We start from the raw sequence: 56174 nt of genomic DNA on the forward strand, positions 1-56174 counted from the left end.
TTCACGCACGTTCTCAAGCCCATGGGTCTGGAGTAGGATCCGAGTCCTGACCTTATTGGAGTTTCGTCGATGCGCCGCACTTGCCTGTTTCTCGCTTTCACGCTGGGCCTGGTCAACGTGGCCTGGGCTGCCAAGCCAGCACCGAGCGCCCCGAAAGCGCAGACCGTCAAGACGCTCGACGGCAAGTTCATGTTCACCCTGCCTGCGGGGTACACCGCCAACCCGCTGCCACCTGCCGATCCGAAAAGCGAAGCTGCAGGTGCCAAGGGCATGATGTACATGAATGAAAGCGAAAGACGCGTGGTGGTGACCACTGAACTGCCCATTCCCAAGGGTGGGCATGCCGCCGACAACGATGATGAGTTCCTGACGGGCGCGACGGCAGGTTTCATCAAGCAACAGGCGACTGCGTTGCCTGACTTCAAGAAGACTGCGGAAAAACGTATCACCTTGCGAAAGCTGGGCGTGGAACAAATCGACAGCACCGCGACCATGGGCGGCGGCGCAACCATGACGACCACCTTCGTGGCCGGCTCGGGACCGACCATGTCGGTTGTCCAAGTGATTTCGCGCGCCAGCGACCAGACGGGTCATGCGGCCATGGTCAAGCGTATCGTGACTGGCAAGTAACGGAATCGGCCCACCCTGCCCGGCTGTGGCAGGGGGTTTGCTGTGCGCAGGACAAAACAGCGCCCAACAAAAAACCCGCCGAAGCGGGTTTTTTGTCTAGCCATTCCAACATCCTGTCAGCAGCTTCCTTGCAATGGCCGGTCCTCCCTGACCCTGAGTCGCATCCTTCGTCTCAGTTAGTGAGGCTAGATTACTGGGATGACGATGATCGCAATAGAGGCGATTGGAGCCACAGCGTGTAAGTGATTCGCTATACCGCTGCTACGCGTCGTAGCCAGAGGGTAACGGTTGTGCCCTCGCCCAGCCGGCTCTCGATACGTGCGATACCCTCTGCGCTCGACGCGAAACCGTACACCTGCGACAACCCCAACCCGGTGCCCTGCCCGGCAGTCTTGGTGGTATAGAACGGTTCGAAGACCTGTACCAGTACGTCTTCCGGGATGCCCGGCCCATCGTCGGCAACGCTCAGGCAAAGGTAGGTGCCGTCGGCCAGTTGGGCGTCGCCGCAGACGACACGTTCACAGGTGGCCACGCGGATCTGCCCGGCACCGCGCAGCGCATCCCGCGCATTGACCAGCAGGTTGAGCAACGCAGCATCCAATTGATGGGCGTCGCACATCACCGCCTGCGCTGGCGCTTGCAGATCCAGCTGCACCTTCGTCGCCGTACCGAGCGCGCGACCGAACAGGTCACTGTTGTGCTCGATCCGCTCGTCGAGTACGACCGCCTGCACGCTGGGTTCTTCGCGGCGGGCAAAGGCGAGCAGGTGATGAATCAATTGCGCGCCCTGCCGTACCGCCTGCAGGCCGATTTCGGTAAGGCGTTCGACTTCCAGGGGCTTGCGTGCCTTGAGGCGAGTCATCTGCAAGCTGGCACTGACGGCCTGCAACAGGTTGTTGAAATCGTGGGCGATACCCGCGGTGAGTTGGCCCAGCGAGGAAACCCGTTGGGCGTGGCGCAGGGTCTGCAGGGTTTGCTGGTGCTCGCCCAGCACGTTGTCGAGCTGCCGGGACAAGGCAAGGGTCTGTTGCTCGCGCTCGGCGTTGAGCAGGCGCAACTCCAATTGCGCAGCCGTTTGCCGTGCCAGAGCCTGCAGAGCGCTGCACTGCGCCGCATCCAGCGTGCGCGGCACGGTGTCGATGACGCACACCGTGCCCAGTGCCAAGCCCTGGCGCGAGATGATCGGCGCGCCCGCATAGAAGCGAATATAGGGAGGGCCCAACACGAGCGGACTGCCCTTGAAGCGCAGGTCAAGATGAGTGTCCTGGACGATCATCACGGTATCGGGCGCGAGGATGGCATGGGCGCAGAACGCCAGGTCGCGATGGGTCTCGGAAACGTCGAGCCCGACACACGCCTTGAACCATTGACGCTCGCGGTCCACCAGAGAAACCAGGCCGATGGGTGTCCCGCAGAGCTGAGTCGCCAACTGGACGATGTCGTCGAAGCCCGGCTCCGGGACACTGTCGAGCACACCCAGATGTTCGAGCGCAGCCAGGCGTTCGGACTCGTCGATAGGCGATGGGGCCGGGCTGTGGGACATGCAAAGGGCCAGGTTGAGGAATTGATTGGCGATAATGCGCGCGGCGAGCCAAGGCGGCAAGCATGTGCAAGCATATTGCGCATGAACGAAAAAGGGCGACCCTTCCGGATCGCCCTTCTGCACCGCCCAGCAGAGCGGATTTTGTTTGGTAGGCGCGATTGGACTCGAACCAACGACCCCCACCATGTCAAGGTGGTGCTCTAACCAACTGAGCTACGTGCCTGCTGTGGCGCGCAATTTTACGGATTGAGGCGCCACTGTCAACGGCAATTTGCCGCCAATCGTAAAAAAATCACTCACTTGCAACGTACGTACTCGATGCGCAGGTCAATGCAGACAGCATTGCTTGAATTTCTTGCCGCTGCCGCAGGGGCAGGGATCGTTGCGGCCCGTCTTGGTTTCGCCGGTGATGGGCGTCTTGCCCGGACGACGCTCGAACCAGTACTGGTGCAGACGAATGGCGGCCATCTGGATCATCTCCATGGCCTCCTCGGCGTCCAGTTGCTCGCCTGATGCGTCATGTTTCAAGAGGTCGACACCTTGGGTGTGCAGCGTGATCAACGCCAGGAGGTCCTGCTCCTGGTCGGGCATGTCGAGCCAGCTGCCACCGACCACCACCCCACGTTCGTAGCCATAGCACCAGTCCTCGACGCTGACCACTTCTTCGTCGTCGAACAGGTTGAAGATCGGCGCGAAGTTTTCGAAGTCTTCTTCCAGCAGCATGGCCAACTGGTTCATGTGTTGGATGAGCAGGTCGAAGAATTTCTCGAACTGCTTGTCATCCTTGAAGACCGGCAACTGATCAGGCCCACCCCACAGCGCTGCGTACCAGTCGTCGAAAGCGATTGCCTGAGGGCACGAAACGATGGCTGTGAAAAAGCCATCGAGCTCGGAGATGCTGCCGACCGATTTCTCGCTGGCGTATTGCCCCAGTACGTCTTCCACGTAATCCAGTTGTGCGTCGGTCAGCGCGTCATTGCTGATGTTGTAGGCCATGGTCTGCTCGGTCGGGTCATCAAAAAGAATGCCCGCATTGTAGCCGCCAGCGTGGACGATGTCCCCGGATCTGCCGCCGATCAGTTGTCCAATTGGCTCAGGTAACGCGTGATGTCGTGCTCTTGGCCGCTACCGACCAGCATCCAGAGCAGGATCCGACACTTGCGCGGGCAGAGAAATCTACCCATCACGGCGCCCTTCGCCTGCAGGTCCAGCTCGCCTCCCGCGAAGCCGTAACTACCGCTGGCCGTTGGCCCGCTGCCCGTGCGAGTGGCCACTATGACCGGCATATGCCGGGCAATGACGTGCAGGCTGGCGGCCCAGCGCTGCGATACATGCCCGGCGCCGAAACCGCCAATGACCACGCCCCGATACCCGGCGTCGACGACCCTGTCGAGCAGCAGGGTGTCTGCATCCAGTGTGGCTTCGAGTAGCAACACGGTGTGATCGGTTCGGGTGGGATACGGCAGGCAGCAGCGCGCTGCAGGCGCGGCGGCGTAGTGCACCCGACCTTCGATCATCAGGCCAATCGGCCCGTAGGGTGCCGAGGCGAAGGCATCCATGGCCAATGCCGCGACCTTGCGCACCCGGGACGCCGCGTGCACCTGATCGTTGATCACTACCAACACGCCACGCCTGCGACTGTGTTCGGCCAGCGCCACCTGACTTGCAGCCAGCAGGTTCGCCGGGCCATCGGCACCGCAATGCGAGGCCGCACGCATGGCGCCCGTCAGTACCAGAGGTTCGTCGAGATCCCACAGCAGGTCGAGGAAAAAAGCGGCTTCTTCCAGGGTATCGGTGCCTTGGCTCAAGACTACCCCGACGGCTCCAGCCGCGATGCAGCTACGGGCCCACTCCAGGGCCTCGAGCAAGGCCTGGAAACTCAAGGAGGCGCTGGGCAGCAGATTCAGTGTGTGCACCTGAACCTCGGCCAGCGACGTCAACTCGGGCAGCAGGTCCACCATGCCCTGCCCGCTCAAACTGGGTTGAACACCTGCCCCAGTGGCCTGGGTCTGCATGCTGATGGTGCCGCCCAGGGCACCTACGGATAGTCTGGGTAGAGCCATGGGCGGTACTCCGTCAGAGGTTTGGGCTGCCGATGATCAGACCGATCAGCGGAAGGATGAGCACGGTGCTGATTGCCATGGACAGCACGTTGCCGATGTAGCCATGCATGTAGGACGGCAGCCGCTGGCTGATGGCGACGGCCAGGGGCGGCGCCAGCAGTGCGCCCAATGCGGCACTGAGGATGATCACCGGCAGGCTGCCACCATGGACCAGAATCGCGGCGGGGGCTACCGAGACGACGGGAATGTAGGTCGGATACCAGCCGCGAGCAATCCATTGACGGCGCCAGATCAGCACACCCAGCGCCGAGGCCAGGGTTTGCGCCGCCAACAGCTGCAACAGCCAACCGGAACCGTAGAACGGACTGGCCGGATTGAGCATCAGCGCCAGCAGCGCCCCCAGCACCAACCCCAGGCTGGCCCATTCGTTGCCGAAGAACGGGGCCTCGGAGAAATCCGCAAGGATACGGCGCAAGGTCCAGCGCAGGCCGTAGTTGGCCGGAGAAGCCACCACCGGTGGCGCTTGCGCAGGCGCCGCGTCGGGCCTGACCAGAACCGGGAAGCGCTTGCACAGCAGGAAGCCGATTACGCTGCCCACTGCCATGCCGGTAACATTGCCGATCACCACTGGCAATGCCAGCGGGGTACACACGTACTTGACGATCAGCAGGCAGGCCGGGGTGATCAGCACGGCGCCCATCACGGCCCCGGTAAGCGCCACGCGCCAGCCACGCCCGAACAGCAGCACCGTGGCCGCCGGCATGGACACGAACGCGACGAAAGTCGGCTGCCAGGTATCGGCCGAAAGTGTCCATCCCCAGAGCAGATTGCCCAGACCCAGGCCGAGCAGCGAGCTGGTCACCACCCATGGCCAGAGCCCGGTGCCGTAGCAGATCGCGAAGCCTTGCCAGCGCTTGCCGGTGTGATTGGCCCACCAGCCCAGTCCGGCACCTGCCAGTAGGCCGATGGAGGCAAACTCATGCTTGTAGAACGCGACTTCGCTGATATCACCCACCACCCAGCGCCACCAGGCTGCTGGGTGGTGCAAGTTAGCCATCATGTCGCCATAGCTGGGCCACAGTGCGTCGATGGCCAGCAGCTTGCCGCTGATGACGGTCAGGGTAATGGCCAGCGACAGCATCAACAGGCCAGTTAAAGTCCCGCTGGATGCGCGGGTTGGTGTGTCTTGCAGAGAGGATTGCATGGCCAGCCCTCCTCAGCGCGGCAGCGCGGCGTGACGGTCATAGCCCAGCATCGAGCCATACAGGTCGACCCGACGGTCGCGCGGCAGATCGTTGAGGCTGTTCCAGATCGGCGCGCTGCGTGCGGACACGAGGTCGACGTCGGCATAGAGGATGGTTTCCTCTTCGGCTCCGGCCACCTCGCTGAGCGGCCAACCGTTGGTACCGGCGATCAATGAGCAGCCCAGGAAGCGATCGCCGCGATCGGTACCGATGCGATTGGCTGCAGCGATGAACGTGTTGTTGACGTGCGCTGCAGTGATGGTCAGGTAAGACGCCATGCATTTGCCGGTTTCGTCGAACAGCGGCGGCGGCGTCCAGACCCAGTTGTTCAGGCTGCAGATGATGTCGGCGCCCTGCAGGCTCAGCAGGCGTGGCACTTCCGGAAACCAGACGTCCCAGCAGATCATCAGCCCGATGCGCCCGATGGGCGTTTCGAACACTGGAAAACCGAGGTCGCCGGGACTGAACCAGAGCTTTTCGAGATTCCACAGATGAGCCTTGCGGTACTTGCCTATGAAGCCGTCGGGCCCCACCAGCATTGCGCAGTCGTAAAGCTTGTGCCCGTCGCGCTCCGCCAGGCCGGCGGCGAGATAGACCTTATGTTCGCGCGCGAACTCGATCCAGGCCTGCGCGCTGGGGCCCTCGGGCACGGCCTCGGCCAACGCGAACGCTTCTTCGCGGTTGCGGTAGGCGTAGCCGGTGTTGGCCAGCTCCGGCAGCACGATCAGTTGAGCGCCTCCCGCGACCGCGCGCTGGGCCAGGTGAAGGCTATGGGAGAGGTTGAACGAGCGATGCTCGAGACCGCATTGTGGATCGAACTGAACGACAGCGACCCGCACGGGGCTGATAGCGGAAACAGAGGACATGGAGGCACCTTCTTGTTGTTTTTGGATTGCCTCCGCATAGAAACGCATTCGTTCAGATCATAGAACCGGACGCTTCCCAAGCATCTGTAGGATTAATCCGGCAGGTAGGACAAGAGGGTACAAAGTCGTTCAGGACTCGGTGCCATACCGAGGGTAATGAGACAGGTCGAACCCGGCGTTGAACACTGCGCCCTGGTTGGCGCAGAGGTTGATCACCGCGTCCACGGCGCCACGCATGGCCGGTTCGGTCCAGCCGGCGTCGACCGAAAACGATTCACCTGCGAGGTACAGCCCGGATAGACGGCTGTAATCGCGGTTGTAGCTCATGAGCCCGACCGCATCCTGATACGCACCTGCCCGGTAAAGCTTGGCGCAGCCCAGCGCATTGCGGTCAGTGACCCAGCGCTGCACGCGTGCGTTGGCCGTGTCGATGAATGGGGAAATGCGCGTGCCGACGTTGCTGCAGCGCATCAAGATGCGGTCCAGCTCGCGCACACAGTTGTCGACCAGCTCGGCGTCGCTGAACGCCGCCAGCTTGGTCGCATCGTCCTCCCAGGTGTAGCTGAGCAGGATGCAGTCATAGGCATAGTTGTCGTTGTAGCGGTAGGCATAGACGTCGTGCACGAAACTGTCGGTGACGAGTATCTGCGGTATGTCACGCCTGGCCGAGAGAAAGGTTTTCTTCAGCGGCGCGTAGACTTTGCAGCTGGTTTCCCAGTGCGCGGTCTTGTAGGCATCGATGGTGGCCTGAGGCAGCATGGCCGAGGTGAAACCAGCCACCTGGATTCGCGTTTCGAGGATCCAGGAGGGCACCGTGACGATCACCGAGTCGAAGCTCTGTTTCACCTGCCGGCTGGCCAGCGCGTCGCTTTGGTGCCAGCGGTAACCCACTTCTATGCTGCCGTCGGCCAGTCGCGTGAGGCTGTTCACCGGGCTGTCGGTGATCAGGCCAGCAGGCTGCTCGCGCAATCGTTCGTAAGGCGAGCGAGCCCCCTCCCCCAGCGGCATGAACATCAGACACTCATCCAATGCAGCCAGACCCAGGTAGCGAGGTGTGGCGAACGCCACACCTTTGGAGTCAGTCACGGCGTGCTCGGTGAGGAACGGGGCTGGTAGCGGCATACCTTGGCCATCGACACGGCCGTGTACCAATTGCAAATGGCTGCTGAAGCCGAATATCGCGGTGCGCAGTGGATAAAGGCTGCACACGTCGTAGAAAGCGCCCCAACTGCCATCGCCTATGCCGATGGCGTAGAAGATCGACGATTCGGCGGCCGACATGCCCAGACCACCGAAGTCGCCCGGCCGGCTGGGATCCCAAGTGGGTACGCAAGGAGCGCGAACCAGCTCGCGGAACGCTACATGCTGGTAGCGCGTGACAATCGCAGACCACAAGGCGGGCCACTGTTGACTGCCGAACACGGCGGCGACCTGCATCGCCATTCGCTCGGCGAACAGCTTCCATTTCTGGTGGACGGCTTGCAGCACGGCGGTAGGTGGCGGTGTGCTGCCGTCGGGATTGTTCCAGATCAGCAGTTGGGGTTCGGTTTCCCCTGCCAGGCGACCTTCGCGCAGATAGATGCCGGTGGAGTGTACGAAGGGCGTGCCGGGATTCGGGAAGTCTGAGGTCTTGAGATCGTACAGGCCTGCGTAGTAGGCCATCAATGAGCGGCCGTCCACAGGCGCCTCGCCGGTGCGATTGAAAAAGGGCATGCGCATGGCGCCCATTTCGAAAGGCGTCGAGGGCGTGGATTGAGGGCTGTCGACCTGCACGGTGAGGTGACGTCCGCCGAGGCGGCGCGACTGCTCGATCAAGGTGATGCGTTCGAAGCCACAGCGCAGCAGTTCGCGAGCTGCCACCAACCCTGCGACGCCCGCGCCAATGATGCAGATGCGGTGTTGTGCGTTACCTGCGTGAGCGATGCCCCCGGTTTGTTCGAGCAGGCGGCGGTAGTCGAAGCATAGATCCGGAGGGTTGGGAAAGCGGGCGGCCCACGGCAGGCTGGCGGGGTTTTGCACGGCGGCTGCGATGTCGGCGGGATGGTTGTGGGATGAGCCGATGGTCATGAATGACAGTCCTTGTCGGTCGGATTGAGGAGGCGTCAGTGTGCGAAGCCGCGGTGCGTCCAGGCAGAGGGATTGGGGGGCTGCGGTGTAGGAAGGATTTGGGGCGTATGTGGGAAGCAGGTGCGGTGGTTCAGGGAAGTTGCGGTGTGGCCGGACGCGGCTCGCGCCGCTGCTACAGGGGGCCGGGTGTGTCGCCGCGTCGGGTGTTAGACGGGACGGGGGTTTGTAACGACGTTCTGGAGGGGCTGGCCTTGGTGCAGCCGGTTGATGTTGGCGGCGATGAAGGCGTAGCGGCGTTCGAACAGGCCGTGGGTCCAGCCGGAAGCGTGGGGGGTGCAGTAGGCGTTGGGGAGGTCTTCGAAACGGTATTCGGCTGGCGCGACCGGGTCGGTGTCGCCGCTGGGATAGCGGTACCACACGTCCAGGTAAGCCTTGGCGATGAGGCTGTCGCGCAAGGCATGGTAGAGCGCGTGGGGGTCGATCACGGCGGCGCGGGCGATGTTGATCAGGACGGCATCCTGGCGCATTGCGGCAAACTGCGTAGCGCCGAACGAGCCGCGGGTGCGCTCGTTCAATGGGCAGGTGAGGATGACGAAATCGGCACGCGTGAGTGCCTGGTCGAGCTCATCGGGGGTGTACGCTTCGTCCATTGGGCCTTCGACACGTCCGCCGTTGGCGCGAGCGGAAATGGCGATGATGCGCAGGCCGAAAGCTTGGGCACGGGTGGCAACAGCCTGGCCGATTCGGCCAAAGCCGACGATGACGACCGTCTTGCCGAACAGCTCGCCGCGCGGCTGACGCTTCAGGTAGGCACCCGTCCAGTGTTCGGTACTGAAGCGCGCACGAAGATCCGCCAGCTCGATCTGGTGTTCGAGCATGCAAGCCAGGGCGTATTCAGCCATGGGGATTTCATGTTCGAACACATTGCAGACAGTGGCAGCGAGCGGCAGCGCTGCGAAGTCGATGCCATCCAGGCCGGCGCCGGGTACCTGCAACAGGCGGAACGCCGGTGCGGCGCCACTGCGCTGGAAGCGCATCGAGACCAGCACGTCGGCGCCTTCGATCTGCGCGTCCCAGGCAGCCGATTCATGGGCCTCACGGGGCAGCGCAACGAACTGCGCCGGGCAGTCCAGGCCTGCGGCAAGCATCTCGCGGTGTGTCGCGGCCTCTCCCACCATCACGATTTTCATGTGTCGCCCTCTTGTGTCGAAACGCTGCCCGCAATGGTAGCGCAAACATTGGTAGTCGGCGGACAGTAGAATATCGGCTCGGTCATGGCAATAGAGCGTTCGCATTAGGCACCGGGCAACCGTCCCGAACGGTACCTGACACCGCTTGAAATCAATTTGCAATGAACAGCCTGCAGTGCGTTCCGGTCCAGTGAAGAGACCCGTCTGGAGTGTGCATGCATGGCAACACCTACCACCACGCCCCGTCGTCGGCGCTGGCTTCCCTTTCTGCTGCTGGCTCTGGCGATAGGTATCGGCTTGCCGTATGGCTGCTCGCAACTGGCCTATAAGGAGCGGCAATTGCTGTTCAACATCGAACCAGGCACGGCGAGCTGGTATTCGGGACTGCCGTCCGGGGTGACCGAGCTGCAGATTCCGGTCGAGAAAGCCTTGAGCAGCACCCAGTACCTGCACGCCTGGTGGTGGCCGGCATCGCGCGCCGATGCGCCGGCGGTGCTGTATCTGCATGGCACCCGCTGGAACCTGACGGCACAAGTGAGGCGCATCAGTCAGCTGCGCGAGCTGGGCTTCTCGGTGCTGGCCATCGACTACCGCGGTTTCGGCGAAAGCCCCGGCGAGTTGCCGTCGGAACGCACCGTGTACCAGGACGCCCAGGCTGCCTGGGCACGGCTGGTGCAGTTTCAGCCCAACGCCGAGCGCCGATTCATCTATGGTCATTCGCTGGGCGGTGCGATCGCCGTGGATCTGGCCGAGCATCTGGCCGAAGGTGACGAGCCCAAGGCGGCCGGGCTGATCGTGGAGTCCACCTTCACCGATCTGGCCGCTGCCGCAGCGGCCGTGGCCAATACGTCGCTGCCGGTGCGCTGGATCATGTCGGAGAAATTCGACTCCATCGACAAGATCGGCGACATCGGGATACCGGTGCTTATCGTTCATGGCCTGGACGACCGCTATGTACCGCCGCGTTTCAGCCAAGAACTGTTCGATGCCGCTGCCCAGCCCAAACGCTTGCTGCTGGTACCAGGTGGCACGCACAACAACAGCATGACGTTGGGTAGCCAGGCCTATGCCGAGGCGCTGCGTGAGGTGTTCGGTCTGTAGTGGATGCAAAGCGTGGGGTGACGCAACTTATTCAGCGCCCTGAAGGTCTGTGCTGTGGCAGCCGTGCACCGGGCACGCGCGCCAGCGCATTCGCAGGAACCTCCATGGAAAAGCACGAACCCAGCCTTGATGCCTCTGAAGAAGACGGCAAGACCCCTGGACTGTCGGCCGACGAAAAAGCCGAGGTCCATGAGAATCAACCGCCCCGTGCGGCGGTGCTGCATGAAACCATTCGTATACAGGGCGACCACGAACTCGAACGTACGGTAGCCGCCCTGTGGTGGTCGGCCCTGGCCGCCGGACTGACTATGGGCCTGTCGCTGATGGCCATGGGTCTGTTCAATTCGCGCCTGCCCGACGGCGAAACCAGCAAGGTCATTGCCAGCCTGGGTTACTCGGCCGGTTTTCTTGCAGTGATCCTGGCGCGCCAGCAACTGTTCACTGAAAACACCCTGACGGCCGTATTGCCGATCATGAGCAAGCCGAGCCTGAGCAATTTCGGCCGGCTGTTCAAACTATGGGGCGTGGTCCTGGCGGGTAACCTGGCGGGGACCTTGCTGGTGTCCTACGTCATGCTTCATTTGCCCATCTTCGATGCCAAGACCGATGTCGCCTTTCTCGACATCGGCCGCAAGGTGATGGAAAACGACCTGTCGCAGATGTTTTCCAAAGGCATCATTTCGGGCTGGATGATCGCCACCATGGTCTGGATGATTCCTTCGCAGGAAAGCGCCAAGATGTGGATCATCATCCTGGTCACCTACCTGATGGCATTGGGCGATTTCACCCACATCGTCGTGGGTTCGGCAGAGGTCTCCTACCTGGTATGGGCCGGCGAGCTGGACTGGAAAGCCTTCTGGCTCGACTTTGCCGCACCGACGCTGGCCGGCAACATCATCGGCGGCAGCTTCATTTTCGCCCTGATCAGCCATGCGCAGATCAGAAGCGAAAGCGGCCTGCCGCCCAAGGACGATGGCCAAGGCAAGGCGCGCAAGGAACCCAACGCCGACGCCTGAGCCCGGGCTGAATCACGGTGTAGCCACGGGGGCCGGTGAATCGACTTGCTCCCACCAGTGCACACCGGCCTGGGGATTGCGCATGTCGACCCGCTCCCCCATGCGCGGCGTGCTCAACGGCACGCTCTTGGCCTGCGCAAGTGCGCTGATGCGATCGAAAGGTTCGTGCCAATCGTGTATGGAAAGGTCGAAGGTCCCATTGTGGATCGGCAGCAGCGTCTTGCCGCGCAGGTCCAGGTGCGCCTGCAGGGATTCTTCGGGCTGCATGTGCACGTTCGGCCAGGCGACGTTGTAGGCACCGGTTTCCATCAGGGTAAGGTCGAAGGGCCCGAACCGTTCGCCGATCTGCTTGAAGCCCGGGAAGTAACCGGTATCGCCGCTGAAGAACAGCCGGAAGTCCTTGTCGATGATCACCCACGATGCCCATAGCGTGCCGTTGCTGTCGAACAGGCTGCGCCCGGAGAAATGCTGCGATGGGGTCGCCACCAGACGCAACCCGCCCACTTCGGTTTCCTGCCACCAGTCCAGCTGACGCACCTTGCTGGCGGGCACGCCCCAGTCGACCAGGCGGTCGCCCACGCCCAGGGTGGTCAGGAAGTACTCGGTCTTGTCTGCCAGCGCCTTGATCGCGTGCTCGTCCAGATGGTCGTAGTGGTCGTGGGAAAGGATGACGGCCTTGATCGGCGGCAGGTCGGCGATGCTGATCGGCGGCTGGTGGAAGCGCAATGGGCCCGCCCACTGGACAGGCGAGGCGCGCTCGGAAAAGACCGGGTCGGTCAAAAGGAACTGGCCATTCATCTTCAGCAGCACGGTCGAGTGCCCCAACCGCCACAGGCTGTAGTCCGGCGCCGCCAGCAGTTGCTGGCGAGACAGGCGCTCGACTGGCAACGCTGCCTGCGGACGGGTTCCTGGCGGCTTGCTCAACAGCAGGTACTTGATGCCGATGCGCAGCTTCTTCATGAAGCCGTCCTTGGGCAGGACCACCTGATTGCGATACTGGCCGTCCTCGCGCAACGAGGTTGGCAGTTCTTCGGCGTTAGGTGAAAACGACGTCATAAGCGCAAGCACTCCGAAAAGCAGTGGAATATTCATGCAGCCCTCTGGCTGGAAGATGCGTGCTACAGCATACGCTTTCGGCTTGGCGTGAGAAGCCCGTGCCCGGCCCCGAGCGCCGGGACGGTGACTGCATCCGGCGCTTGGTCGCCCATCGGGAACCATGTCGCGGGCGCAACCGTCCAGATGAGCTCAAGAAACGTCTGTTCGCAAGGACCGCTGCTCATGAATGTTGTTGATGCCGCCAACCCTTCCCGCTATTCACGCCGCGCACGGCTTCTGGTGCTGGCGTTCGTGCTGCCCATCCTTGCCAGCGTGCTGATTGCCGGCGGCGCCGTACTCGGCGTTCCCGGCTCGGTGGAACGCGCCGGCAACCCATCGGCAGAAACGGTCGGCGCGGACAGTGTGAGTGGCGAGCGCGATCTGGGCGAAAACAGTGGTCGGCCGCTGATCTCTCTAGAAGATACCGGCACAGGACTGCCCCTCCAGACGCCACCGCCGGGTAGCGAACCCCTCTGGGCCATGTCGCCGTCGACGATTGCCGCATTGTTGCTCGTCGTGCTGATCGTCTCTGGCGGGCTGTTGCTCAGGACGTTGCGCAGCTTGCGCGAAATCGACCAGGACCATGCGCGGTTGCAGAACGAGCATCGAGCCCTGCAATCGAGCGAAGAGCGCCTGCGAGACCTGACCAGCGCCAGTTCGGACTGGATATGGGAGACCGACGAGTTCCTGCGGGTCAGTTATCTTTCATCGGAATTTACCGCTTCCACCGGTTTGGCAGGTGATGCCTGGCTGGGCCAGCCGATTGAATTGCTGTTGCAGTGCGAAACCCTGCCTCCGGGCCAATGGCTGCAACAGCTGGGAAACACCGCCGCAGCAGCAGGGACTGGTCAGTTGCGCTGCAGCTACCGCGACAGCGCGGGACAGACCCGCCAGAGTCGCATTGCAGCGCGGCCCATCGTCCACGAATCACGCGTGGTCGGGTACCGCGGTACGGTGGTCGACGTCACCGACCATGTCAGCGCCCAGGCCCAGCTGGCTCACCGCTCCACCCACGATGCCGTGACAGGCCTGGGTGATGAGCATGCCCTGACGCGGTTCCTCGACCAGACCCTGGCCGATCGCCTGCGTCCGCTGCCATTGACCGTGCTGCTGCTGGACCTGGAAGGGTTTGACGCAGCGCAGCAAACCCTGGACAAGCCCGCACGCGAATGTGTTCTGCGCACAGTCGCCAGTCGCTTGCGCGACAGCACGCGCAGCAATGATCTAGTGACCCGCCTGCACGCCGGGCAGTTCATGCTCGTGCTGGCCAGCATCGACGAGATGATCGAGATCGAGCATTTCTGTCAGCGCCTGATCGACAACATCCAGCGCCCGATCGCGCATGGCATCAGACAGCTGCAGGTGGGTGTGAATATCGGCGTGGTTCACGACCGGCCCGCACGTGGCGATGCCAGCGAGTGGAAGCGCTGCGCGGACGTCGCCCTGCGTCAGGCCAAGGCTCAAGGCGCCGGCAGCTGGCAGCATTTTGTCCCGGCGCTGGACCGACAGAACCAGCTCAGGCAACTGGAAACCGATCTGGCATCAGCCATACGCCATGAACAACTGCTGCTGCAGTTTCAGCCCAGGTATAGCGCCGAGGCCGACCGAGTGGTCGCGGTCGAGGCACTGCTGCGCTGGCAGCACCCGGTCGAAGGCTTGCTCACCTCGGACGTTTTCCTGCCTTTGGCCGAGCGCAGCGACCTGATCGTAGCGATCGGCCGCTGGATGTTGGGCGAGGCCTGCAAGGCAGCGCGCCATTGGCCACAGTCGATTGCCGTGTCGCTGAGCCTGGCACCGGCGCATTTCAGCCGCGGCGATGTTTCTCGCGATGTTCGGGACGCGCTGGCAGAAGCCCGCTTGCCTGCCAGCCGTCTGCAGGTGCAGGTTGCCGAGCAGGTCATGCTGGGCTGTGCCGACGGTGCCGTAGGTGCATTGACCGCACTGAAGGAACTGGGTACCGGGCTGATTCTCGATGAGTTCGGCAGTGGCTACTGCTCCCTGGGATACCTGCGTCTGTATCCCTTCGATGGGTTGAAGATCGAACGACGCTTCGTGGCCGGCATGAGCGACAACCCGAGGGACCGCGCCATGGTGCGCGGCATGATCGACCTGGGCAAGGCCATGGGTGTTCGTGTGATCGGCGCCGGTGTCGATACCGAGCAACGGCTACTCTGCCTGCAGCAAGAAGGATGCGCAGAGGTACAGGGTGATCATTTGAGCACCGCTCTGGATCACCTGGCGCTGGAGCCATTGCTCAAGCAGCAGAGCGCCTCGCGCAGGGTTCGTGAGGTACCGCAGGCATGTGATTACAGCTGATATAAGCCGTGCGGACTCAAGATTTTTTTACAGGCTCGAGCGGCATCGCTAGAATCGGTGTACCGTCCGGACACGACCAGCCAATGGTTCCGGCATGCGCAACCACAGTGGACACTCCATGGGCACGACTGCAGCAGCCGACATAGCCACCCTCGCGCGTATCGACGCGGTCCCGGCAATCCTGCAGGTCATCTGCGAAACCACCGGGATGCGTTTTGCAGCGGTAGCCAGAGTTACCGAAGATTCGTGGACCACGTGCGCGGTGCTCGACAGCATCGGCTTTGGCCTGGGTGTCGGCGACGAACTGGACGTGACCACTACCTTGTGTCACGAGATACGCGTCAGTCAGCAGACCGTCATCATCGACAAGGTCAGCGAAGACGAGGTGTACTGCAACCATCACACTCCGCGCATCTACAAGTTCGAAAGCTATATATCGACGCCTATATTCCGCGCCGATGGCAGCTTTTTCGGCACCATCTGTGCGCTCGATCCACGGCCTACCTGCCTCAAAGGCAGCACCATCGAACCCATGATGGAATCGTTCTCGCGTTTGCTGTCGCTGCAGATGGAGAATGAAGAACAGCACCAGCGCACGGCTACCGCGTTGCTGGAAGAGCGTGAAATGGCCGATCTGCGTGATCAGTTCATTGCGGTGCTCGGCCATGACTTGCGCAATCCGCTGTTTGCCATCAACGCCGGCTCGGAGCTGTTGCAGCGACGCGTCACCGATGAGCGCAGCCTGGGTATCGTCAAGCATATCCAGACCAGTGCACGTCGCGCCTCGCAGCTGATCGAAGATGTGCTGGATTTTGCCCGTGGACGACTCGGTGCCGGCATCGTGGTGGACCTGCAGCCCGACGCCGACCTGACGCGGAGCCTGGAGCACGTGGTCTCCGAGCTGCAGCGCATTCACCCCGACCGGGTCATCACGATGGATGTCGATGATCTGCAAGGCGTGCTGTGCGACAAGGAGCGTATTGGCCAACTGCTTTCCAACCTGGTGTCCAACGCGATCATCCACGGTGCTCCGGACAGCGAGGTGCGCGTGTGCGGCCGACTGTCCAATCAGGCATTCACCCTGTCGGTGCATAATCAGGGGCCGGCGATCGCTGAAAACGTGCGCTCGCAGTTGTTCAAACCCTTTGCCCGGCCCAGTGTGCGCAGCCCCGCGGAGGCCTTGGACTGGGTTTGTACATTGCCTATCAGATCGCCCTGGCACACGCCGGTCGACTGGAAGTCGCGTCGAGCGATGAAGACGGTACGCAGTTCAGCTTCCACCTGCCCGTGAACACCGACCGCGACTGAGGCCTGGGCCTGCTACGCGGAAAGTGGCCGGCACGACGGCTGGCGATGGTAGCATCGCCCTACCTCCACACCCTGCCTGGCACCCACATGGCGAGACCTGACCCCGGGATCCCCCCCACTCATGGCCAACGCAGCGCGCGACAGCTGAAGCTGCTCACGGGCGGCAGCGAGCCCGACCCACGTTTCACGTTGGCCAACGAACGCACGTTTCTGGCCTGGATTCGTACAGCCCTGGCCTTGATGGCTGGCGGCATCGCTGTCGAAGCATTCACCGCAGACGTGTTCGCACCCGAGTTTCGCAAGAGCCTGGCGGTCATCCTGCTGCTGCTGGGCATGCTGCTCAGTGCCAGTGCGAGCCTGCGCTGGCTGAACGTGGAGCGGGCGATGCGTCACAAGCAGCCCTTGCCCATTCCGTTGCTGGTGCCGCTGCTGTCCATCGGCGGTGCGTTGGTCACGGCAGCGCTGATAGCCTTCGTCGTATTGCGATGAGCCCGCTGCAAGCGGGACATCAGGACGAAGGCCTGCAGCCTGAACGGACGTTGCTGGCGTGGGGGAGGACCCTGTTGGCGATGTTGGTGGCGAGTCTGTTCTTTCTGCGCTGGATGCCCTACCACGGGCGCTTCGCTGGCGGCCTGATCGCATTCACTTTGCTGGGAGCGCTGTTGATCTGGCTGAGCCAACGGCGTCGATACCGCTGCAGGGTAGAAGGGATCAGCCGCGCGCGCTTCCCGGCCGACGTAACGGGCGTGCTTGGCCTGGGCAGCATGGTCACGGTGATCGGCGGCGCGGCGATCTGGATCACCTTGATGACCTGAAGCCTCAGGCGTATTCGTTGCGCTCGGCCTTGAGCAATGCCCACGCCAGCCCGGCGACCCACACCAGTGAAGCGAAGTAGTTGACCCGCTGGAACAGGCCGAAGCCACGGCCAACGTCCATCGCTGCAGCCATCCACGGCAGGCAGCCCAGCGCAAACAGGCTACAGATCAGGGACAACCAGACCAAGCCCTTGCGGCCCTCGCGGCGTGCCACGACAATCCACAGCGCACTGGCGAGCAACAGGCTTGCCGACATGATCACGCTGGCGATGGTATGCAGGTTCTGCTGTGTCGAGGGGTATTGCAGGGAACAGCCGGCGTCGCAGGTGAAATACCCAGCGGCCAGGCTCGCCACACCGTGCACGATGATCAGCGAGGCGCTGAGCCGCGCAAGGCGCAGATGAGCATGTCCCGCGTATAGGCCAATACCGAACGCTATCGACAACAGGCCCAGCGGGTAATGACCGAGCCAGGCCCAGAGGGCGTGGGTGGGTGCATCGATGGCGCCCAACAGACCCATCGCCTGATCGATGTGGCTGTACCCAGCGTACAAGCTGCCGGTCACGATGAGGCTGGCGGCCAGCCATAGCGGGCTGATCAGGCCAGCCAGATAGAGTAATTTGCGAATCGGCTGCTGCACAGCGCATCTCCGTCATAAAAAGAGGCCCGGACCTTACTACAGCGCCGGTGCGGTCACGAAGCAATTTCTCCCGCCATTGGGCAAACCTGGCGCTTTGGCAATAACAGGACACATTTACGTGGAATTCATCGAACTACAGACCTGTGCGCGACCGCTGCTGGACAAGTTCTACAAGTCGCAGAACAGTCGGATGCGCAGCGTGGGCAATGCCCGCTGGTGGGTAGCACGGAGCGACGGAATCGTTGCAGGTTCGAACTTCCTGCCGGTGGCCGGGGGGCACTGGTTGACCGGCCTGCACGTGGCTGTCGATCAGCGCAACAAGGGCTTGGGCCGACGCTTGCTCAGCACCGCCCAGGCTACGCTGGGCGGGCCGGTATGGTTGTTTTGCGAACCGCCGTTGCGTGGTTTCTACCTGAGCGCCGGCTTCGAGGATGCAACCACTCTGCCTGCCGAGCTGACCCAGCGCCTGCAGCGCTACCGAGCCAGCAAGAACTTGCTGGCCCTGGTGCGTCCGACTGCCGCTTGATCTGCATAGCCTCGGCTCAAGGCTGCGGGCGCGCTGCTACCGATGACGGCGTGGCAGGGTTTGCACGCAGGTCCTTTTCGCCCGTGGGCACGGTCCCGGTCTGGTCCACAGCGGGGGTGGTATCTTCAGGGTCCTTGGCACCCTTGTCCTTGCCCTCGGCCGACATGTGCTCGATCACCGCATTCATCTCGGCACCGAGCAACAGCACCGCAGAAGAGATGTAGAAATACAGCAGCAACACGATGATCGCGCCAATGCTGCCGTACATGGCGTTGTAGTCGGCGAACGTCTTCACGTAGTAGGCAAAGCCCAGCGATGCGACGATCCACACCACCACGGCGAGCATCGAGCCAGGCGTGATAAAGCGGAATTCCTGCTTCACGTCAGGCATGACGTAGTAGATCACCGCGACGGCGATCATCAACAGAATGACGATCAGCGGCCAGCGCAGGATGGTCCACAGCGTGACGATGAAATCTTCCATGCCGATCTGCCCGGCCAGCCACTGCATGACCTGGGGACCGGTGACCATCAACGCCGCTACGCACAACAGCATGCCTGCAAGGCCGATGGTGTACAGAATCGACAGGGGAATGCGCTTCCAGGCCGGACGTTCTTCGACTACATCATAGGCAGCGTTCATTGCGCTCATGGTCAGGCGCACGCCTGCCGAGGCAGTCCACAGCGCAACCACGATACCAATGGAGAGCAAACCACCTTTGGACTGCTGCAACTGGTCGATCACCGGATTGACCTGTTCCAACGCCTGTGGCGGCAGCACCAACTCGGATTGCAGACGCATCCACGAGAAGAAATCCGGCAGATGCAGGAAGCCGATCAAGGCAATCAGGAAAAGCAGAAAAGGGAATAGCGAGAACAACATCTGGTAGGCCAATGCCGAAGCATAAGTAGGCATTTCGTCGTCGACGAATTCCTTGACCGTGCGAACCATGACCTTCATGAAAGGCAGGTTGTTCATGTGGGGAAATAGCATAGCGTCTCCTTGCGCCACTCGACTTTCGAATACCCTGCCTGAGTGGATGCGTAGCCCAACTGAGTCAGGCAGCCGCGGCAGGCTTGTAGCGGCACGCTTTCTACCGTAAAGCTGCAGGAAAAACGACAATCAGAGTATGTACGTCCGTGTCTGCCCAATAGCACAACGGCCATCGTTTGATGACCGTTGGCGAACTTCACTCAGGCAGGAAACACGCTGCCTCAGGGTTTTTTTACAGCGTCTTTCACAGTGTTCTTGACTTCGCCTTCTACTTGCTGGGCTTCGCCTTTCTTTTCTTGCACTGCACCTTTGACCTGCAGTTCTTCGTTACCGGTGACTTTGCCCACGCCTTGCTTGACGTTGCCGACTGCTTCGTTGGCCATGCCTTTGATCTTGTCTGAAGTGCCGCTCATGGTATGTCTCCTGGTCATTTAGGAATGTCTTGTCTCGACACAGGAATTGACCGGCACCGGCCATCCAGAGTTTCAAATTATTTTGCGTGGCAAAAGACGCCGTGGTCGTGCAGCAGGCACATGGGTTTTGCCAGCGCTTTATGTTCGGCCGATTTGCCCGCAGAATGCCGGTCGGATTCGGCCAGTGCGCCGAAGCGTCATACCTGTAGGAATTTTCATGAAACTCGACAAACCCCAAGCCATCGCCCGTCGCAACAAGGAACTGGGTGGCGCGGTGCTCGGCGTCAACAACTGCCATTTCACCGTGCTGGACGCCAAACGCAACATCTGGTGGTTCGACATCCCTGTGGCACGCCTGCAGATCGGCCAGTACGAATGGATTCACCTGCTGCTGCACACCCCTTCCAGTGATCAGCTACTGCACCTGAAAGTGACGACGGCGTTTTTACGTGAACACATGGAAGGGCTGGTGGTGCGCAACGCCGGCAAACGCAAGTCGACGGTCAGCCTGGAGCTGAGCGCCGACAAGGATTCGTTCCTCAAGGATGTGCGCCCCACCGGCAGCGGCGTCGGCTTCGCGCCGTTCCTGCAGGCCTGAAAGCGGCCTGCGTGACGGGCTTCAGACCAGTTCGATACGGTCGGCGTGGATGACGATCTGGCCGTCCTTGTACAGGGCGCCGATGGCCTTCTTGAAGTTGCCCTTGCTGACACCAAACAGGTCGCTGATCACCTGCGGATCGCTCTTGTCGCTGACCGCCAGGGTGCCCTGGTTGGCGCGCAGCTTGTCGAGGATCTGGGCATTGAGGCTGCTGGTGAGCTGCGCGCCGATGGGCTGCAGGCTCAGGGCAATCTTGCCGTCGCTGCGCAGCTCCTTGATGTAGCCCTTCTCCTGCTTGCCGGAGCGCAGGAACTTGAACACTTCGTTCTTGTGGATCAGGCCCCAGTGGGCGTTGTTGATGATGGCCTTGAAGCCCATGTCGGTTTCTTCGACCACCAGCAGATCGACTTCCTGGCCTACCTGATAGGCCGGCGGCAGCTTGTCGAGGTAGCGATCCAGGCGGGCGGTGGCCGTAATGCGGCGCGTACGCTTGTCCAGGTACACGTGTACCACGCAGTACTCGCCCGCTTTCATCTGGCGCTTTTCTTCGGAAAACGGCAGCAGCAGGTCCTTGGGCAGCCCCCAGTCGAGGAAGACGCCGATGCTGTTGATCTCGACGACCTTGAGGCTGGCGAACTCACCCACCTGAACCTTGGGCTTTTCAGTGGTGGCCAGCAGTTTGTCTTCGCTGTCCAGATACACGAAGACGTTCAGCCAGTCTTCGTCTTCGCTGGGCGTATCTTTAGGGATGTAGCGATTGGGCAGCAGGATCTCGCCGTCTGCGCCGCCGTCCAGATACAGCCCGAAGTCCGTATGTTTTACCACTTGCAATGCGTTGTAGCGCCCGACTAAAGCCATTTCGAATTTTCCTCGTCACCTGGCTCGGCATTCTACCCGAGAACCCTTCGGTTCGCTGCGCAAGGCGCCTTGCGCGACAGGTATTGGTACGCCGGAACCTTGCTGGACAAAACCTTGATCACAGGGGATCCCACTGCCACCGCTGGTCCATATAGCCCAGCCGAGAGGGGATAAATCATGTACAATGCCTGGCCATATTAATTTTTGACAGGTTAATGGCAGCCATGCGCGTTAAAGCATCCAACAGCAAAGTCAAACCCGCTCCAGCCGTAGAAACCAGCGAGTCGATCAACGAACAGATTGCTGCGTTTCTCAAGTCCGGTGGCGAGATCCAGCAGATTGCCAAGGGCGTGAGCGGCCAGACCTTCACCCCGTCCAAGCACATCAGCCTGGGCAAGAAGTAAGTTTGCGGCCCGGCCGTGGCGCCGGGCAAAACTTCAGCGTCATGTAACTCCTCGCATCACCCTCATCCCCCCTGAATCGACGAATGGCAGCGTGACGCCGCCCATGAGCGGTATGCTTGCACCCTTCTAGATCGGGCCGTCCAGGCTTACTGGAGGTAGGTATGCTCAGACCCAGCTGGTTATTGATAGCCGGACTCGTGGTCCCCCCTTCCCTATGCGCCCAGGTCATTCAACGTGACATCGGCGATTTCAACCTCAAGCTCGGCACTACACCGTCGCGCAGCATGGCCGTGGGCCTGGTGCAGCCAAGCGCCGGCAGTTCCTTCCATGGCGGGCTGGACCTGACCCACGACAGCGGTCTGTATTTCGGCCAATGGTCGCCCAACATGGGCCTCACCTCCTCCAGTAATCTGGAGGTGGATTCCTATATGGGCTACAAGCATCCGTTCGATAATTCGCTGGGCTATGAAGTGGGCGTGATCCAGTACAGCTACCCCGAGCTGGATGCCCCTTCGACGCATGCGTTCTACGCCGGCCTGCGCGTACTGGATCGGCGCTTCGGAGCCGCGTTCAACAATACCCCCGACGGCCAGAACAGCACGCTGTTCGCCGACCTGGGCGGCCTGCCCCTGTTGGATGTGGGCTTTACCATGAAGGTCAGCAACCATCAGCTCACCACCCCGTTCACCATTGGCGAGGGGCAGGAAGTGCGCGCATTCAACGACTGGTCGCTGCAGATGTCACGGCCGATCGGCAGCTTCGACCTGGATTTCATCTACAGTGGCTCGGACCTGAGTGGCGCCAATTGCGCTGCCTATTCAGGCCAGAATGGCCAGTGCGACAGCATGTTCATGCTCAAGGCCCAACACGCGTTTTTCTGAACCGCACGCACTGGCATGGCTCTATAACCACAACAACGCCATCGCACGGACCGCTGCCATGAATCCTTTGTTTCGTCGCTTGTCGCATTGTGTGCTGCTCATGGGCCTGTGCCTGGTGTTCAGTGGCTGCACACGAGTGGACCTGGCCTATCGCAATCTGGACGTGATCATTCCCTGGTCGATGAACGACTACCTGGACATGAATCGCGAACAGAAGAACTGGTTCGACGAACGCCTCAAGGAGCATCTGCGCTGGCACTGCACCACGCAACTGGCCGACAACCTCCAGTGGCTGGACAAGGTCCAGCGCATGGTCGCCGAGCAGCAAGTGACTGCGCCGGCGCTGCGCGAACGCACCGCCGAGGCCAAACAGGCGATCTCGGCCATTGCGGTGCAGGTGACGCCCTCGGCGGTCGAGTTGCTGCAGGGCCTGGACGACAATCAGGTGCGCGCCCTGCAGCAGGCGCTCAACGAGGATCTGGTCAAGCGCCGCAAAGAATACGTGGAGCCGCCACTGCAGGCGCAGATCGACGAACGCGCCAAGCGCATGAGCAAGCGTCTGATACCTTGGTTCGGCAAGCTCACCGATACGCAGCAGCAGCGCGTGCAGGCCTGGTCGCAGAGCCTGGGCGAGCAGAATCGTGAATGGATCGACAACCGCGAGCACTGGCAGGCGCAGTTCATGGCCGCCTTGCAGCAGCGCCAGTCGGCGGAATTCCCTGCGCGGATCGCGCAATTGCTGCAACAGCGCGAAGCGGTGTGGACCCCGCAATACAAGCTGGCCTATGCCCGTACCGAGCAGGCAGCCATCGACCTGATGAGCGGCCTTGCGGCCGACAGTACGCCTGAACAACGCGAGCGTATCGAGCGCAAGCTGGGTGAACTACGCGAAGACTTTGCCAACCTCAAGTGCCTGAAGAACGCCTGATCCGCTGCTTCAGGCCCAGCCTTCCAGACGCAGCGTGGCACGTACCAGACGCTGCTCTTCCCCTTCGATTTCCCGCAGGTTGGCGCAGATGCTCTCGATATGCGCCACGGCTGCCTTGCGTGCCTGCTCGGGCTGGCGATTGATCACTGCGGTGTAAAGCCTGGCGTGTTGCTTGTCGATCTGTTGTTTCTGCGGCTGGCGGTGGTACAGGTTGTTCACGCAGGCAAACACCGAGTTGAGCAGCAGGTCGGTCAACGAGCGCAGCGTCTGTACCAGCACTGGATTGTGCGAGGCATCGCAGATGGCCAGGTGAAAAGCGTGGTCCAGGTGCGCATGCCGGGTGGCGTCCAGCGGCTGGTCATGGGCCGCCAGCAGCGCCTGGTAGCTGCGCTCGATCAACACAAAATCAGCCTGGGTACCGCGCAGTGCGGCCAGCCGTGCCGACTCGCCTTCGAGCAGCGAACGCACTTCGAACAGGTCATAGAGCGTACGCGGCTGGGAACTGAACAGGTGCATCAGGGGCGTGGCATCGTTGGCAGGCGACAGCGACGCGACGAACGAACCGCGGCCCTGCTCGGTGGCGATGATGCCACGGGCGCGCAACAGCTTGAGGCCCTCGCGCAGCGCGTTGCGCGACACACCGAGCTTTTCCACCAGACGCCGTTCCGACGGCAGTGGTTGTCCGGTCTTGAGAATGCCATCGACGATGAGCCGCTCGATGCGCTCGCACACTACATCGGCGACTTGAGGTTTGTTGTGCATGCCATGCCTGCTGGTAGGACCATCGCCCGAGACTGTCGTCAACCATTCGACGACCACCCGAAAATAAGCCAGTAGACGCTTCGATAGAAGCCCCCCGACCAAAAGAACTGGTCCTACCAGTGGTTCAACCCGTAGACAGGCCTGGTGTTTGCGACCACTGTTGAGCGCATAAGAACGACAAGCCGGTGGCCTGCGCCCATGAACATCCTCTACGACGAACGCATCGACGGCGTCCTGCCCAAGGTCGACAAGGCCGCGCTGGTGCAGGCACTGCACTCCCGCATCCCCGACCTTACCGTACTGCATCGCGCCGAAGACCTGCGCCCTTACGAGTGCGACGGGCTCAGTGCCTATCGCACCGTACCGCTGCTGGTGGTGTTGCCCGAGCGTATCGAGCAGGTTGAGGCTCTGCTCAGGTTGTGCCACGCGCAAAAGGTGCCCGTCGTCGCACGCGGAGCAGGTACCGGACTGTCGGGGGGCGCCCTGCCCCTCGAACAGGGCGTGCTGCTGGTGATGGCGCGCTTCAAGCAGATTCTCGAGATCGACCCCGCTGGGCGCTGGGCGCGCGTGCAGCCTGGCGTGCGCAACCTGGCGATCTCCCAGGCGGCGGCGCCCTTCGGCCTGTACTACGCCCCCGACCCTTCGTCACAGATCGCGTGCTCGATTGGCGGCAACGTTGCGGAAAACGCTGGCGGCGTGCACTGCCTCAAGTACGGTTTGACCGTGCACAACCTGCTCAAGGTGCAGATGCTGACCATCGAGGGTGAACGCCTGACCCTGGGCAGCGATGCCCTCGACTCGCCCGGTTTCGATCTGCTGGCGCTGTTCACCGGCTCCGAAGGCATGCTGGGCATCATCACCGAGGTGACCGTCAAGCTGCTGCCCAAGCCGCAGGTGGCCAAGGTGCTGCTGGCCAGCTTCGACTCGGTGGAAAAAGCCGGCGCCGCCGTGGCCGACATAATCGCCGCTGGAATAATTCCCGGCGGCCTGGAAATGATGGACAACCTGGCCATTCGCGCCGCCGAAGACTTCATCCATGCCGGTTACCCGGTGGACGCCGAAGCGATCCTGCTGTGCGAGCTCGATGGTGTGGAAGCCGATGTGCACGACGACTGCCAGCGCGTCTACCAGGTGCTGACGGAGGCCGGCGCGACCGAGGTCCGCCAGGCCCGCGACGAGGCCGAACGCCTGCGTTTCTGGGCCGGGCGCAAGAATGCGTTTCCTGCCGTGGGCCGACTCTCGCCTGACTACTACTGCATGGACGGCACCATTCCGCGTCGCGCCCTGCCGGGCGTGCTCAAGGGCATCGCCGAGCTTTCCGAACAATACAGCCTGCGCGTGGCCAACGTGTTTCATGCCGGGGACGGCAACATGCACCCGCTGATTCTGTTCGATGCCAACCAGGCCGGTGAGCTCGAACGCGCCGAAGCGCTCGGCGGGCAGATCCTGGAGCTGTGCGTGGCGGTGGGCGGCAGCATCACCGGCGAACACGGTGTGGGGCGGGAGAAGATCAATCAGATGTGCGCCCAGTTCAACAGTGACGAGCTGACGCTGTTCCATGCGGTAAAAGCCGCGTTCGACCCCGATCGGCTGCTCAATCCCGGCAAGAACATTCCGACCCTGCAGCGCTGTGCCGAATTCGGCGGCATGCATATCCACCATGGGCAACTGCCATTCCCTGAACTGGAGCGCTTCTGATGACCGGCAGCGATTTGGACGCCAGCGGGCAACTGCTGGATCAGGTTCGGCAGGCGCTGGCCGACGACCGCCCCTTGTGCATCCAGGGCGGCAACAGCAAGGCCTTCCTGGGCTGCATCGGTGCCGGCGAGCACCTCGATACGCGCGCGCACTGCGGCATCGTCAGCTACGACCCTACGGAGCTGGTGATCACCGCACGGGCCGGCACGCCCTTGCAGGCCCTGCGCGCCGCCGTTGAGCAGGCCGGGCAGATGTTGCCTTTCGAGCCACCGGCCTATGGCGAGCAGGCCACCCTGGGCGGCACGGTTGCGGCCGGACTGTCGGGGCCACGTCGTCCCTGGGCCGGTTCCGCCCGCGACTATGTACTGGGCACGCGGGTCATCACCGGGTTGGGCAAGCACCTGCGCTTCGGCGGCGAGGTGATGAAGAACGTCGCCGGCTACGACCTGTCCCGGTTGCTGACCGGCAGTTTCGGCACGCTGGGCGTGCTGACCGAAGTGTCGCTCAAGGTACTGCCCAAGCCGCGTGCCTGTTTCAGCATCAAGCTGGCCTGCGACGCCGAGCGCGCCTTGCTCAAGCTCGCCGAATGGGGCCAGCAGCCGATGCCGATCAGTGCCGCATGCCACAGCGATGAGGTGCTCTATCTGCGCCTGGAGGGCGGCGAAGGCTCGGTGGCTGCGGCCCACGAGCGCATCGGCGGCGAGCCCATCGACTCGGCGTTCTGGGATGAGCTGAACGAGCATCGGCTGCCCTTCTTCGCGCAGCCCGAAGCGCTCTGGCGATTGTCGCTGCCCAACAACACCGCTGCCTTGCAGCTACCGGGCGAACAACTGATCGACTGGGGCGGTGCCCAGCGCTGGCTGAAATCCAACGCCGGCGCCGCGTCGATTCGCCAGGTGGTCGAGGCAGTCGGCGGGCATGCCACCTGCTACACCACAGGCGTCACCCCCGAGCCGTTTCAACCCTTGCCCGAGCTGCTGCTGCGCTACCACCGCCAGCTCAAGACGCAGTTGGACCCACAGGGCATCTTCAACCCCGGCCGCCTCTACGCGCAGCTGTGAACCAGGAGCCGTGAACCCATGCAGACCCAATTGAGTGATCAGGCCCGCCTGCTGCCGCGTGCCGAGGAAGCCGAGCGTATTCTGCGCAGCTGCGTGCACTGCGGCTTCTGCAATGCCACCTGCCCCACCTATCAACTGCTGGGCGACGAACTGGACGGCCCGCGCGGGCGCATCTACCTGATCAAGCAGGTGCTCGAAGGCCACGAGGTGACGGCGCACACGCAGCAGCACCTTGATCGCTGCCTGAGCTGCCGCAACTGCGAGACCACCTGCCCTTCGGGAGTGGACTACCACAACCTGCTGGACATTGGCCGTGCTGTGGTGGATCAGGCGGTGCCGCGGCCGGTCGAGCAACGCTGGCTGCGCGGCGGTCTGCGCGCGCTGGCCCCGCACCCGACCGCTTTCAAGGCGCTGATCCAGCTCGGCCAGACCTTTCGTCCACTGCTGCCGCAACGCCTAAAGGACAAGCTGCCGCGTCAGGTGCATGCTGCCGTGCCGCGGCCTGCCACGCGGCACGCGCGTAGGGTGCTGATGCTCGAAGGCTGTGTGCAGCCCGGGCTGTCGCCCAACACCAATGCCGCCGCCGCGCGAGTGCTGGACCGCCTGGGCATCAGCGTCACGGCGGTTCGCCAGGCCGCTTGCTGCGGCGCGGTGGATTACCATCTGGACGACCAGGCCCGTGGCCTGCAGCGCGCCCGACACAACATCGACGCCTGGTGGCCTGCAATCGAAGCAGGCGCCGAAGCCATCGTGCAGACAGCCAGTGGCTGTGGTGCTTTCATCAAGGATTATGGCCACCTGCTGGAACAGGATCCGGCCTACGCAGCGAAGGCCCAGACGGTCAGCCGCCTGGCCAAGGACCTGGTCGAAGTGTTGCGCGACGAGCCGGTGGAGCAACTGGCCGTTCATACCGACCTGCGCCTGGCCTTTCACTGCCCGTGTACATTGCAACATGCGCAGAAGCTGGGTGGCGTGACCGAACACCTGCTGCGTCGGCTGGGTTTTCATTTGACCGACGTACCGGACGGCCACCTGTGCTGCGGTTCCGCCGGTACCTACTCGGTGACTCAGCCGGTGTTGTCGCGGCAGTTGCGCGACAATCGCCTCAATGCCCTGGAAAGCGGCGCACCCCAGGTGATCGCCACTGCCAACATCGGTTGCCAGAACCATCTGGACGGGGCCGCGCGCACCCCGGTACGGCACTGGATCGAACTGGTCGAACAGGCCATGGCCGACTGACCCCATATTTTTGAATGCACTGCACTTTGAACCTCTCGACAATAGAACTGGAGAAGCCCATGCAAAGCAAAGCGATTCTTGGCCACGAAGACGTCACCCGCATCCTCGCCGCAGCACGCGCCGAAGCGCAGAAGAACAACTGGGCAGTGGGCATTGCCGTGGTCGACGACGGTGGCCATCTGCTGGCGTTCGAACGCCTGGACGGCGCCGCGGCCAGCACGGCCTACATCGCGCCGGGCAAGGCACGCACCTCGGCCCTGGGGCGCAAGGAATCGGTGGTGTTCGAAGAGATGGTCAACAACGGACGTACCGCGTTCCTGTCGGGTAACCTCATGACCTGCCTGGAAGGTGCCGTGCCACTGATCCACGAAGGCCAGGTCATCGGCGCGGTCGGCGTGTCCGGGGTCAAGCCCGGTGAGGATGCGCAGGTCGCCAAGGCCGGCGCCGCTGCCCTGGTCTGAATTACCGCCCCCGTATTCGAGGAGACTGCAATGAAGCACCGCATGAGAGCCCAGCGTCTGCAGGTCGACGCCACCCTGTACGATTTCATCGAGAACGAAGTATTGCCTGGCAGCGGGCTGGAATCCGAAGCGTTCTGGACCGGCTTCGACGCCTTGGTCCATGAATTCGCGCCGCAGAACCGCCTGCTGCTGGCCGAGCGCGATCGCTTGCAGACCGAACTGGACAACTGGCACCGCGCCCACCCCGGACCGATCCAGGACCCGGCTGCCTACCGCAGCTTCCTGCAGTCAATCGGCTACCTGCTGCCACAGCCCGACCGCGTCGAGATCAGCACCTGCGATGTCGATGACGAGATCGCCCGTGTGGCCGGCCCGCAACTGGTGGTGCCGTCGACCAATGCCCGCTACGCCCTGAACGCGGCCAATGCCCGCTGGGGCTCGCTGTACGACGCGCTGTATGGCACCGACGCCATCCCGGAAAGCGATGGCGCAAGCAAAGGCCAAGGCTACAACCAGGTTCGCGGCGACCGCGTGATTGCCTTCGCCCGCGCCTTGCTCGACCAGAGCACCCCGCTGGCCAACGGATCGCACCGCGACGCCAACGGCTACCGGATCGAGGGTGGCCAGTTGCAGGTGAGCCTGGCCGACGGCAGCGTCAGCGCGCTGGCCGAGCCGAGCCAGTTCGTCGGCTTCCAGGGCGATGCGCAGCAACCGGTTGCCGTGCTGCTCAAGCATCATGGCCTGCACATCGAAATCCAGATCGACCCGACCTCACCGATCGGACGTACCGACGCGGCAGGCGTGAAGGACCTGCTGCTCGAAGCGGCCCTTTCGACCATCATCGACTGCGAGGACTCGGTGGCGGCGGTGGATGCCAGCGACAAGGTGGCGATCTATCGCAACTGGCTGGGCCTGATGCGCGGCGATCTGACCGAGGAGCTGGAAAAAGGCGGCCAGCGCATCACCCGCCGGCTCAATCCGGACCGTCAGTACCACACGCCGGCAGGCGGCGAGTTGACCCTGCATGGCCGTTCGCTGTTGTTGATCCGCAACGTCGGGCACCTGATGACCAATCCGGCGATTCTCGACGATGAAGGCCGGGAGATCCCCGAGGGTATCCTGGACGGCGTGGTCACCAGCCTGATCGGACGCTACGACCTGGAGCGCAAGGGCAACTCGCGCACCGGCAGCCTTTATATCGTCAAGCCGAAGATGCACGGCCCGGCCGAGGTGGCCTTCGCGGACAAGCTGTTCGCTGCCATCGAAGACCTGCTCCAGCTTTCGCGCAATACCCTGAAGATCGGCATCATGGACGAGGAACGCCGTACCTCGGTGAACCTCAAGGCCTGCATTGGCGCAGCCTCGACCCGCGTGGCGTTCATCAACACCGGCTTCCTCGACCGCACCGGCGACGAGATCCACAGCGCCATGCAGGCTGGCCCGATGATGCGCAAGGGTGACATGAAGGGCAGTGCCTGGATTGCCGCGTACGAGCGCAACAACATGCTCACCGGACTGGCCTGCGGCTTGCGCGGCAAGGCGCAGATCGGCAAGGGCATGTGGGCGATGCCCGACCTGATGGCCGACATGCTGGTGCAGAAGATCGGCCACCCCAAGGCCGGCGCGAACACCGCCTGGGTGCCCTCGCCCACTGCGGCCACGTTGCACGCCCTGCACTATCACCAGGTGAACGTCAGTGAGGTGCAGCAGACCCTGGAGCAGATCGACGCAGCAGGCGAGCACGATGCCCTGCTGGACAACCTGCTGACCATCCCGGTGGTGGCCAATGCGCAATGGAGTGCGGACGAGATCCGTCAGGAACTGGACAACAATGCCCAAGGCTTGCTGGGCTATGTGGTGCGCTGGGTCGAACAGGGCATCGGTTGCTCCAAGGTGCCGGACATCCACGACGTCGGGCTGATGGAAGACCGCGCGACCCTGCGTATTTCCAGCCAGCACCTGGCCAACTGGTTGCTCCACGGCGTGGTCAGCCGCGAGCAGATCGTCGAAACCCTGGAGCGCATGGCAAAGGTGGTCGACCAGCAGAATGCCGGAGACCCGTCGTACCGCCCCATGGCGACCGACTTCCAGAGCTCGGTGGCCTTCACGGCGGCCAGTGCGCTGGTGTTCCAGGGTTGCGAGCAGCCCAGTGGCTACACCGAGCCGTTGCTGCACCGGTTCCGCCTGGCATTCAAGAACGCCCAGGCGTGACATCGGCCGGGATGGGAAGGTTGTCGCCAGCCTGTCCCGGCACTGCTGCGGCGGTTTCCCGCTTGCTGTAGTATCGCGTTCCGAATGAGAATCATCCGCGAACGCAATCATCATGAATCCTCCCTCTCCTCGCTTGCTGGTGGTCGATGACCACCGCAAGATCCGCGAGCCGCTGGCCATCTACCTGCGCCGATTCGGTTTCGACGTGCGCACCACCGAAGACGCCGCCGGCATGTGGGCGCTGCTCAAGCAGGACGTGTTCGACGTACTGATCCTCGATGTGATGCTGCCCGACGGCGATGGGTTCGAGCTGTGTCGCACGCTGGCGCACAAGTCCACGGCGGCGGTCATCCTGTTGACCGCGCGCGATGGCTGCGCCGACCGCGTTCAGGGCCTGGATGCTGGAGCCGACGACTACGTGGTCAAACCCTTCGAGCCGCGTGAACTGGTGGCGCGCATCCACAGCGTGCTGCGCCGGCGTGGCACCTTGGGCACAACGGTGACGGCCGTGCCGCCAGCCCTGCCAGCGCCCTTGCGCTGCTACCAGTTCGCCGACCTGAGCTTTCGCAGCGGCTGTAACACGCTGACCCGCAGAGATCGAAGCCAGGTACGCTTGAGCACCGTGGAAGGCCGTTTGCTGGAAGTCTTCCTGGATCATCCCAATACGGTGCTGGGTCGCGAACGCTTGATCGAACTGACCTCGCGGCCCGGCAGCGATCTGTTCGATCGCGCCATCGACCGGCAGATCAGCCGCCTGCGTCGCAAGCTGGACGACAGCGCCCTGCAGCCCCTGTTGCTGCAAACGGTGTGGGGTGGCGGCTATCGCCTGGCGGCCAACGTCGCCCAGCAGCCCGGATGAAGCGCCTGCGCAAAGCATGGCCCCAGACCATGGCTCGCCAACTGGCGGTACTGCTGCTGCTGGCACTGCTGGCGTCCAACCTGATTGCCGTGCTGCTGCTGCAACGCACCGGCTCGCTGGTGCACCCGCTGTCGCGCACGCTGGTGGTCGAGCGGCTGGCCAGCGCCTACCACGCCGCCCGCGATCTGCCCCCGGCCGCTGCGCAGCACCTGCTCGAAGCCATGACCACTGCCGATACACGTTTCTGGATCGCCCCCGACGCCGAAGTCCAGCCGTTCGTCATGCACAGCGAAGAACAGCGCCTGGCCACGGCCGTGCGCCAGCGGCTGGGGTTGCAGCACGACACCGTGGTCGTCCTGCAACTGGAGCGACGCAATGGCGGCCCGGCCCGTGAGCACCTGTTCAAGCGCGCCGGTTGGGAAGCGCTGCGCCTGCGCAGCTCGATAAGCCTGCCCAACGGTGCACAGCTCAATGCCGAGCAGGCACCGGCCGGTGCCTATGAATGGGGCCGACTGCTGGCCTACAGCGTGCCGGTCAGCACCATTCCGGTATTGTTGATCGTGGCTTTCTTCATGCGCCGGGTGGTCGCGCCCGTGAAGCGCCTGGCCCTGGCCACCGAACGGGTCAGCCGTGGCGAATGGATCGCGCCGCTGCTGCTGTCCGGCCCGCGCGAAGCCCGGGAACTGACGCTGGCGTTCAATGTGATGCAGGCGCGGATCGCCCGGCATGTCGAAGGCCGCACGCGCATGCTGGCCGCCCTCAGCCACGACCTCAACACACCCATCACCGAGTTGCGCCTGCAGGTCGAGCTGCTGGAGGACCCGACCCTGCGCGGGGACATGCTCGATAGCCTCGACGAGTTGCGGGCAATGGTCAGCGAAACCCTGAATTTCGTGCGCGGCGATGCGGTGCAGGAAGCGACTACCGAGGTGTCGCTGAGTGATTTGCTGGAAGACCTGGCGCGGCGCTACCAGACCCTGGGCACGCCCGTCGAGTGGGCAGGCTCGCCCCCCGTGACGTGTCGCTGCCGACCACTGGCGCTCAAGCGCGCCCTGACCAACCTGATCGACAACGCCTTGCGCCATGGCGGCGATGCGCGATTGCGCCTGTACCGCGAAGATTCGGGTGGGCTGTGCATCGAGATCCGCGACCACGGCCCGGGCATCGACGCTGGCTGGTTGCAACAGGTGTTCGAGCCGTTCGTGCAACTGGGCAAGGGCGGGGCCGACCCCAGCCAGGGAGGCGGGTTGGGCCTGGGCCTGGCGATTGCCCGCGCCTGCGTACAGGCCCACGGCGGCGAACTGCTGCTGGAAAACCGCGCACCGGGGCTGGCAGCCCTGGTGCGCCTGCCAGGCTGAACGTCGGCGGGTATCAGAAGCGCAGCGTGGTACCCATCCAGAAGGTACGGCCGTAATTGACCGTGCCGTAGGTGTCGTCGTCCAGGCGCTTGTCGGCGACGTTGTACACCGCGGCCTTGAGAGTGATGTCGCGGGTCAGCTCGTACGAGCCGCCGACGTCGGCGGTGGTATAGGCCGGTGCCGGTTCGCCGCTCAAGGTGGTGCCGTATTCCTGGCCATAGTAGTTGACCGAGGCCCAGGCCTGGGCGCGGTCAGACAAGGTCCAGTCGGCGCTGATATTGGCCTTGTGCTCGGGTGTCAGCGACAGCGGTGCGCCGGCATTGCTGCCGCTCTTCTGCTCCGAGTCGGTGTAGGTGTAGTTGCCCTTCAGCGCCACCGCGCGAGTGATGTCCCAGCGTCCGTTGACCTCGGCACCGGTGATCGTCGCTTCGTCGACGTTGATGCGGTCCTGGACGATGTAGCCGTTCCAGCGCCGCGCGGTGTTTTCCGTGGACAGTTTGTCCTTGAAGACATTGTGGAACACCGTGGCCCCGGCCGACAGGTCGTTGCGATTGGACCACAGCGCCGACAGCTCGTAGTTGGTGCTGGTTTCGGGCTTGAGGTCCGGGTTGCCGAGATTGACGTAGGTGTTGCGGCGAATGGTGGCGTAGCCGGGCACCACTGCGCGAATCTCCGGAGCCTTGAAGCCGCGCGCCACGCCACCTTTGAACGTCCAGTCCGGGGTGGCGCGCCATACTCCGTAGATCCGTGGGCTGACGTGGGTGCCGTATTGCTCGTGCTCGTCCACCCGGGCACCGGTGGTCAAGGCGAAATCGTCGGTCACCGACCATTCGTTCTCGGCGAACAGCGCTTTCTGGGTCACCGAAAACTCATAGTCGCGGCCGTCCATCAAGCCCTGGTTCCAGTCGGTCAGCTTGGCGCGGTTCCATTGCAACCCGGTGGTGGTGATGTTGTAGGCCGTAGGGATGACCAGCTTGGCATCGAGCACGGTGTTTTCCACCACTGGCTTGCGTCCGAGAATCTCCGGCTGGTTGGCCGCCGCCTTGCCTTCGCGGCTGGCCCTTTCATAAGCGAGGGACACGTCCGAGGTGGCCCAGCCCCAGCGGCCCTGGTGCGAGATGGAATAATGATCGCGGTTGTTTTCCTGCTCGCGGGTGGCCCAGTTGACGCTGGTACCGTCGCCGTTCTTCAGGCGCGTGGCACCGCCTTCCAGGAGGATGTCGTGATCCTCGGTGGGCGTGAAGGCCAAGCGTGCGGTGAGGTCCTTGTGGTCGGCCTTGGTGAAACCATTGGTGAGTTCCACGTCGTCATCGGCCTGACGGTCGAGGTAGCGGCCCCAGACCTGCACCCCCAGGTATTTTTCCACCAGCGGGCCGTTGAGGTAGAACTGGGTCTGCCGCGAATTGCCCTGGTCGCTGTGCTGACGCGCGGCGTAATCGTAGGAAACCGAGCCACCCCATTGCGTGGAGACCTTGCGGGTGATGATGTTGATCACGCCACCGATGGCGTCCGAGCCGTACAGCGAAGACATCGGTCCGCGGACCACTTCGATGCGCTCGATGGCTTCGGCCGGTGGCACGAAACTCTGCTCGTAGCCACGGTTGCCGTTGACTCGGGTTTCACGGCTGCTCTGGCGTTTGCCGTCGACCAGAATCAGGGTGTAGTCCGGTGGCATGCCGCGGATGGAGATATCGGTTTCATTGGCGCTGCCGTTGACGACGACCCCCTCGATGTTGCGTACGGCGTCGCCGAGATCGTTGTAAGATTTTTTGCGCAGCTCATCGCCGGTGATGATGGTGACGGAGGCCGGAGCGTCCTCCACGCTTTGCTCGAAGCCTGATGCTGTGACCACGACCTCGTCGAGGACGGTCGGTGCAGCCAGTTCGATCGGTTCGGCTTGCGCCAGCCCGGCAGTTACCAGGGCGATCATTGCAGCCAAGGGCCGCAAGGAAAGTGGAGGATGCATGGAACTTCCCTACGATTCTGTTGTAAAAGCGAATCGTATGCATCCTCAGGCACGAAGGTTGGACAAGGTGTGACAGGGGCAGGATTTGCGGTGTCAGGGCTGGCCGAGCGGTCAGCCGAACAGCCAGTAACCCAGCGCCGTCAGCACGACCACTGCCAGTACTGGGCGCAGCACGCGGTATGCCTTGGGATTGGCTCGCTTGAACTGCTTGACCTTGCCACTGAAGCGATCGCTGAAGGTCTTGCTCCAGGCATAGGCCTGGTTGATGCCGCCCACGCGTTCGTCGTCAAGGTTCTGCGGTGCGGTGGCACGCCCTAGAAAGGCGCTGACGCGCTTGTTCAGGCTCGCCATGAAGCGGTTGCTCAGCGGGCGTTCGATGTCGCAGAACAGGATGACCCGGGTGTGCTCGGTCTCGTTCTTCACCCAATGCACGTAGGTTTCGTCGAACATCACGTCGTCGCCATCGCGCCAGGCGTATTCCTCACCGTCCACGAAAATGCGGCAGGCATCGGAGTTTGGCGTCGACAGGCCCAGGTGGTAGCGCAGCGATCCGGCAAAGGGGTCGCGATGCGGGTTGAGGTGGCTGCCGCCCGGCAATAGCGCGAACATTGCGCCCTTGACGTTGGGGATGCTGTTGACCAGTTCGACGGTGCGCGGGCACAGCGCGTCGGCCGACGGCAGGGATTTGTCGTACCACTTGAGGTAGAAACGCTTCCAGCCTTTCTTGAAGAACGAGCCGAAACCGGCATCGTTGTTCTTCTCGGCGGCGCGGATGTAGCCCTCGTCGAACAGGTGCATGGCCTCGTCGCGGATGACCTGCCAGTTGTCCTTGAGCACATCCAGCTCCGGGAATTTGCTGCGGTCCAGGTAGGGCTTGGACGGCACGCTGGAGAACAGGTACATCAAGGCGTTGTAGGGAGCGAACAGGGCCGAGTGGTTGACGAACTGGCGCAACACCGGCAGACGCGCCTTGCCCCGCAGGTGCACGTAGAGCGTACTGCCGATGAACAGCAGCAACACGGCAGCCTTGGCGGCAAAGGAAAGGGTCATGGAGCGGATCCTCGAGTGGGCAGTGCGCCATGATAAACCCTGGTGGCCCGACTGGAAATGAAAGGCGTCGGGCAGCGGTCGGCACATGGACGGGCTTGCAGTGTGTCAGGCATACCGCGGCGCGGCTTTCGCGGCCGCGGGCCGCTCCTACGGAGGTGGCGTATACCCGTAGGAGCGGTCATCGGCCGCGAATAGGCCAGCGCGGTGTGTCAGATATACCGCGGCGCGGCTTTCGCGGCCGCGGACCGCTCCTACGGAGGTGGCGTATACCCGTAGGAGCGGTCATCGGCCGCGAAAAGGCCAGCGCGGTGTGTCAGATATACCGCGGCGTGGCTTTCGCGGCCGCGGACCGCTCCTACGGGGGTGGTGTATGGCCGTAGGAGCGGTCCGCGGCCGCGAAGGCGTCAGCCGTCACACAACAGCGATCAAGCCTGCAGTTCGGTTTCGGTGAACAGGTCGCTGAACAGCATGCTCGACAGGTAACGCTCGCCCGAATCGGGCAGGATCACCACGATGGTCTTGCCCTGCATTTCCGGCTTTTCCGCCAGCTTGGCCGCGGCCGCCATGGCCGCGCCACAGGAAATACCGCAGAGGATGCCCTCCTCCTGCATCAGGCGCCGCGCCATGGCCTTGGCTTCGTCGTCGCTGACCAGCTCGACCCGATCCACCAGCGACAGGTCGAGGTTCTTCGGGATGAAGCCGGCGCCGATGCCCTGAATCTTGTGGGGTGCCGGGCTGATTTCCTGGCCGGCCATGGCCTGGGTGATGATGGGCGAACCCAGCGGTTCGACCGCGACGCTGAGAATCGACTTGCCCTGGACGTGCTTGATGTAGCGCGAGATGCCGGTAATCGTGCCGCCCGTGCCCACACCTGCCACCAGCACATCAACGGCGCCGTCGGTGTCGTTCCAGATCTCCGGCCCGGTGGTCTTTTCATGAATGGCCGGATTGGCCGGGTTGTCGAACTGCTGGGGCATGAAATACAGCTCGGGATCACTGGCGACGATCTCCCCTGCCTTTTCGATGGCGCCCTTCATGCCCCTGGCCGGCTCGGTCAGCACCAGTTCGGCACCCAGCGCCTTGAGCACCTTGCGGCGCTCCAGGCTCATGGACGCGGGCATGGTCAGCATGAGCTTGTAGCCGCGCGCAGCGGCCACGAATGCCAGGCCGATGCCGGTATTGCCCGACGTCGGCTCGACGATGGTCATGCCCGGCTTGAGCTTGCCCGAGCTTTCAGCGTCCCAGATCATGCTCGCGCCAATGCGGCACTTGACCGAGTAGCCGGGGTTGCGCCCCTCGATCTTGGCCAGCAGGGTCACCCCGCGCGGACCGATGCGGTTGATCTGCACCAACGGCGTGTTGCCAATGGAATGGGCGTTGTCGGCGTAAATGCGGCTCATGGCGTAAGGGTCCTTGTGCTGCAGGAGGAAAAATCCAAGGTTAAGCCCGCGATGGGGGCGAGTCCAGCGAACGGATGAGACTGTGGACAGTCAATCGCTAACTATCGTTCTGGAGAGTCTGCCATGAAACGTCGTTACAGCTGGCCGCTATGGACCGTGACCGGCCTGGTCGTATTGGTGCTGGGGCTGCACATCGCCCTGCCCTATCTGGTGCGCGACTACCTGAACGACAAGCTGGCCGACATGGGCGACTACAAAGGCCGTGTCAGCGATGTGGACCTGGCCTGGTGGCGCGGCGCCTATCAGATCAACGGCCTGCAGATCGTCAAGACCTCCGGCAAAGTGCCCGTGCCGCTGCTCGACGCACCGGTGATCGACATCGCGGTGAGCTGGCACGCCCTGTGGAACAAGCATGCTGTGGTCGCACATGTGGAATTCCTGCGCCCCGAGCTCAACTTCGTCGACGGTGGTACCAACAAGCAGGCCACCCAGACCGGTGCCGGCACCGACTGGCGCGACCAGATGAACAAGCTGCTGCCGATCACCTTGAACGAAGTGCGGGTCAACGATGGCAAGATCAGCTTCCGCAATTTTTCGTCCAAACCCCAGGTCAACCTCAGCGCCACCCAGGTCAACGCCAGCCTGTACAACCTGACCAATGTCGAGGACCTCGAAGGCAAGCGCGATGCGCGTTTCGAAGGCCACGCAAAGCTGTTCGGCCAGGCCCCCATTGAAAGCACCGCCACGTTCGATCCGTTCAGCAACTTCGAAGACTTCGAATTCCGCTTGCGCGCCACCGGCATCGAGTTGCGTCGGCTCAACGATTTCTCGGGGGCCTATGGCAAGTTCGATTTCAACGCCGGCAGTGGCGACATCGTGATCGAGGCCGACGCCGACAACGCCCGCCTCAGTGGTTACATCAAGCCGCTGTTGCACAATGTCGACGTGTTCAACTGGCAACAGGACGTCGAGAACAAGGACAAGGGCATCTTGCGTTCCATCTGGGAGGCCGTGGTGGGCGGGACCGAGACGGTATTGAAAAACCAGTCGCAGAACCAGTTCGCGACCCGGGTCGAACTCAGCGGCAATGTGCATCGTCAGGACATCAGCCCGTTGCAGGCGTTCTGGCAGATCTTGCGCAACGGGTTCGTGCAGGCTTTCAATGCACGCTACGAACAGGCGCCGCCGAAGCAGCAATGAGGTGATTGACAGGCCTGGCCCCTTCGCGGGCAGAGGGCCAGCCGCTCTCCTTGGGTTTTCTCGTAGGAGCGGTCTTTGGCCGCGAACCAGGCGCTGCAGTGTATCTGGCGCACCGCGTGGCACCGTTCGCGGCCACTGACCGCTCCTACGGGGGTTGCGCCAAGCCTTCTGGCACACCACAAGCAGCTCGTTGCGCTATATAGTCGGCCACCACTTTTGATCACCGAGGACAGCCCCATGAAGTTCGAAGGCACTCCCGCCTATGTCGCCACCGACGACCTCAAGCTGGCGGTCAATGCCGCGATCACCCTGCAACGACCCCTGCTGGTCAAGGGCGAGCCAGGCACTGGCAAAACCATGCTGGCCGAACAACTGGCCGAGTCCTTCGGCGCGCGCCTGATCACCTGGCACATCAAGTCCACCACCAAAGCCCACCAGGGGCTGTACGAGTACGATGCGGTCAGCCGCCTGCGCGACTCGCAACTGGGCGTGGACAAGGTCCACGATGTGCGCAACTACCTGAAGAAAGGCAAGCTGTGGGAGGCGTTCGAGGCGGACGAGCGGGTCATCCTGCTGATCGATGAAATCGACAAGGCCGACATCGAGTTCCCCAACGACCTGCTGCAGGAACTCGACAAGATGGAGTTCTATGTCTACGAGACCAACGAAACCATCAAGGCCCGTCACCGCCCGATCATCATCATTACCTCCAACAACGAAAAGGAGCTGCCCGACGCATTCCTGCGTCGCTGCTTCTTCCACTACATCGCCTTTCCCGACCGCACGACCCTGCAACGCATCGTCGACGTACACTACCCCGACATCAAGAAAACCCTGGTGGCCGAAGCCCTGGACGTGTTCTTCGACGTGCGCAAGGTGCCCGGCCTGAAAAAGAAGCCCTCTACCTCCGAGCTGGTCGACTGGCTCAAACTGCTGATGGCCGACAACATCGGCGAAGCCGTGCTGCGCGAACGTGATCCGACCAAGGCCATCCCACCGCTGGCCGGTGCACTGGTCAAGAACGAACAGGACGTGCAATTGCTCGAACGCCTGGCGTTCATGAGCCGACGCGGCAACCGCTGATCCCCCTTTTTCGACTGCGAGGGCGTCGGCCATGCTGCTCAACCTGTTCAATGAAATGCGCGCGGCCAAGGTACCTGTGTCGGTGCGTGAACTGCTCGACCTGATCAATGCCCTGGAACAGCGCGTGACGTTCGCCGACATGGACGAATTCTACTTTCTGGCGCGGGCGATACTGGTCAAGGACGAACGTCACTTCGACAAATTCGACCGGGCGTTTTCAGCCTATTTCAATGGCCTGCAGCACCTCGATCAACACCTCGAAGCACTGATCCCGGAAGAATGGCTGCGCAAGGAGTTCGAGCGCTCGTTGAGCGCCGAGGAACGTGCGCAGATCCAGTCCCTGGGCGGGCTGGACAAGCTGATCGAGGCCTTCAAGCAACGCCTGGAGGAACAGAAAGGCCGGCATGCCGGCGGCAGCAAGTGGATCGGCACCGGAGGCACCAGTCCGTTCGGCTCGGGTGGCTATCACCCCGAAGGCATTCGCGTGGGCGATGCCGGCGAGCGCCAGGGCAAGGCGGTGAAGGTCTGGGATCAGCGCGAGTACCGCAACCTGGACGACGGCGTGGAACTGGGTACGCGCAACATCAAGGTGGCACTGCGTCGATTGCGCCAGTTTGCCCGGCAAGGGGCGGCCGAAGAGCTGGACATCGACGGCACCATCGACCACACCGCACGCGATGGCGGGCTGCTCAACATCCAGTTGCGTCCCGAGCGGCGCAACAACGTGAAGCTGTTGCTGCTGTTCGATATCGGCGGTTCGATGGACGCCCACGTCAAGGTCTGCGAAGAGTTGTTCTCGGCCTGCCGTACCGAGTTCAAGCACCTCGAGTATTTCTACTTCCACAACTGTGTCTACGAGACGGTCTGGAAGGACAACCAGCGCCGCAACGCCGAGCGCATCAGCACCCACGACCTGCTGCACAAGTACGGCCCCGACTACAAAGTGGTGTTCATCGGCGACGCCGCCATGGCTCCCTACGAGATCACCCATCCGGGCGGTAGCGTCGAGCATTGGAACGAAGAAGCGGGGCTGGTCTGGTTGCAGCGGTTCATGCAGACCTACCGCAAATTGATCTGGATCAATCCCTACCCCGAGAACACCTGGGGGTACACGGCGTCGACGCACATCATTCGCGATCTGGTGGAACAGCGAATGTACCCGCTGACCCTGAGTGGCCTGGAAGACGGGATGCGCTACCTGGCCAAGTGAAAGGTATTGCGTGAGGTTGTTCGCGGCCGCTGACCGCTCCTACGGTGAAGGTAGGAGCACGCTCTAGCGTTCGCGGCGTACCAGGGGCTCGGCCACGGGTTTGGCACGGCGGCGGCCGAACCACAGGGTCCAGCCGATGAACAGGATGATGCATTCCACCACCCAGGCCAGCACCAGCGCACAGGCGATGCCCCAGGCAATTGCCTCAGGCGCCAGCAGCACCTGATAGCTGTAGCCATTCAAGGTTTCCTGGCGCAATTGCGGATCGGCCTGGGCCACCACATGCCAGGCTTTCGCATACCAGGGCCCTTGCAGCGCTTGCCACTCGCGTTCCAGCAACTGGTTGCGGGCCAGCAGCGCGCCGATGCTGGCGGCGTCGCTGCGGAACACCGGGTCTTCGCTGGCACGGTAGTGCGCCACCAGCGCCTGCAGGTCGCCATTGAAGAAGCGCTGCGCGGTCTCGCTGAAACCACGCAGGCTCTGCTGCGCTTCGAGCCGATGGGCCTCGACCCGCTGGCTGTAGTCGTTGATCACGCCGGGTACTTGCACACCCACCAGCAAGCCGACGGCAAACAGCACAAGTCGCAGGTAGCTTCGCAGCATGAACGTCCTCTCAGTCAAAGGTGGCAGCGCCACGGTGGGGTATCAGGCAGGCTGCGCCTGCCCGGTGGCCACGCATTCGCCCTGGCGCCACAGACCCCAGTTGCCGGGCGCGTAGCGGTTCCAGGTTTCGTTCTCGGTCAGCGGCTCGGTGGCGATCACTGTGACCACATCGTCGGGCGTGGTCTCGGCCTGGAAATCCACGATCACGTCCACGTCTTTGAGCCGGGCCGGACCGAAAGGTGCCCGCCGGGTAATGTGCACCAACTTGGTCGAGCAGAAGCAGAACAGCCAGTCGCCGTCACTGAGCAGGCAATTGAACACACCCTGGCCACGGTACTGCTCGCAGGCCTGCACGAGGATGGGCAACAGGCGCTCGAACTCGACCGGCTCGGGAAAGCATTCACGGACGCGGTTGAGCAGGTCGCAGAACGCCGCTTCGCTGTCGGTATCACCCACGGGGCGGTAGAAATCGGCGCGCGGGTTGAACTCGGCCAGTTGGCCATTGTGGGCGAAGCACCAGTTGCGTCCCCACAGCTCACGCACGAAGGGATGGGTATTGGCCAGGCAGACCTTGCCGACGTTGGCCTGGCGAATGTGGCCGATGACCACTTCGCTCTTGATCGGATAGCGCTGCACCAGCTGCGCCACTTCCGACTCGCTGCTCGCGGTCGGGTCCTGGAACAGGCGCAGGCCACGGCCTTCATAGAAAGCGATGCCCCAGCCGTCGCGGTGCGGACCGGTGCGGCCGCCGCGCTGCATGAGGCCCGTGAAGCTGAAAACGATATCGGTCGGTACGTTGGCACTCATGCCCAGAAGTTCACACATGCACGGTACTCGAGACGATGGAACGTGGATTCAGATGCGCGGTTCGACCCGCAGGTTGTCCCGTGGCGGCGTGGGCACGGGGCGCTCTTCGCGTTCTTCAACGCCACGTGCGCGGGTTCGATCGTCGCCCTCGCGCTGCGCGGCGGCGTCTGCCTCGGCCTGCGCCAGGCGCCGGGCCTGGGCCTTGCGCAGGAACGGCAGGCGCACCAGCGCGAAAATCACGTACACGCCCAAGGCAATCACTGCGGCCATGGTCAGGTCGGAAATCGCGCCCCAGGCACTGCCGCCCATCTTGAACAACAGCTCCAGGGCGCTGATCGCCACGGCGGGGGCCAGCAGGTCGCGGGCCGGGTCGACCACGGTGGGCGTCAGCAGCAGCACCACGCCGAGCAGGCGCAAGGGCTCGCGCAGGTAGCGCCACATCCAGCGGGTGATACGAAACCACACCAGAATGCAGCCCAGGGCGGCGAAGGCGTAGATACCCCAGGCGAGGAAATAGTCGTTCTCGGTCATGGTGTCCGTGGCATGGCAGGCAAATAGGCGCTTATGATAACGGCTTTTCGCCTGCCCGGCGCTGCTGTTGTCGTGCCCCCGAGGCATGCACCGCCAGCACCCGCGCCAAGAGAGCCGCTCATGTCCCAGCCTATCGTCGCCCCCATCGCCCATGTCGCCCCCGGTGACGACCCCTACGCCTGGCTGCAGGTGCGCGACCGCGCCGACGTGCTTGACTACCTCAAGGCCGAGAACGCCTGGCAGGAGGCACAACTGGCCGACCAGGCCGAGCTGCGCGAGCAATTGTTCGAGGAGATCAAGGGGCGCATCCGGGAAACCGACCTGTCCCTCGCCTCGCCGTGGGGGCCGTGGTTGTACTACACCCGCACCACGGCCGGCGACGAGTACCCGCGGCACTATCGCTGCGCACGCCCGGACGACGGCTCGACCCAGGTCGACGAGCACTCCGAGCAGTTGCTGCTGGACCCTAACGTGCTGGCCAACGGTGGCTTCCTGTCGATGGGCGCGTTCAACATCAGTCCTGACCAGCAGCGCCTGGCCTACAGCCTGGACACCAGTGGCGACGAGATCTACCGCCTGTTCGTCAAAGAGCTGGGCAACGATGCGGTGGTCGAGCTGCCTTTCGAGGATTGCGACGGCAGCATGACCTGGGCCAATGACAGCCAGACCCTGTTCTTCGGTGAACTGGACGAAACCCACCGCCCTCACCGGCTGCACCGCCACACCTTGGGCAGCGACGGCGCCGAGCAGGTATTCGAGGAGAACGACGGGCGCTTCTTCCTGCACTGCTACCGTTCCAGTTCCGAGCGCCAGCTGATCCTGCTGCTCAACAGCAAGACCACCAGCGAAGCCTGGGTGCTGGATGCCGACCAGCCTGCAGGGGATTTCACCTGCTTGGCGCCAAGGGTCGAGGACCATGAGTACTATCCGGATCACGGCCAACTCGACGGTGCCTGGACCTGGTTCATCCGCAGCAACCAGTCGGGCATCAACTTCGCCTTGTACCAGGCCGCCGACACGGGCGCGGCGCCGACTCGCGAGCAGTGGCGAACGCTGATCCCACACCGTGACGATGTGATGCTCGAAGGGGTGACCCTCAATGCCGCTGCCTTCACCTTGAGCCTGCGCGCGCGCGGCCTGCCGATCATCGAAGTCCATGCCCAGGGCCTGGCGCCCTACCCGGTGCAACTGCCGGATGCCGCGTACAGCCTGTATGTCTCCGACAGCCTGGAGTTTGCCAGCGAGCAGATTCGCTTGCGCTACGAGGCCTTGAACCGGCCTGGCCAGGTTCGCCAACTGAACCTGCGCGACGGCGCCCAAGTGGTGCTCAAGCAGACCCCGGTGCTGGGTCGGTTCGACGCCGACGACTATGTCAGCCAGCGCCTCTGGGCCACCGCCGCAGACGGCACTCAGGTGCCGATCAGCTTGGTGATGAAGAAAGCATTCGTTGGGCAGGCCACACCGCTGTACCTGTACGGCTACGGCGCCTACGGCGAGAGCCTGGATCCGTGGTTTTCCCATGCGCGGTTGAGTTTGCTGGACCGCGGCATTGCCTTTGCCATCGCCCATGTGCGCGGCGGCGGCGAGTTGGGCGAGGCGTGGTATCGGGCTGGCAAGCAGGAACACAAAGGCAATACCTTCAGCGATTTCATCGCCTGTGCCGAACACTTGATCGAGCAGGGGCTGACGCGCGCCGAGCAGCTGGTCATCAGTGGCGGCAGCGCGGGCGGCCTGTTGATCGGCGCAGTGTTGAACCAGCGTCCGGAGCTGTTCCAGGGGGCGGTAGCGGAGGTGCCGTTCGTCGATGTGCTCAACACCATGCTCGACCCCGACCTGCCGCTGACCGTGACCGAATATGACGAGTGGGGCAACCCTCAGGACCCCGAGGTGCATGCGCGCATCAAGGCTTACGCGCCGTACGAGAACGTCACCGCGCAGGCGTATCCGCACGTGCTGGTGATCGCTGGCTACAACGACAGCCGTGTGCAGTACTGGGAAGCGGCAAAATGGGTAGCGCGCTTGCGTGCGCGCAAGACCGACGACAACCTGCTGCTGCTCAAGACCGAACTGGGCGCCGGCCATGGCGGCATGAGCGGCCGTTACCAGGGCCTGCGTGACGTGGCGTTGGAATATGCCTTCGTGCTCAAGGCCCTGGGGACACCCAAGCAATCTTGATGTGGCGTGCCTGAAGAAACGCGGTGAACCCGGACGCGGCTTGCGCCGCTGCTACAGGGTTCGCGGCGCATCGGATGCGGTGGGGATTGCGGGGTTTCAGGCGGCTTGTGAGCCCCTGTAGCAGCGGCGCGAGCCGCGTCGGCGGAGAATGCGGTATGCCAGGGAAAACGCGATCAACCGCCGGGGGATTTGGGCTTGACCGGGGTTGGCGGCGTGTCCTGACGTTCGGGTTCGGGGACGTTCTCGGCCTTGGGTGGCGCAGGCAACGGTATGGGCGGTAGCAGCGGCGGTGAACCGCTCATGCCCTCGCCGCCATGGGTCGAGGGCACGGTAACCTGTGGATAGGGGGTTGGCGTGGGTGTACCCGGCGATCCCGGGGGCAGCGACGAGGCCGATGCGACACCGGCACACAGGGCAACACATGCAAAGACCGATACACTGCGCAACTTCATTGAACACCCCAAGGCCTGACTGCCTGTTCCGATGACACAGGCTACTACCATGGCACTACCTTGTCCTCCTTCCGAGATTGACCGATGAAACGCTTCGTACTGCTCGACACCACACCGATCCCCGACAACGGCGGTGCGCTCTGCCTGTTCGAGTACGGCGAAGACTTCGTCATCAAGATCCAGGGAGGCGATGGCGGACAACTGATGAACACCCGCATGCACGGTTCCGAAGACGCCCTGGCCGAGATCCCCTGCCGCAAGGTGGCCGGGCGACCGAACTCGCGGGTGCTGATCGGCGGTTTGGGCATGGGCTTCACCCTGGCTTCGGCGCTCAAGCATCTGGGCAAGACCGCGCAAGTGGTGGTCGCCGAACTGGTGCCCGGCGTGGTCGAGTGGAACCGTGGCCCGTTGGGCGAAAAAGCCGGCAACCCCCTGGCCGATCCGCGCACCGTCATCCGCCTGGAGGACGTGGCCAAGGTGCTGCAGGCCGAGCCGGCCGGTTTCGACGCGATCATGCTGGATGTGGACAATGGCCCCGAAGGTCTGACCCAGAAGGCCAATAGCTGGCTGTATTCGAGCGGTGGCCTGGCGGCCTGCGCGAAAGCCTTGAGGTCCAAGGGTGTACTCGCCGTGTGGTCGGCCAGCGCCGACCGCCAGTTCAGCGACAAACTGCGCAAGGCCGGCTTCAAGGCCGAAGAAGTGCAAGTGTTCGCCCACGGCAACAAGGGCACCCGCCATACCATCTGGATCGCCCAGAAAATCTGAACCCACTGCGCCGCAGGAGCGGTCCGTGGCCGCGAAGGGCGCAGCACGGTCCGCTAGATGCACCGCAGCGTCTGCTTCGCGGCCAATGACCGCTCCTACGGTGAGGAGCATTCCTGTTCGGCTGTGGAAATCGGCTAGGAGGTTTCACGGCAAACTTCTGAATCGGCTCACTTACGGGCTGTTCAGCGGCTTCTAGAGTTGGCGGTGTTGCGATGTGCAACCACCATTAACCAATCTGGAAATCAACATGACCCTTATATCCCGTCTGCTTATCGGCACCACGCTGCTGGCAGCACTCCCGACCGCGATGGCGGCTTCAACCGTTGATTTGAGTGTCACCGGCTCGATCGTACCGGCCGCTTGCACCCCATCGCTCTCTGCCAGCGATTTCCACCACGGCAAGATATCGAAGAGCGACCTCAACGTGGATGGGCCAACAGGTTTCACCGAGAACAAGAAGGTCGCCACCCTGAGCGTCAATTGCACGGCTGCTACGGTGTACGGAATCCGTGGGATCGACAATCGTGCAGATACCGTCGGAAATAACTGGTACGTGACACCCTACGGGCTGGGCTTGACGCCCAAAGGAGAGAAAATCGGTGCGCATTTTCTGGAAATCTACCCACGCGAATCACTGATTGACGGCAAACCTGCTTTCGTAGGCGTAGGTAATGCGGCGGGCACCGTATGGACCAGTGCGACCCAGGGCGAGAAAGGTATTCGCAACTACGGCGAGCTGTTGGGTTTCACCGATACAGCAGGGGCTTTGGCGCAACCGCTGCCGATCAAGGATGCCACTTTCGCACTCAAATCCTATCTGGTCATCGCTGCGGCCAAAGGGCTGACCCTGACCGACGAAGTCGCCCTCGACGGTGCCGCCACCATCGAACTCGTGTACCTGTAACGACACCGCGTTGCGGTAGTTTCTTTGTCGGCAAAGCCTGGCGCAGATACGTCCTACGTCGCTTGCAATCTTTTCGTCCTGCACTTGCTGAAGGGTCCGAGCCGAGAACGCGCGGATTGCTTTTAGAGTACTGCTGCCCTTCCCCCTCACACGATCTTCCCGGCACTGCGGTGTCGAGGAAGGCGTGGTCGTACCTGCCTGTTGCGTTCCCTGTCTGGAGAAACCGATGAACCGCCGCAACCACGTTTTGTATGCGTACCTGGGCATCACAGCGTTGCTGATCTGCAGTCCTGAAATCCATGCCGACGGCATGATCCCGGAAACCTCGGTGGTCATCGTCTACGAAGGCGATGCCGAAACCGCCATAAAAGTGACCAACAGCGACCAGCATCCTGCGCTGCTGCACGTCACGCTGGATCACATCCCCGAAGACAAGGCGTCGCTGTTGTTCGTCACACCCCCCATCGCGCGCGTCGAGGCGGGTGAATCGCAGCTGGTGCGCTTCATCCTGTCGAACTCCGAACCGCTCACCACTCAACGCTTGAAAAGGGTCATCTTCGAGGGACTGGCGCAGAACGACCAGCCAGGTAAACCCGGCGAGGCACGAGTATCGGTAAACGTACGACAGAATCTGCCGGTGATCCTGCACCCCAAAGGCCTGGTGAGGAACGCCGAGCCTTGGAAGGGCCTGCACTGGTCGCTGCAGGACAGCCAGCTTACGGTATCCAACCCCACTCCCTATGTCGTGCGTCTGTCACAGGAAGTGCACAGCCTGCCGAGCAAGACCCCTTGGCAGCTGCCCCGCAGCTACGTATTGCCCGGTGATCGGCTGACTCTGCCCGGCAAGGCGCTGGCCGTCGCCGATGGGCAGGTCCTGTTTACCCCTGCCACGGTGTACGGTTTTGCCGTAGGTACGCATCAGGCAACGCTGAATCAGGGCGCGCCTTGATGAAGGCGCTCATTGGTAGCACATTGTCCGCAGTGACGTTGGCGCTGTACACCCAGACTGCAAGCGCAACAAGTTTCGACAGCGAAACCCTGCGCCTGCGTGGTATCGATCCTGACTTGGCCGCCTACTTGAGCCAGACCGCGCGCTTCACAGAAGGCGTGCACGCTGTGCGACTGTGGGTCAACGGTCAGCCCAGAGGCGTTGTCCAAGCCGCCTTCGACACCGCAGGTGCCCTGTGTATCGACCAGGCCGTGCGCGACGCCGGGAAACTGGTCGATACCGGGTCAGGCTGCGGCGAGCTCATCGAGCAATTTCCGCAGACCCTGATCGAACTGCTACCCCAAGCCGGTGAAGTGCGGCTGTTGGTACCTGCACCTGCCTTGCGCACTGCATCGGCCGACCAATCGGCCTTTACCCGAGGTGGGGTTGCCGGCCTGCTCAACTATGACGTGCAGGGCCTGTACAACCAGTTCAATGGTCAACGCAGCCGGTTTCTTTCGGCCAACACCGAGGCTGGCGTCAATGCAGGCGATTGGATCCTGCGCAGCCGTCAGTTCTATAGCTCGGTGCAGGGCAAGGCGAGCCTGCAGCACATGGAAGCCTATGCGCAGCGCACCTTCAGCGACCAGCAGGCGATGCTGCAGTTGGGCCAGATCAACCTGAGCAACCCGGTGCTCGCCGGCGCGCGCGTCACCGGCGCGCAGTGGATGAGCGAACCGGCGCTCGGCGGCAGCGGCCGTGGCGCTCGGGTGCAGGGCATTGCGGCTACCCAGGCGCGGGTGGACGTTCGCCAGAGCGGCGTGCTGATCTATTCAACCGTGGTGCCGGCCGGACCTTTCGAGTTGAGCGATATTCCCCAACTTGACCGGCGCAGAGACCTGGAGGTCACGGTGATCGAGGCCGATGGCGAACGTCGCACCTTTACCGTCCTGGCCGCCACCTTGGGCCTGGAGTTGCCCTCACAGGGCTTTGCTGTGGGCATCGGACAGCTGCGCAACAGTGGGCGCAGCGCTCGGGAACCCTGGGTGTTGAGCGCCGGAGGCAGCTACCCACTGGCGCCGGCCGCCAGTATCAGTGGCGGTGCCCTCATCGGCCAAGGCTACAACGCCGGCGGCGCCGGGCTCAACCTGGAACCGTGGCCCGGCTCGCGAGCGCAGAGCCTGTTACAGGCCGCGCATGCCAGCGAATCGGACGACCAGGGGGTGCAGGGCAGCATCAGTCTCAATCAGCAGCTCGGCGATCGCTGGTCAGCCTTGCTCAGTGCAGGTCGGCAGACAGTCGGCTATCGAGAGTTGATCGACAGTGGGTGGAATCAGCCCGCTGGCCAGCGAAGCCGAGTGCGTGATCAGTACGCCTTCGGCCTGGGCTGGACCCATCCCTGGACGGGCAGCCTGAGCGGCACGTGGTCCACCGCCACGGCGTTCGACGGGCAACGCTCCAGTCGAGCCCAGGTCAATTGGGGGCGACGGCTCGGCCCCGTGTCTCTGACCGCTACCGGGCAATGGCAGCTGGCCGGCGACGGTGGCCTGGGTAATGCCTTGTATTTCAGCGCCAGCCTGCCCCTGGGTGACGGTTTGAACTGGCGTTCGACCGCCCGCAACGACAGCACCGGCATCCGCCTGGGCAGCGGTGTGCAAGGCCGCTGGGACGAGCGCACTCAGTACCGAGTCGCCGCCGAGCGCGCCAGTCGCACTGGCGCGGTGAGCTACAACGGCGGCGTATCGCGGCTGACCCAAGCCAGTCAACTGGACGTCGGCTATGCCAACTACGGCAGCGACAGCCATGGCTACAGTGGCGCTGCACGAGGCGCCGTGGTGCTCCACGAAGATGGCTTCACCTTGTCACCCTACCCGTTGCAGGACACCTTCGGCCTGTTGACCCTGGAAAATGTCGCAAACGTGCAGATCGATACCCCCGGCGGCAGCGTGTGGACCGACCGCAAGGGCCGCGCCGTGCTGCCGCAACTGGCTCCGTTCGGTCGCAGCAACGTGCAGGTGGCCACTGCATCGTTACCGCGCAACGTCGACGTGCATCAAGGCGCAGCCACCCTCCAGGCCGCGCGTGGCGCAGTGCCGCGCATCATGTTCGGTGTGGAGGTCACGCGGCGCTTGCTGCTTCAGGTGCAGGACGAGGCCGGGCGGCGCCTCAACCGTAGCACGGGCGTCACCGATGCGCAGGGCCAACTGGTGACATTGGTACAGGAAGACGGCGCGGTCTTCGTGCCCAATATCCATGCGAGTCCGCAGTTGTGGAGCCGCACGGTAGACGAGCAGCCGTGCCGATTGCAGTTCGAACTGCCGGCCAGCGCCGATGCCGAGGCGTATTACGAGCAGACCACGGCGCAGTGCCGGGTCGAGGAGAGCGAATCATGAGCCGTTGCACCTTCCTGACGGCGCTGGTGGCCACCGCATTGGCCACACCGTTGCAGGCATTTGCGCAGGGATGCAGCCTGTCGCTCAGCCCGGCCGACATCGACCTGGGTCAATTCAATCGCACGACCGTGCAGTTGGCGTCCGGCGAGGTGCCTTTGCCGCCGCGTCGACTCAGCCTGAGCGTACTGTGTGAAACCGAACAGGATCTGACGCTTGCCTATCGGGCCGGCCAGTTCTCGAACCAGGGCTATGCCTTGGGTTCGCAAGGCGCCTACCGTCTGCGCGTGCTGCAGGCATCGGTGGACGATCAGCCCGTACAGTGGGGCCAGGTGGCGGCCGCTGCGCCACAGGTTGCAACCCGCACCGGCGCAGCGGCGCTGGAAGGTGACCAGCCACTGCAACCGCTGCGGGCCGGCCACGCGGTCAGGGGCAAACGCCTGCAGGCGCAGATCGAACTGCAGGCCACGCTTGCCCCCACCGTGCTCGCCGTCAGTGACGCCCATGAGCTGTCGGCCAGCGGCAGTTTCGACATTGTCGGTCAGCAAAAGCCATTGCTGGTGAAGGCCGGGTTCGCTCCAGCGGCGTGTCGGCCCTCGCTGGCGGGCAACGCGAACGTGAACTTCGGTCGCATTGGCATGGCCGATCTGCGGCGCGAATCGGTCACCACGTTCAGCCGGCAAACGGTGCTGGAAGTGGACTGCGACGCACCGACGCGCTTCGCTATCCGCGCGCTGGATAACCGGGCCGGCTCCGTCAGCGACCAGCTCCTGGCTGCCGCTCCGACGTTGTTCGGCATCGGCCGCACGGCGGACGGTCAGGCCTTGGGCGGTTTCACTGCTCGGCTGGGCACGGGGATCGGTCGTGACGGCAGCAGTGCTTATCCCTTGCTCGGAGACGCTTCTGCGCAAACCTGGCGACTGCACCCCGATGGATGGCTGCGCAGTGACGGCCCGCCCACCGCGCTCGGGCGACAAGCGACACCCGGCGTCGCCCCCGGCGCCTGGTCTGGACTGTCATTGCCGCTGACCGTCGACCTGCACCTGGCTCCAGCCCGAGGGCTGGACGTGCGCCAGGAAACCCCGATCGACGGCTCGGCCACACTGGAGATCATCTACCTGTAGCGCATGCTTACAGGTAGACCAGCTCCACGGTGACGTGTCCGTCCAAGGGCACGGCATCGGTCAAGGTCAGGCTGCGCGCAGGAGCGATAACGCCATGGGCGCGGATGCCCAGCTGGGCCATTCGTACCACTACGGCACCGGTGTCTACGCCGACACGGTCGACCAGCCCCAATAAACTGCCGTCGGTAGGCAGCGCCATCGGCTGGGCGGTAGAAGTGCTCCACAGGCTGCCGGTACGATCGCCGAGGCTGAGAAATACACGACGGCCATCGACGGTCGAACGTGCTGGATCGACTTGCAGATGATACGCGCCAATCTGCTCATCCGCCGCCGTGCGGCCCATACCCAGTCGACCAGCAATGCCGGAGTCATAGGCTGAACCGGCGCGGTTGTCCACCAGGCGCAGACCATACAAGGTCGGTGTGCCGCACTGAATCGTCAGGTTCGGCGTGTGCTCGATCATCGCGGTAGGCCGCTCGGGGTGCAGGTCGGCCGAACTCACGGTGCCGAAGTGCAGCGTGCTGACACTCAGGATGGGCGTGCAAGCGCTGGGAACGAGCGTTCCGGTGACTTGAATATCCACAGTGGAAGCGCAGAAAGCAGGCGTGGTGAAGCCGAGCGCCAGCATGGCGGTCAGCGTCCGAAAGCCAGGATGCATGATGTTGTCCCTCACTGTCCGATGAGCTGACCGGCACGGGAAACCGGTCACGCTCTTCAGGCTGAAGGGGAAGTTTCCCCTTTGAAAGAGGAAATTTCTGAAGAAAGGTAAATCTGTTCCTACGAAAGATCTTGGTACAGGTAGATCTGACTGCACCTAGTTCTTCCTTCACGTAGTTCTTCCTACAAGTAGAACAACTCAAGGGTAGCGGCACCGGCCAAGGGCACTTCAGCGTCCAACGTCAAACTGTCGGTCGGCGCGATGGTCAGGTAGGACACCAGGGTCAGCACTGCGTCCTTTGCCGGCATGGGTCCGCCGCCATCGTTTTTTCGGCTGGCCAGACCAATGAGCTGACCATCGTTGCGCAAGCTGCGCGCACGGCGTTCGGCGGCAGACCAGGCATTGCCCGTGGGGCTGCCTATCAGCAGCAGAAGCGGTTCGCCATCCAGGCTCGAGCCTTCAGGATCGATGCGTAGCCTGTAGGAGCCGATTTTCTCGTTCTTGCTGGTCAAGCCCAGCCCGAAACGGCTGTCGTCGATGTTTTCCAGGACTGAATCGGCGCGATTGTCCACCGCACGAAGCGCGTAAGCGGTAGCGGCTTCGCAATTTATGTTCAACGTTGAGGTACGGGCACGATCGAGCAGGACGGTGGGCGCTGAAGCAAGCAGGTCGCGGGTATACAACCGCCCATGATCGAAAAGCGCGTTGTTCAGGGTAGGTGTGCAGCCACCCGGCACGATCGAACCGGTGACGGTAATGTCCACCGACGGCGCGGCGACGGCCGTGGCGATGGAGGTGAGCAGCGTGGCAAGCAGGGTAATGCGGGTAACGGCGTTCATGTCGTTGTCTCAGGCTATGCGCTCGCGTGAAGGAGGTGGCGCGTGCGGCATGGTGATAGCCACGCGCGGGTCAAGACATGAGAGATCGGCCACTGCACCCGACGAAGGTGCGCGCAGCGGTGTAGGTCCTGGGACGCGAAAGCGCCGCCAGCAGGGGTGCGGTGTTGGCCCATGCGTTTTTGCTTTACCATATCGCCCCTTTGCCGCCCCTGCTTTTGGAGTTTTCATGACGGCCGCCGCCGACCTTTCGCCCACGCTGCAGCTTGCCTGCGACCTGATCCGCCGCCCTTCGGTCACGCCTCTGGACGCCGATTGCCAAAAGCTGATGATGCAACGCCTGGGGCAGGCTGGCTTTGCGCTGGAGCCGATGCGCATCGAAGAGGTGGATAACTTCTGGGCCACCCACGGTACCCAGGACGGTCCGGTGCTGTGCTTCGCCGGGCATACCGACGTGGTGCCCACCGGCCCCACCCAGGCCTGGCAGATCGCTCCATTCGAGGCGGTGATCGACGAGCAGGGCATGCTCCACGGGCGCGGCGCGGCCGACATGAAGGGCAGCCTGGCGGCCATGCTGGTGGCCGCCGAGCGCTTCGTCGGCGACCATCCGAACCACAGGGGCTCGGTGGCCTTCCTGATCACCAGCGACGAAGAAGGCCCGGCCCATCACGGCACCAAAGCGGTGGTCGAGCGCCTGGCTGCACGCAACGAGCGCCTGGACTGGTGCATCGTCGGCGAGCCGTCGAGCACCACCCTGGTCGGCGACGTAGTCAAGAACGGCCGACGCGGCTCGCTCGGTGCGACTCTGACCGTGCGCGGCGTGCAGGGCCATGTGGCGTATCCGCACCTGGCCCGCAACCCGATCCACCTGGTCGCCCCAGCCCTGGCCGAGCTCGCCGCCGAGCACTGGGACGACGGCAACGCCTTCTTCCCGCCAACCAGCTTCCAGGTGTCCAACCTCAACAGCGGCACGGGCGCCACCAACGTCATTCCCGGTGAACTGACGGCGGTGTTCAACTTCCGTTTCTCCACCGAGTCCACGGTCGAAGGCCTGCAGCAGCGCGTGGCCGCGATTCTCGACAAGCATGGCCTGGACTGGCACGTGGACTGGGCGCTGTCCGGCCTGCCGTTCCTGACCGAGCCCGGTGCGCTGCTGGACGCGGTGGCCGCGAGCATCAAGAACGTCACTGGGCGCGACACCCAGGCCTCCACCAGCGGCGGCACCTCCGACGGGCGCTTCATCGCCACCCTCGGCACCCAGGTGGTCGAGTTGGGCCCGGTCAACGCCACGATCCACCAGGTCAACGAACGAATCCTGGCCAGCGACCTCGATGTGCTGACCGAAATCTACTACCAGACCCTCGTCGAGTTACTCGCCTGATGCTCACCTGCCCCCTCTGCACTGCCATGCTGGCCAACGCCGACAACGGCATGGTCTGCCCCAGCGGTCACCGTTTCGACCGCGCGCGCCAGGGCTACCTGAATCTGCTGCCGGTGCAGCACAAGAACAGCCGCGACCCCGGCGACAACCAGGCCATGGTCGAGGCTCGCCGGGACTTCCTCAACGAAGGCCACTATGCGCCGGTGGCCCAGCGCCTGGCCGAGCTTGCAGCCGAGCGCTGGCCTCGGCGCTGGCTGGACATCGGCTGTGGCGAGGGGTACTACACCGAACAGATCGCCCAGGCGCTGCCGCGCGCCGACGGGTATGCCCTGGACATCTCCCGCGAGGCGGTCAAACGCGCCTGCAAGCGAGCGCCGTCGGTGCATTGGCTGGTTGCCAGCATGGCGCGTGTGCCGCTTGCCGATGCCAGCTGCCAGTTCCTGACCAGCGTCTTCAGCCCGCTGGACTGGGACGAAGCCAAGCGTCTGCTGGCGCCGGGGGGTGGCCTGATGCGTGTGGGACCCACCAGCGGCCACCTGATGGAGCTGCGCGAACAGCTGTATGACGAGGTGCGCGACTACGTCGACGACAAACACCTGTTGCAGGTGCCCGAGGGCATGCAGCATGCCCACCATGAAACCCTGACCTTCAAGCTCAAGCTGATCGACGCGCAATCGCGCGCCAACCTGCTGGCGATGACGCCGCATGGCTGGCGCGCCAGCGCCGATCGACGGACCGCGGTGATCGAACAGCCGCGGCCGTTCGTGGTCACGGTATCCATGCGCTACGATTACTTTGTGCGTCAAGACTGAGCGAGCCTACCCATGCGCCAACCCGATATCGAGATTTACCTCAAGGACGCCGACGTCGATCACAAGGCCATCGCCGCATGGCTCGGCCAGGCCCTGGGCCCCTGCAGCGACTGGCAGCAGAAAGGCCAGACCTGGAAGTGCCAGGCCGGCGACGTGCCGGTCACCTGGCTGCCCAAGGCGGTCGGCAAGTGGAACAGCCTGTACCTGGAGAGCGACGCCACGCCGTGGGACGACGACGTGGCCTGCGCCCGTGCAGCTTTCAAGGCCCTGAATGTGGAGGTGCGCTGTGCGCCTGGCAGCTGGGTGGAAGAAGAAGGCGAAGAGAATGCCGACCGCTGGATCCGTATCAGCGACGATGGCGAAGAGGAAATCACCTGGCGTACCAGTTGATACACCGCAGCGCGACGGCTCGCGGCCACTGGCCGCTCCTGCAAAACCATTCGGGACCGCTGCGGGCAGGCCATGCAAAACCCCTGCAGGAGCGGCCAGTGGCCGCGAAAGAGCCCGTAGCCGCGCGAAGATATTCGCCGACACCCTGCATCACTTACCTCGGCAAAAGCCGGTAAAATAGCGTTTTCCCCCCAAGCCCTGGCCTATGACCCGCTCACCTCTGCACCGCCTCGTGTTCGGCACCTTGCGCCGCTTGTTGTACCTGTGGGTTCGGTCTGAAACCATCAACCAGTCCTCGTTCACCTTGAACCTGGATCGCAGCAGGCCCGTGCTGTACGCCTTGCAATCGCCTTCGCTGGCCGAC

Annotated in this window: 53 protein-coding genes, 1 tRNA gene and 1 pseudogene (1 of these 55 running past the window's edge); 32 read left to right on the forward strand and 23 right to left on the reverse strand. The window is 63.2% G+C overall.

Translation table 11 applies throughout. The annotated features are described in order from the left end of the window. The first annotated feature begins 69 nt into the window (after positions 1 to 69). Complete coding sequence (locus ONG87_RS16100; RefSeq protein WP_122474916.1) at positions 70 to 630, forward strand: hypothetical protein; 561 nt, start codon at positions 70 to 72, stop codon at positions 628 to 630. 250 nt (positions 631 to 880) lie between these two features. Here ONG87_RS16100 and ONG87_RS16105 read toward each other — a convergent pair whose 3' ends face one another. The 8 genes from ONG87_RS16105 to ONG87_RS16140 form a co-directional block, all read right to left on the reverse strand. After that, entirely contained in the window at positions 881 to 2173 is a 1293-nt protein-coding gene (locus ONG87_RS16105; RefSeq protein WP_185795113.1) for a sensor histidine kinase, read from the reverse strand. 146 nt (positions 2174 to 2319) lie between these two features. Then, positions 2320 to 2396, reverse strand: a tRNA-Val gene (locus tag ONG87_RS16110). A 104-nt stretch (positions 2397 to 2500) separates the two neighbouring features. After that, entirely contained in the window at positions 2501 to 3169 is a 669-nt protein-coding gene (locus ONG87_RS16115) for a UPF0149 family protein (protein WP_264381637.1), read from the reverse strand. A gap of 80 nt (positions 3170 to 3249) precedes the next feature. Continuing rightward, on the reverse strand, positions 3250 to 4236 hold the full coding sequence (locus ONG87_RS16120) for an asparaginase (protein ID WP_264381638.1): 987 nt from the start codon (positions 4234 to 4236) through the stop codon (positions 3250 to 3252). A gap of 13 nt (positions 4237 to 4249) precedes the next feature. Then, positions 4250 to 5377, reverse strand: coding sequence for a hypothetical protein (locus tag ONG87_RS16125; RefSeq protein ID WP_240998662.1), 1128 nt, complete (start codon positions 5375 to 5377; stop codon positions 4250 to 4252). A gap of 75 nt (positions 5378 to 5452) precedes the next feature. Then, the gene (locus tag ONG87_RS16130) at positions 5453 to 6346 is read right to left on the reverse strand and encodes a nitrilase family protein (RefSeq protein ID WP_122475674.1); all 894 of its coding nucleotides are present in this window, start codon (positions 6344 to 6346) and stop codon (positions 5453 to 5455) included. A 129-nt stretch (positions 6347 to 6475) separates the two neighbouring features. Next, the gene (locus ONG87_RS16135; protein WP_264381639.1) at positions 6476 to 8413 is read right to left on the reverse strand and encodes an FAD-dependent oxidoreductase; all 1938 of its coding nucleotides are present in this window, start codon (positions 8411 to 8413) and stop codon (positions 6476 to 6478) included. A 206-nt stretch (positions 8414 to 8619) separates the two neighbouring features. Continuing rightward, positions 8620 to 9603 (reverse strand): 2-hydroxyacid dehydrogenase, encoded by a 984-nt coding sequence (locus ONG87_RS16140; protein WP_264381640.1) that lies wholly within the window; start codon positions 9601 to 9603, stop codon positions 8620 to 8622. Between the two features lie 219 nt (positions 9604 to 9822). On the opposite strand from ONG87_RS16140, the gene ONG87_RS16145 reads away from it, so the two are divergent. Continuing rightward, entirely contained in the window at positions 9823 to 10704 is an 882-nt protein-coding gene (locus tag ONG87_RS16145) for an alpha/beta hydrolase (RefSeq protein WP_122474941.1), read from the forward strand. Between the two features lie 104 nt (positions 10705 to 10808). Continuing rightward, positions 10809 to 11720, forward strand: a complete 912-nt coding sequence (locus tag ONG87_RS16150; RefSeq protein WP_192054538.1) for a formate/nitrite transporter family protein — start codon at positions 10809 to 10811, stop codon at positions 11718 to 11720. A gap of 12 nt (positions 11721 to 11732) precedes the next feature. Here the strand turns inward: ONG87_RS16150 and ONG87_RS16155 are convergent, their stop codons facing one another. Next, positions 11733 to 12812 (reverse strand): MBL fold metallo-hydrolase, encoded by a 1080-nt coding sequence (locus tag ONG87_RS16155; RefSeq protein WP_264381641.1) that lies wholly within the window; start codon positions 12810 to 12812, stop codon positions 11733 to 11735. Positions 12813 to 12998: 186 nt separating this feature from the next. Here ONG87_RS16155 and ONG87_RS16160 point away from each other — a divergent pair, with 186 nt between their 5' ends. The 4 genes and pseudogenes from ONG87_RS16160 (at position 12999) to ONG87_RS16175 (ending at position 17254) form a co-directional block, all read left to right on the forward strand. Continuing rightward, a complete protein-coding gene (locus tag ONG87_RS16160; protein WP_264381642.1) occupies positions 12999 to 15131 on the forward strand; it encodes a bifunctional diguanylate cyclase/phosphodiesterase in 2133 nt (710 codons plus the stop codon). Between the two features lie 118 nt (positions 15132 to 15249). Next, positions 15250 to 16439: pseudogene (locus tag ONG87_RS16165) on the forward strand (ATP-binding protein). An 87-nt stretch (positions 16440 to 16526) separates the two neighbouring features. Next, the gene (locus ONG87_RS16170; protein WP_122474951.1) at positions 16527 to 16928 is read left to right on the forward strand and encodes a YidH family protein; all 402 of its coding nucleotides are present in this window, start codon (positions 16527 to 16529) and stop codon (positions 16926 to 16928) included. After that, complete coding sequence (locus ONG87_RS16175) at positions 16925 to 17254, forward strand: DUF202 domain-containing protein (RefSeq protein ID WP_264381643.1); 330 nt, start codon at positions 16925 to 16927, stop codon at positions 17252 to 17254. The genes ONG87_RS16170 and ONG87_RS16175 overlap by 4 nt, the downstream gene beginning before the upstream one ends. Positions 17255 to 17258: 4 nt before the next feature. On the opposite strand, the gene ONG87_RS16180 is transcribed toward ONG87_RS16175, so the two are convergent. Next, on the reverse strand, positions 17259 to 17894 hold the full coding sequence (locus tag ONG87_RS16180; protein ID WP_122474955.1) for a DUF998 domain-containing protein: 636 nt from the start codon (positions 17892 to 17894) through the stop codon (positions 17259 to 17261). A 118-nt stretch (positions 17895 to 18012) separates the two neighbouring features. Here ONG87_RS16180 and ONG87_RS16185 point away from each other — a divergent pair, with 118 nt between their 5' ends. Further along, positions 18013 to 18420: a GNAT family N-acetyltransferase gene (locus ONG87_RS16185; protein ID WP_240998648.1), complete on the forward strand. Its 408-nt coding sequence runs from the start codon at positions 18013 to 18015 to the stop codon at positions 18418 to 18420. A gap of 16 nt (positions 18421 to 18436) precedes the next feature. Here ONG87_RS16185 and ONG87_RS16190 read toward each other — a convergent pair whose 3' ends face one another. Both ONG87_RS16190 and ONG87_RS16195 read right to left on the reverse strand, forming a co-directional pair. Then, positions 18437 to 19414 carry a YihY/virulence factor BrkB family protein gene (locus tag ONG87_RS16190; RefSeq protein ID WP_122474957.1) on the reverse strand — a complete coding sequence of 326 codons (978 nt, stop codon included), beginning with the start codon at positions 19412 to 19414 and terminating at the stop codon, positions 18437 to 18439. Positions 19415 to 19635: 221 nt separating this feature from the next. Next, the gene (locus tag ONG87_RS16195; protein ID WP_122474959.1) at positions 19636 to 19827 is read right to left on the reverse strand and encodes a CsbD family protein; all 192 of its coding nucleotides are present in this window, start codon (positions 19825 to 19827) and stop codon (positions 19636 to 19638) included. 217 nt (positions 19828 to 20044) lie between these two features. Between ONG87_RS16195 and ONG87_RS16200 the strand changes: the two genes are divergently transcribed. After that, positions 20045 to 20425, forward strand: coding sequence for a hypothetical protein (locus tag ONG87_RS16200; RefSeq protein ID WP_122474961.1), 381 nt, complete (start codon positions 20045 to 20047; stop codon positions 20423 to 20425). A 21-nt stretch (positions 20426 to 20446) separates the two neighbouring features. Here ONG87_RS16200 and ONG87_RS16205 read toward each other — a convergent pair whose 3' ends face one another. Further along, positions 20447 to 21283 carry a S1 RNA-binding domain-containing protein gene (locus tag ONG87_RS16205; protein ID WP_192152737.1) on the reverse strand — a complete coding sequence of 279 codons (837 nt, stop codon included), beginning with the start codon at positions 21281 to 21283 and terminating at the stop codon, positions 20447 to 20449. A gap of 215 nt (positions 21284 to 21498) precedes the next feature. On the opposite strand from ONG87_RS16205, the gene ONG87_RS16210 reads away from it, so the two are divergent. From ONG87_RS16210 to ONG87_RS16220, 3 genes are all read left to right on the forward strand, one after another. Then, entirely contained in the window at positions 21499 to 21687 is a 189-nt protein-coding gene (locus tag ONG87_RS16210) for a hypothetical protein (RefSeq protein WP_177327984.1), read from the forward strand. A gap of 161 nt (positions 21688 to 21848) precedes the next feature. After that, positions 21849 to 22568: a TorF family putative porin gene (locus ONG87_RS16215; RefSeq protein ID WP_122474965.1), complete on the forward strand. Its 720-nt coding sequence runs from the start codon at positions 21849 to 21851 to the stop codon at positions 22566 to 22568. Positions 22569 to 22635: 67 nt separating this feature from the next. Beyond that, complete coding sequence (locus ONG87_RS16220) at positions 22636 to 23496, forward strand: DUF6279 family lipoprotein (protein ID WP_264382874.1); 861 nt, start codon at positions 22636 to 22638, stop codon at positions 23494 to 23496. A gap of 9 nt (positions 23497 to 23505) precedes the next feature. On the opposite strand, the gene glcC is transcribed toward ONG87_RS16220, so the two are convergent. Continuing rightward, a complete protein-coding gene (gene glcC / locus ONG87_RS16225) occupies positions 23506 to 24258 on the reverse strand; it encodes a transcriptional regulator GlcC (RefSeq protein WP_122474967.1) in 753 nt (250 codons plus the stop codon). Between the two features lie 198 nt (positions 24259 to 24456). Here glcC and glcD point away from each other — a divergent pair, with 198 nt between their 5' ends. From glcD to ONG87_RS16260, 7 genes are all read left to right on the forward strand, one after another. Then, complete coding sequence (gene glcD / locus ONG87_RS16230) at positions 24457 to 25956, forward strand: glycolate oxidase subunit GlcD (RefSeq protein WP_122474968.1); 1500 nt, start codon at positions 24457 to 24459, stop codon at positions 25954 to 25956. After that, complete coding sequence (glcE, locus tag ONG87_RS16235; protein ID WP_264381644.1) at positions 25956 to 27017, forward strand: glycolate oxidase subunit GlcE; 1062 nt, start codon at positions 25956 to 25958, stop codon at positions 27015 to 27017. Before glcD ends, glcE begins: the two co-directional genes overlap by 1 nt. An 18-nt stretch (positions 27018 to 27035) precedes the next feature. Continuing rightward, positions 27036 to 28256 (forward strand): glycolate oxidase subunit GlcF, encoded by a 1221-nt coding sequence (gene glcF / locus ONG87_RS16240; RefSeq protein ID WP_122474972.1) that lies wholly within the window; start codon positions 27036 to 27038, stop codon positions 28254 to 28256. A 59-nt stretch (positions 28257 to 28315) separates the two neighbouring features. After that, positions 28316 to 28717, forward strand: a complete 402-nt coding sequence (locus tag ONG87_RS16245; protein ID WP_122714292.1) for a heme-binding protein — start codon at positions 28316 to 28318, stop codon at positions 28715 to 28717. A gap of 30 nt (positions 28718 to 28747) precedes the next feature. Beyond that, on the forward strand, positions 28748 to 30928 hold the full coding sequence (locus ONG87_RS16250; RefSeq protein WP_264381645.1) for a malate synthase G: 2181 nt from the start codon (positions 28748 to 28750) through the stop codon (positions 30926 to 30928). 112 nt (positions 30929 to 31040) lie between these two features. Further along, positions 31041 to 31787 carry a response regulator transcription factor gene (locus ONG87_RS16255; RefSeq protein WP_264381646.1) on the forward strand — a complete coding sequence of 249 codons (747 nt, stop codon included), beginning with the start codon at positions 31041 to 31043 and terminating at the stop codon, positions 31785 to 31787. Between the two features lie 29 nt (positions 31788 to 31816). Then, entirely contained in the window at positions 31817 to 33145 is a 1329-nt protein-coding gene (locus ONG87_RS16260; protein WP_185795095.1) for an ATP-binding protein, read from the forward strand. A 13-nt stretch (positions 33146 to 33158) separates the two neighbouring features. Here the strand turns inward: ONG87_RS16260 and ONG87_RS16265 are convergent, their stop codons facing one another. The 3 genes from ONG87_RS16265 to cysK all read right to left on the reverse strand — a co-directional run bounded on the left by ONG87_RS16265 (position 33159) and on the right by cysK (position 37561). Further along, positions 33159 to 35111, reverse strand: a complete 1953-nt coding sequence (locus tag ONG87_RS16265; RefSeq protein WP_264381647.1) for a TonB-dependent receptor — start codon at positions 35109 to 35111, stop codon at positions 33159 to 33161. A gap of 111 nt (positions 35112 to 35222) precedes the next feature. Then, positions 35223 to 36161 (reverse strand): aspartyl/asparaginyl beta-hydroxylase domain-containing protein, encoded by a 939-nt coding sequence (locus ONG87_RS16270; protein ID WP_122474982.1) that lies wholly within the window; start codon positions 36159 to 36161, stop codon positions 35223 to 35225. 425 nt (positions 36162 to 36586) lie between these two features. Next, positions 36587 to 37561, reverse strand: a complete 975-nt coding sequence (gene cysK, locus ONG87_RS16275; protein WP_122474984.1) for a cysteine synthase A — start codon at positions 37559 to 37561, stop codon at positions 36587 to 36589. 123 nt (positions 37562 to 37684) lie between these two features. Between cysK and ONG87_RS16280 the strand changes: the two genes are divergently transcribed. From ONG87_RS16280 to ONG87_RS16290, 3 genes are all read left to right on the forward strand, one after another. Continuing rightward, positions 37685 to 38761 (forward strand): DUF748 domain-containing protein, encoded by a 1077-nt coding sequence (locus ONG87_RS16280; RefSeq protein WP_264381648.1) that lies wholly within the window; start codon positions 37685 to 37687, stop codon positions 38759 to 38761. 237 nt (positions 38762 to 38998) lie between these two features. Beyond that, the gene (locus ONG87_RS16285; protein ID WP_056844259.1) at positions 38999 to 39844 is read left to right on the forward strand and encodes a MoxR family ATPase; all 846 of its coding nucleotides are present in this window, start codon (positions 38999 to 39001) and stop codon (positions 39842 to 39844) included. A 31-nt stretch (positions 39845 to 39875) separates the two neighbouring features. Then, a complete protein-coding gene (locus ONG87_RS16290) occupies positions 39876 to 41054 on the forward strand; it encodes a VWA domain-containing protein (protein ID WP_192058708.1) in 1179 nt (392 codons plus the stop codon). Between the two features lie 63 nt (positions 41055 to 41117). Here the strand turns inward: ONG87_RS16290 and ONG87_RS16295 are convergent, their stop codons facing one another. From ONG87_RS16295 to ONG87_RS16305, 3 genes are read right to left on the reverse strand one after another with little or no spacing between them, the layout of a single operon-like run. Continuing rightward, positions 41118 to 41657, reverse strand: coding sequence for a DUF2937 family protein (locus ONG87_RS16295; protein ID WP_185795090.1), 540 nt, complete (start codon positions 41655 to 41657; stop codon positions 41118 to 41120). Positions 41658 to 41699: 42 nt separating this feature from the next. After that, complete coding sequence (locus ONG87_RS16300; RefSeq protein ID WP_122474991.1) at positions 41700 to 42482, reverse strand: class II glutamine amidotransferase; 783 nt, start codon at positions 42480 to 42482, stop codon at positions 41700 to 41702. A gap of 30 nt (positions 42483 to 42512) precedes the next feature. Then, positions 42513 to 42995 carry an MFS transporter gene (locus ONG87_RS16305; protein WP_264381649.1) on the reverse strand — a complete coding sequence of 161 codons (483 nt, stop codon included), beginning with the start codon at positions 42993 to 42995 and terminating at the stop codon, positions 42513 to 42515. A gap of 120 nt (positions 42996 to 43115) precedes the next feature. Between ONG87_RS16305 and ONG87_RS16310 the strand changes: the two genes are divergently transcribed. Then, complete coding sequence (locus tag ONG87_RS16310; protein ID WP_264381650.1) at positions 43116 to 45170, forward strand: S9 family peptidase; 2055 nt, start codon at positions 43116 to 43118, stop codon at positions 45168 to 45170. A gap of 173 nt (positions 45171 to 45343) precedes the next feature. Here the strand turns inward: ONG87_RS16310 and ONG87_RS16315 are convergent, their stop codons facing one another. After that, positions 45344 to 45622, reverse strand: coding sequence for a hypothetical protein (locus ONG87_RS16315; RefSeq protein ID WP_122474997.1), 279 nt, complete (start codon positions 45620 to 45622; stop codon positions 45344 to 45346). Between the two features lie 84 nt (positions 45623 to 45706). On the opposite strand from ONG87_RS16315, the gene ONG87_RS16320 reads away from it, so the two are divergent. The 5 genes from ONG87_RS16320 to ONG87_RS16340 all read left to right on the forward strand — a co-directional run bounded on the left by ONG87_RS16320 (position 45707) and on the right by ONG87_RS16340 (position 51733). Then, complete coding sequence (locus tag ONG87_RS16320) at positions 45707 to 46387, forward strand: spermidine synthase (RefSeq protein WP_122474999.1); 681 nt, start codon at positions 45707 to 45709, stop codon at positions 46385 to 46387. A gap of 247 nt (positions 46388 to 46634) precedes the next feature. Continuing rightward, a complete protein-coding gene (locus ONG87_RS16325; protein ID WP_122475001.1) occupies positions 46635 to 47291 on the forward strand; it encodes a DUF1120 domain-containing protein in 657 nt (218 codons plus the stop codon). Between the two features lie 226 nt (positions 47292 to 47517). Then, on the forward strand, positions 47518 to 48240 hold the full coding sequence (locus ONG87_RS16330) for a fimbria/pilus chaperone family protein (protein WP_122475003.1): 723 nt from the start codon (positions 47518 to 47520) through the stop codon (positions 48238 to 48240). Further along, complete coding sequence (locus tag ONG87_RS16335; protein WP_264381651.1) at positions 48240 to 50612, forward strand: fimbria/pilus outer membrane usher protein; 2373 nt, start codon at positions 48240 to 48242, stop codon at positions 50610 to 50612. Before ONG87_RS16330 ends, ONG87_RS16335 begins: the two co-directional genes overlap by 1 nt. Beyond that, entirely contained in the window at positions 50609 to 51733 is a 1125-nt protein-coding gene (locus ONG87_RS16340; protein ID WP_264381652.1) for a DUF1120 domain-containing protein, read from the forward strand. The genes ONG87_RS16335 and ONG87_RS16340 overlap by 4 nt, the downstream gene beginning before the upstream one ends. Before the next feature lie 7 nt (positions 51734 to 51740). Here the strand turns inward: ONG87_RS16340 and ONG87_RS16345 are convergent, their stop codons facing one another. Both ONG87_RS16345 and ONG87_RS16350 read right to left on the reverse strand, forming a co-directional pair. Continuing rightward, positions 51741 to 52391, reverse strand: a complete 651-nt coding sequence (locus tag ONG87_RS16345; RefSeq protein ID WP_122475009.1) for a DUF1120 domain-containing protein — start codon at positions 52389 to 52391, stop codon at positions 51741 to 51743. Between the two features lie 182 nt (positions 52392 to 52573). Then, positions 52574 to 53230 (reverse strand): DUF1120 domain-containing protein, encoded by a 657-nt coding sequence (locus ONG87_RS16350; protein WP_264381653.1) that lies wholly within the window; start codon positions 53228 to 53230, stop codon positions 52574 to 52576. A 226-nt stretch (positions 53231 to 53456) separates the two neighbouring features. Between ONG87_RS16350 and dapE the strand changes: the two genes are divergently transcribed. The 4 genes from dapE to plsB form a co-directional block, all read left to right on the forward strand. Beyond that, positions 53457 to 54608: a succinyl-diaminopimelate desuccinylase gene (dapE, locus tag ONG87_RS16355; protein ID WP_122475013.1), complete on the forward strand. Its 1152-nt coding sequence runs from the start codon at positions 53457 to 53459 to the stop codon at positions 54606 to 54608. Beyond that, positions 54608 to 55420, forward strand: coding sequence for a putative RNA methyltransferase (locus ONG87_RS16360; RefSeq protein ID WP_264381654.1), 813 nt, complete (start codon positions 54608 to 54610; stop codon positions 55418 to 55420). Before dapE ends, ONG87_RS16360 begins: the two co-directional genes overlap by 1 nt. Positions 55421 to 55432: 12 nt before the next feature. Next, positions 55433 to 55810: a hypothetical protein gene (locus ONG87_RS16365; protein ID WP_122475016.1), complete on the forward strand. Its 378-nt coding sequence runs from the start codon at positions 55433 to 55435 to the stop codon at positions 55808 to 55810. Positions 55811 to 56015: 205 nt separating this feature from the next. Next, a protein-coding gene (gene plsB / locus ONG87_RS16370; RefSeq protein WP_264381655.1) for a glycerol-3-phosphate 1-O-acyltransferase PlsB crosses the window boundary here: on the forward strand, positions 56016 to 56174 show its beginning. It continues 2325 nt past the right edge of the window; only the first 159 of its 2484 coding nucleotides appear in the window; the start codon lies at positions 56016 to 56018; its stop codon lies beyond the right edge, outside the window.

Origin of the sequence: Pseudomonas sp. MM227, from assembly GCF_947090715.1 — a bacterium.
GTDB lineage: Bacteria > Pseudomonadota > Gammaproteobacteria > Pseudomonadales > Pseudomonadaceae > Aquipseudomonas > Aquipseudomonas baltica.

What these genes read in the sequence shown, in the direction of transcription:
- ONG87_RS16100 (WP_122474916.1), top strand. Translation starts at nt 70, where the DNA reads ATGCGCCGCACTTGCCTGTTTCTCGCTTTCACGCTGGGCCTGGTCAAC.
- ONG87_RS16105 (WP_185795113.1), bottom strand. Translation starts at nt 2,173, where the DNA reads ATGTCCCACAGCCCGGCCCCATCGCCTATCGACGAGTCCGAACGCCTG.
- ONG87_RS16115 (WP_264381637.1), bottom strand. Translation starts at nt 3,169, where the DNA reads ATGGCCTACAACATCAGCAATGACGCGCTGACCGACGCACAACTGGAT.
- ONG87_RS16120 (WP_264381638.1), bottom strand. Translation starts at nt 4,236, where the DNA reads ATGGCTCTACCCAGACTATCCGTAGGTGCCCTGGGCGGCACCATCAGC.
- ONG87_RS16125 (WP_240998662.1), bottom strand. Translation starts at nt 5,377, where the DNA reads ATGCTGTCGCTGGCCATTACCCTGACCGTCATCAGCGGCAAGCTGCTG.
- ONG87_RS16130 (WP_122475674.1), bottom strand. Translation starts at nt 6,346, where the DNA reads ATGTCCTCTGTTTCCGCTATCAGCCCCGTGCGGGTCGCTGTCGTTCAG.
- ONG87_RS16135 (WP_264381639.1), bottom strand. Translation starts at nt 8,413, where the DNA reads ATGACCATCGGCTCATCCCACAACCATCCCGCCGACATCGCAGCCGCC.
- ONG87_RS16140 (WP_264381640.1), bottom strand. Translation starts at nt 9,603, where the DNA reads ATGAAAATCGTGATGGTGGGAGAGGCCGCGACACACCGCGAGATGCTT.
- ONG87_RS16145 (WP_122474941.1), top strand. Translation starts at nt 9,823, where the DNA reads ATGGCAACACCTACCACCACGCCCCGTCGTCGGCGCTGGCTTCCCTTT.
- ONG87_RS16150 (WP_192054538.1), top strand. Translation starts at nt 10,809, where the DNA reads ATGGAAAAGCACGAACCCAGCCTTGATGCCTCTGAAGAAGACGGCAAG.
- ONG87_RS16155 (WP_264381641.1), bottom strand. Translation starts at nt 12,812, where the DNA reads ATGAATATTCCACTGCTTTTCGGAGTGCTTGCGCTTATGACGTCGTTT.
- ONG87_RS16160 (WP_264381642.1), top strand. Translation starts at nt 12,999, where the DNA reads ATGAATGTTGTTGATGCCGCCAACCCTTCCCGCTATTCACGCCGCGCA.
- ONG87_RS16170 (WP_122474951.1), top strand. Translation starts at nt 16,527, where the DNA reads ATGGCGAGACCTGACCCCGGGATCCCCCCCACTCATGGCCAACGCAGC.
- ONG87_RS16175 (WP_264381643.1), top strand. Translation starts at nt 16,925, where the DNA reads ATGAGCCCGCTGCAAGCGGGACATCAGGACGAAGGCCTGCAGCCTGAA.
- ONG87_RS16190 (WP_122474957.1), bottom strand. Translation starts at nt 19,414, where the DNA reads ATGCTATTTCCCCACATGAACAACCTGCCTTTCATGAAGGTCATGGTT.
- ONG87_RS16195 (WP_122474959.1), bottom strand. Translation starts at nt 19,827, where the DNA reads ATGAGCGGCACTTCAGACAAGATCAAAGGCATGGCCAACGAAGCAGTC.
- ONG87_RS16200 (WP_122474961.1), top strand. Translation starts at nt 20,045, where the DNA reads ATGAAACTCGACAAACCCCAAGCCATCGCCCGTCGCAACAAGGAACTG.
- ONG87_RS16205 (WP_192152737.1), bottom strand. Translation starts at nt 21,283, where the DNA reads ATGGCTTTAGTCGGGCGCTACAACGCATTGCAAGTGGTAAAACATACG.
- ONG87_RS16210 (WP_177327984.1), top strand. Translation starts at nt 21,499, where the DNA reads ATGGCAGCCATGCGCGTTAAAGCATCCAACAGCAAAGTCAAACCCGCT.
- ONG87_RS16215 (WP_122474965.1), top strand. Translation starts at nt 21,849, where the DNA reads ATGCTCAGACCCAGCTGGTTATTGATAGCCGGACTCGTGGTCCCCCCT.
- glcC (WP_122474967.1), bottom strand. Translation starts at nt 24,258, where the DNA reads ATGCACAACAAACCTCAAGTCGCCGATGTAGTGTGCGAGCGCATCGAG.
- glcD (WP_122474968.1), top strand. Translation starts at nt 24,457, where the DNA reads ATGAACATCCTCTACGACGAACGCATCGACGGCGTCCTGCCCAAGGTC.
- glcE (WP_264381644.1), top strand. Translation starts at nt 25,956, where the DNA reads ATGACCGGCAGCGATTTGGACGCCAGCGGGCAACTGCTGGATCAGGTT.
- glcF (WP_122474972.1), top strand. Translation starts at nt 27,036, where the DNA reads ATGCAGACCCAATTGAGTGATCAGGCCCGCCTGCTGCCGCGTGCCGAG.
- ONG87_RS16245 (WP_122714292.1), top strand. Translation starts at nt 28,316, where the DNA reads ATGCAAAGCAAAGCGATTCTTGGCCACGAAGACGTCACCCGCATCCTC.
- ONG87_RS16250 (WP_264381645.1), top strand. Translation starts at nt 28,748, where the DNA reads ATGAAGCACCGCATGAGAGCCCAGCGTCTGCAGGTCGACGCCACCCTG.
- ONG87_RS16255 (WP_264381646.1), top strand. Translation starts at nt 31,041, where the DNA reads ATGAATCCTCCCTCTCCTCGCTTGCTGGTGGTCGATGACCACCGCAAG.
- ONG87_RS16260 (WP_185795095.1), top strand. Translation starts at nt 31,817, where the DNA reads ATGGCTCGCCAACTGGCGGTACTGCTGCTGCTGGCACTGCTGGCGTCC.
- ONG87_RS16265 (WP_264381647.1), bottom strand. Translation starts at nt 35,111, where the DNA reads ATGCATCCTCCACTTTCCTTGCGGCCCTTGGCTGCAATGATCGCCCTG.
- ONG87_RS16270 (WP_122474982.1), bottom strand. Translation starts at nt 36,161, where the DNA reads ATGACCCTTTCCTTTGCCGCCAAGGCTGCCGTGTTGCTGCTGTTCATC.
- cysK (WP_122474984.1), bottom strand. Translation starts at nt 37,561, where the DNA reads ATGAGCCGCATTTACGCCGACAACGCCCATTCCATTGGCAACACGCCG.
- ONG87_RS16280 (WP_264381648.1), top strand. Translation starts at nt 37,685, where the DNA reads ATGAAACGTCGTTACAGCTGGCCGCTATGGACCGTGACCGGCCTGGTC.
- ONG87_RS16285 (WP_056844259.1), top strand. Translation starts at nt 38,999, where the DNA reads ATGAAGTTCGAAGGCACTCCCGCCTATGTCGCCACCGACGACCTCAAG.
- ONG87_RS16290 (WP_192058708.1), top strand. Translation starts at nt 39,876, where the DNA reads ATGCTGCTCAACCTGTTCAATGAAATGCGCGCGGCCAAGGTACCTGTG.
- ONG87_RS16295 (WP_185795090.1), bottom strand. Translation starts at nt 41,657, where the DNA reads ATGCTGCGAAGCTACCTGCGACTTGTGCTGTTTGCCGTCGGCTTGCTG.
- ONG87_RS16300 (WP_122474991.1), bottom strand. Translation starts at nt 42,482, where the DNA reads ATGTGTGAACTTCTGGGCATGAGTGCCAACGTACCGACCGATATCGTT.
- ONG87_RS16305 (WP_264381649.1), bottom strand. Translation starts at nt 42,995, where the DNA reads ATGACCGAGAACGACTATTTCCTCGCCTGGGGTATCTACGCCTTCGCC.
- ONG87_RS16310 (WP_264381650.1), top strand. Translation starts at nt 43,116, where the DNA reads ATGTCCCAGCCTATCGTCGCCCCCATCGCCCATGTCGCCCCCGGTGAC.
- ONG87_RS16315 (WP_122474997.1), bottom strand. Translation starts at nt 45,622, where the DNA reads ATGAAGTTGCGCAGTGTATCGGTCTTTGCATGTGTTGCCCTGTGTGCC.
- ONG87_RS16320 (WP_122474999.1), top strand. Translation starts at nt 45,707, where the DNA reads ATGAAACGCTTCGTACTGCTCGACACCACACCGATCCCCGACAACGGC.
- ONG87_RS16325 (WP_122475001.1), top strand. Translation starts at nt 46,635, where the DNA reads ATGACCCTTATATCCCGTCTGCTTATCGGCACCACGCTGCTGGCAGCA.
- ONG87_RS16330 (WP_122475003.1), top strand. Translation starts at nt 47,518, where the DNA reads ATGAACCGCCGCAACCACGTTTTGTATGCGTACCTGGGCATCACAGCG.
- ONG87_RS16335 (WP_264381651.1), top strand. Translation starts at nt 48,240, where the DNA reads ATGAAGGCGCTCATTGGTAGCACATTGTCCGCAGTGACGTTGGCGCTG.
- ONG87_RS16340 (WP_264381652.1), top strand. Translation starts at nt 50,609, where the DNA reads ATGAGCCGTTGCACCTTCCTGACGGCGCTGGTGGCCACCGCATTGGCC.
- ONG87_RS16345 (WP_122475009.1), bottom strand. Translation starts at nt 52,391, where the DNA reads ATGCATCCTGGCTTTCGGACGCTGACCGCCATGCTGGCGCTCGGCTTC.
- ONG87_RS16350 (WP_264381653.1), bottom strand. Translation starts at nt 53,230, where the DNA reads ATGAACGCCGTTACCCGCATTACCCTGCTTGCCACGCTGCTCACCTCC.
- dapE (WP_122475013.1), top strand. Translation starts at nt 53,457, where the DNA reads ATGACGGCCGCCGCCGACCTTTCGCCCACGCTGCAGCTTGCCTGCGAC.
- ONG87_RS16360 (WP_264381654.1), top strand. Translation starts at nt 54,608, where the DNA reads ATGCTCACCTGCCCCCTCTGCACTGCCATGCTGGCCAACGCCGACAAC.
- ONG87_RS16365 (WP_122475016.1), top strand. Translation starts at nt 55,433, where the DNA reads ATGCGCCAACCCGATATCGAGATTTACCTCAAGGACGCCGACGTCGAT.